We start from the raw sequence: 57,383 nt of genomic DNA, 5'->3' as shown, positions 1-57,383 counted from the left end.
CGTATCCGACCCCCCGCCGCGTAGTGATCAACGGCGGCCCCAGCGCTTCGAGTTTGCGCCGCAGGTAGCTGATGTACGTCTCGACGACGGTCGACTCGGCGGTGTGCTCGTACTGCCATACGTGCCGCAGGAGTTGTTCCTTGGGCACGACGCGGCCGCCGTTGCGCACGAGGAAGCGCAGGAGGGCGTACTCGGTGGGTGTGAGCTGGACGGTGTGGCCCGAGCGGTGGACGGTGTAAGCCGTCTCGTCGAGTTCGAGATCGCCGTAGCGCAGCGGCGGGCGTTCGGGCAGGACGTCGGCCGACCGGGTGCGGCGCAGGACGGCGCCCAGCCGGGCCACGACCTCGTCGATGTTGAACGGCTTGGTGATGTAGTCGTCGCCGAAGCCGAGCGCGCCCACGATCTCGGCGGGCGCGTCGCGCGCGGTCAGGAAGACGAGGGCCAGGTCGGGCCTGCGGGCGCGCAGTTCGCGCCCGAGCGCCCGGCCGTCGCCGTCCGGCAGCATCACGTCGAGGAGCGCGGCGTCGGGCCGGGTGCGTGCCGCGAGGGCGAGGCCCTCGCGGACGGTGCCCGCGGTCATGACCTCGAAGCGGTGGTAGCGCAGGGCTATCGCGAGGACGTCGGCGATGCTCGGCTCGTCCTCGACGATGAGCACGGTGGCTCCCGCGGGGTGCTCCGCGTGGTTCACGGGCCCGGCACTCACGGGACCGGCGTGCGCGGGCCCGGCACTCACGGGACCGGCGTCCGCGTGCCCAGCATTCACCGGCCCACCCTTCACAGGCCCCGAGTTCACATACCCAGCACTCATACCCCCAGCGTTCATAAGTCCAGTATCGGCGGGCCCGCCCCCGCTCGGCCCTGCTCGCCCCCTTGGAGTTCCTTGAGAGTCATGGCCGCGCCGTCCCGCCGTGCGCCCGTGCCCCCGGATGCTGAGGCCGAGGAAGGCCCGGGGGAAGACCGAAGGAGTGGCAAACGTGACGGCATTGGCGCGGTGGTGCTACCGGCACCGCCTGGTGGTCCTGGTGCTGTGGGTGGGGGCGTTGTTCGGCCTGGGGGCCGCTGGCACCTCGGCGGGGACCGACTACTCGAACGTGTTCTCCCTGCCCGACACGGACTCCAAGCAGGCGTACGACCTGATGACGAAGGCGTTTCCGCAGAGCTCGGGTGACACGGACACCGTGGTGTGGCGGTCGTCCGGCGACGCGGGGTCGGTGACAGACAAGGCCGTACGGTCCCGGATCGAGCCCGCGCTGAAGGAGATCGCCGGGATGCGGGGCGTCGGCGAGGTCGTAGGCCCGTACAACGCGAAGAACGCCGCCCAGATCAGCCGCGACGGCCGCACCGCCTTCGCGCAGATCACCTTCACCGACCAGGCGAACGAGGTCCCCAAGGACCTCGTCCAGAAAGTCGTCGACACGGCTCAGTCCGCCGAACGGGACGGTCTCCAGGTCGAGTTGGGCGGCCAGGCCATCACCCGTATCCAGGAGCCGCCCACCGGCGTCTCCGAGGTGGTCGGCATCGCGGCGGCGGCCGTGGTCCTCTTCCTCGCCTTCGGCTCGCTCTTCGCGATGCTGCTTCCGATCGTCGTGGCGATCATGGGAGTCGGCAGCGGAATGATGGCGACGATGCTGCTCAGCCATGTGACGAACGTGCCCGAAGTGGCCCCGCTTCTCGGCTCGTTGATCGGTCTCGGCGTCGGCATCGACTACGCGCTCTTCATCGTCACCCGGCACCGGCGCGGCATCCAGCGAGGGCTCGAACCGGAGGAGTCGGCGGTGCGGGCCCTCAACACATCCGGGCGCGCGGTCCTGTTCGCGGGCGGCACCGTGTGCATCGCGCTCGCCGGAATGCTGGTGATGAACCTGCGCTTCCTGGACGGAGTCGTCATCGCCACGTCACTGACGGTCGTGCTCAGCGTCCTGGCGGCGGTCACTCTCCTGCCCGCGCTCCTCGGTCTGCTCGGCCCGCGCGTCCTCAGCCGCAAGCAGCGGCGGAAGCTCGCGGCGGCGGGGCCCGACCCCGCCGAGGCGAGTGGTCCCGCGGCGCGCTGGTCGGCGTATGTGCAAAAACGCCCGCGCTCGATCGCGGCGATGGCGCTGGTGGTCATGGCGGTGCTCGCGCTGCCCGTACTGTCACTGCGGCTCGGCGCCACCGACCAGGGCAACAATCAGGAGTCGACGACGACCCGGCAGGCGTACGACCTGCTGGCGGAGGGCTTCGGGCCCGGCTTCAACGGGCCCCTTCAGGTCGTCGTGCCGGGCGGCGCCGACACCACGGAGCTCGTCAGGACGATCCGTGCGACGGACGACGTCGCGCAGGCCGCCGCGGCCCCGCCCGCCGGGGGCATCACCGTCATCCAGGTCGTGCCGAAGACGTCCCCGCAGTCCGTCGGGACGGACCGGCTCATCGACCGGCTGCGTGACGACGTGATCCCGGAAGCCGGTGTCGAGGCGCACGTCGGCGGGGTGACGGCCGTCTTCAAGGACTTCGCGTCGGTGACCGGCGACCGGCTGCCCTACTTCGTGGGCGCCATCATCGGGCTCGGCTTCCTGCTGCTCCTGATCGCGTTCCGCTCGCTCGTCGTGCCGCTCACCGCCGCGCTGATGAACCTGATCGCGGCGGCCGCGTCGTTCGGCGTCCTGGTGGCGGTCTTCCAGTGGGGCTGGGGGACGGAGTTCCTCGGCATCGGGAAGGAGGGGCCGATCACCGCGTTCCTGCCGGTGATCATGCTGTCGCTGCTGTTCGGCCTCTCGATGGACTACCAGGTGTTCCTGGTGAGCCGGATGCACGAGGAGTGGGTGCACACCGGGGACAACGCGCGGGCCGTGCGCGTCGGCCTCGCCGAGACGAGCCGGGTCATCAACTGCGCGGCCCTCATCATGATCTGCGTGTTCTCGGCGTTCGTCCTGAGCGGCGACATGGAGGGCGCGATGGCGGGCATCGGGCTGGCCGCGGCGGTCGCACTCGACGCGTTCATCCTGCGTACGGCGCTGGTCCCGGCGGCGATGCATCTCCTCGGCCGCTCCAACTGGTGGCTGCCCGGATGGCTGGAGGGGCGGCTCCCTCACCTGGCCGTGGAGCCGGCCGAGCCGCCCGCCGCACCGCCGACCGAGCCCATCAAAAGCGCCGGCCTCATCAAGACCGCGGAGCCCATGGAGAGCAGCAGCACCGGCGGAGCCACCGTCGTCCACGGATTCCTGCGCACCGCCGACGGCGCCCCCTTGGCCGGCGCCTCCGTGACCCTCGTCTCCAGGGGCGGCCGCCAGCTCGACCGCGTCACGTCCATCGCCGACGGCTCGTACATCGTGTCGGTGCCCGCGCCGGGGGCGTACATCCTGGCGGTGACGGCGCGCGGTCTGGCGTCGCGCGCCCATCACGTCACGGTCGGGGGCGGTCCGCTGGTGTACGACGTGGAGCTGACGGACGACGGAGCCGATCTGGTGAACTGACGTCTGCTGAACTGACGCCTGCATCAGGTGCGTTGGCAGGGGTGTTCAGCGTGAAGGTCCGTACGCCGGGCACCCCCGCCGTGGCCACGCAGGCCAGGCCCACGGCCGCCGCCGCGATCCACAGCGGGGTCGCCTCGCCCCACGCGTCGGCGGCGAGCGGGGCGAGGACGTAGCCGAGGGGCATCGCGGCCAGCGAGACCAGCCAGTCGTACGAGGTGACGCGGGCGAGGACCGCCGCGGGAACGGCCGTTTGCACTGCCGTCTCCCACAGGGGATTGAAGAAGCCGAGACCGGCCAGGGCGACGCCGAACGCGGCGGCGACCGCCGGTGCGGGGGCGTGCAGGGCGAGCAGCCCCAGCGGCAGGACGTACGTGGTCAGGGCCAGGTTGCCCGCGAGGATCGGGCGGCGGGGGCGGGCCCGCCCGGACAGGAGGGAGCCGAGGAGGAGGCCGACGGCGCCCGCCTGGGCGATCATGATCCAGGCACCGTCGCCGCCCAGTTCCTTGACGGCGATGACCGGTCCGAGGGTGGCGAACACGGCTGCCCCGCCGTTCCAGGTGGCGTGGGCGACCAGGCTCGTCCAGTACCAGCCGCGCGAGCGCACCTCGTGCCAGCCCTCGACCAGGTCGGACCGAAGGGAGCGGCGTTCTTCGGCCGGTGTCGTGGTGCGGCTGAGCCGCAGGGTGGCGAGCAGGGCGGCGCTGACGGCGAACGAGGCGGCGTCCAGGACGAACGCCCACCCGGGACCCGCGGTCAGGACGAGCAGCCCGGCGAGCGCCGGACCGCCCGCCAGCGTGCCGCTGCGGACCACGGCGAGGGCGGAGTTGGCGGCCTGCCGGTCCTTCTCGCCGACGATGCCGACGATCAGTGAGGCGAGCGTCGGCATGGCGAAGGCGGAGGCGGCTCCGCCGATCGCCTCGGCGACCGCGATCTGCCACAACTCCGGTTTCCCGGAGAGCAGTTCGATGCCTACGAAGAGCTGGCCTGCGCAGCGCACGAGGTCGGTGGTCAGGGCCACGATGCGCGGGTTGAAGCGGTCGGCGATCACGCCGCCCAGGGGGAGGAGCACGAGCCGCGGGACCATCGCGCAGCCCAGGACCAGCGCGAGCGCCGAGGCGGAGCCGGTGGCGTCCAGCACGGCGAGGGCGAGGGCGGAGGGGATGACGGCGTCGCCGACCAGGGAGAGGAGGCGGCCGAGGAAGAAGCGGCGGAAGCGGGCGTTGCGTAACAGCGGGTGGCGGAGGCTGGGGCGCGGCATGCGGGCGAATGTATTTCGTGGCCGAAGTATTCGTCAACGAAGTATTGGCCATCGAAATATACGGAGCCGAAGGGTCCGGCCGTAAACTGCCCCCATGGAACGCGACTGGACCGATGGGCATCTGGCGCGCTGGCTGCCGATCATGCCGGACCTCGACCCGGACATCGAGGGGGCGATCACGCGCGCGGGCGAGCTCACCCGGCATCTGCGCAGGGTTCGTGAACAGGCCCTGGTGGACGTGGAGTTGGAGCGGTTCGAGTACGACACGCTGCACAAGCTCGCGGGGCGTGGCGGACGCGCGGCGCCCTCGGAACTCGCCTCGGACCTGGGCCTCGCCCCGGCCTCGGTCACGGGCCGCCTCGACGGCCTCGAACGCCGCGGCCTCGTCGTCCGTACGCCGTCCAGGACCGACCGGCGCCGGGTCGACGTGGAGCTGACCGAGGCGGGCCGCGCGATCTGGCGCAAGGCGATGGACCGGCTCGGGGGCGAGGAGCACCGGGTGCTCGGCGCGCTGGACGCGAAGGAGCGCAGGCAGCTCTCGGACCTGTTGCGGCGGGTGATGGTGGCCGCCGAATCGGGCCCCGGCGGCCGCCGGCCCTGACGGGACACCCTCAGAGACGTCAGCCCTGACGCCGCACCTCGCTCACTGGGCCGGCGTCAGCCTTGACGCCGCACCCCGCCCACTGGCCCGGCGTCAGCCTTGACGCCGCACCCCGCCCACCGGCCCGGCGTCAGCCCAGACGCCGCACCCCGCTCACTGGCCCGGCGCCAGCCTGACACCGCACCCCGCCACTGGGCCGCGTCAGCCCTGACGCCGCCGACGCCCGCTCGGCCGCTCCCGCTCTCGCCGCCGCAGCGCCAGCAGCCCCCCACCCGCAAGCACCGCGAGCGCCGCCGAGCCGCCGAACGCCCAGTCGTCGGTGTGAGACGTGGTCACCGCGGCCGAGGCGGGAGCGCCCGTGGCCCCCGCACCCGGCTTAGCCGCCGCCGCGCCCTTGGGCTGCTCGCTCAGCGGCGTGACCAGCGTGCCCACCGGATCGGCCTTGCCCGCCGCCGCGAACCCCCAGTCGAGCAGCGCCGCCGTCTCCTCGTACACCGCCTCGTACCCGGACTTGGGGTGCATGACGGTGACGAGCAGGGTGCGCCCGCCTCGGGTCGCCGCGCCGGTGAACGTGTTGCCGGCGTGCGAGGTGTAGCCGTTCTTCACACCGATGAGCCCCTGGTACGCGGCCACGCCCTGCCCGGTGAGGAGACGGTCCGTGTTCTGGATCTGGAACGTCTTCTTGCCCCCGGCGGGGAAGTCGGCCGTCTTCGTGGCGCAGTAGCCGCGGAAGTCGTCGTTCTTGAGCCCGGCGCGCGCGAACAGCGTCAGGTCGTACGCCGACGACACCTGCCCCTTGTGGTCGAAGCCGTCGGGGCTGACCACATGGGTGTCGTTCGCCTGGAGGTCCTGCGCGCGGGCCTGCATCTGGCGGACGGTCTCGCCCACCCCGCCGTTCATGCTGGCGAGCACGTGCACGGCGTCGTTCCCGGACCGCAGGAAGACGCCCTGCCACAGCTGCTCGACGGTGTACGAGGTCCCCGCCTGGACGCCGACGAGGCTGCTGCCGTACGGGATGCCCGCGAGATCGGCGGCGGTCACCTTGTGGATCGAGGTCCGCCCGAACTTCGGCAGGACCGTGTCCGCGAACAGCATCTTGAGCGTCGACGCCGGAGGCAGCGCGCGGTGCGCCGCGTACGAGGCGAGGACGTGGCCGCTGTCGTGGTCGGCGACGAGCCACGCCTTCGCGGCGAGCTTGGGCAGCCGGGGCGCGCCGGACGCCACCTGGACACCGGACCTGCCGAGCCGCTCCCCGCCGACGGCGGAGACGGCGGCCGCGGCACGCGGTCCCGGCAGGGTGACGGAGGCTGCGGCGCCGAGACCGAGGGCGAGCGCGGCGCGACGGCTGACGTGGTGCGATGGAGAGGAGCCGGGCATCAGACGACCGTACAAGCTGCGTATGAACCAAAGGTAAGAGCCCCCCGCCAGCCCTCCCGCCAGCCCCGCAGCCCCCCGATGATCAGCCCTTCCCGTTCCCCATCCCGTTCCCCTTCTCCCGCGCCGCCGTCGACGCCTCCGTCATGCCTGGCAGGAAGTCCGTGAACAGCTCGTGCACCTCGAGGACGAGCGGCCGCAGCACCCGGAACCGGGCGAGCGCGACCCCGCGCGTCGTCAGGCGGGCCCCCCGTTCGGCGAGGCGCCGGCTGCGCTCCCGGTCCTCGGAGCTGTCGAAGACCCAGTACAGGACGAGCCCCATCTGGGAGAGCCACATCAACTCCGGCAGGATCGCGGCGAGTTCGGCCGGGACCTTCGCCTTGGAGCCGGCCAGCACCTCGCGGTGCACGTCGATGGCCGTCTCGCGGGCGTGCTCCGACTCGGGCGAGAAGGGGCTGAGCGGGCTGGTCGGGTCCGCGGCGGTCTTGAAGAACTGGGCCGCGAACTCGTGGTACGGCTCCGCGATCTCCAGCCAGGCGCGCAGCACCCCGGCGAGCCGCTTCTCCAGGTCGGTCTCCCGGTCGAGCACGGACCGCACGGCCGCCCGGTGCTCCGCGGAGATCTGGTCGTAGAACCCCTGGATGAGGTGTTCCTTGCCCGCGAAGTAGTAGTACGCGTTGCCGACGGAGACCCCGGCCTCCTTGGCGATGGCCCGCATCGTCGTCTTGTCGTAGCCCCGCTCCCGGAACATCCGCATCGCGGTCTCCAGGATCAGCGCCCGCGTCTGCTCACTCTTGGCGGGACTCTTCGCAGGGCTCTTCGCAGGGCTCTCGGGGGTCTCTTTCTCTGCTGGCACGCTCAGAGCCTAATCGGGCACGTGGCAGCCGCTGTCGCAGGCCGCGGGGCCGTAATACGTCCAGCCGTCGACGCGGTCGTACACCCAGCCGTCCGCCCTGCGGTAGGCGCTGCCCCCGGCCTTCCTGACCTGCTGGTCCCGGTGGGCCTGGCGGTACTTGGCGGCGGCGAGGACCGCGGCGCGCGCGAGGCGGGCGCCCGCGGGGGTGCTGAACTTGTGGGACAGGGGCCGGTACTCGGACAGCGCCCACAGGGTGACGACCCAGGCGGCGGGCCCGCGGTAGATCTGGCCGCTGTCGCCGACGAGCGTGATCTCCGAGAGCGTGGAGATGTGGTCGATCCCGGGGCAGCGGCGCCGGGCCTCGTCGGACCCGGCCGGCACCAGGTCGAGCGGGACGAGCTGGCGCTGCCGGGCGAGCCAGTTCCGCAGGAACGTGCAGAGCGGGCACTGGGCGTCGTAGAGGAGGATGAGCCGGCGGACCGGGGCCCCCGTGGTGCCCCGGTCCGCGGTCTCGCTCATCGCCGTCACGCCCCGGCCACCGGCGGCGCGGCCCAGCCCTGCGGGGGAACGGGCGGCAGCTGCTCCCGCTCCATCACGCCCCGCCGCCGGATCTTGTTGAGCACCCACACGTTCCCCAGGTGCATGACCCCCAGCACCAGGAGCACCACGCCGAGCTTCGTCGACAGGGCCTCGAAGATGCCCCGGGTGTCGGCGATGTCGTCGTCCCCGCTCAGGTAGAGCGCCACGAAGCCGAGGTTGACGAGGTAGAAGCCGACCACCAGCAGATGGTTGACGGCATCCGCGAGCTTCTCGTTCCCGTGCAGCACGTCGGCGAGGAAGACCCTTCCGTTACGGCTCAGGGTGCGCGCCACCCAGACGGTCAGGCTGATGCTGACGACGAGGTAGACGACATATGCGACGACTGTGAGGTCCATTTCCCCACCCCTCCTTGAACGCGTTCAAAAACGCTGTCGAGAAGGACTGTAGACCTGTTTTTGAACATGTTCAAGCGAGGGTCGGCCGGCGGGGACCGGCGAACCCGGGCATCAACTCCGTGCCAGTTCAGGCCGCTTGAGATAGTCCGTGAGGCCGATGACGTTGCCCCACGGGTCCGCGATCTCCACGACGTAACCGGTGGAGGTGGAGAACGGCGGGTCGATGGGCGGGATCCCGGCCTCCGTCAGCGCGCGGGCCGCGGCCTTGGCGTCGCGCACCTCGAGCCATACGCGCGGGCCCGGCCACGGAGGAGGCCGGTGGCCGAAGTCCTCCTCCGCGCGCAGCAGTACGCCGGGTGTCTCCTTGCCGGCTTCGAGAAGGGCGATCCCGGCCTCGTCGAGGCGGAACTTCACGTGGAAACCGGCCCGCTCGTAGAAGGAGACCGCCTCGCCGAGATCGCCGACGGGGAACAGCGCGTTGTCGAAGCCGAGCAGCTCAAGCTCAAGTGACATACCGTCAGATTAGCCGTGCTCAGGGCGAACCGGACAGTACATCGTCAGCGGCGGATGCGTGGCGCGCCGGTCACGGACGTCATCAGGCAGTACAGGGACGTCGTCGCGGTGATGAAGAGGATGTTGTTCTTTGGGCCGCCGAACGCGACGTTGGAGACCGGCTCCGGGACGTTGATGCGTCCGATCCGCGTGCCGTCCGGGTCGTAGCAGTGCACGCCGCCGTGCATGGCTGCGGCCCACAGTCGCCCGCCGTCGTCGAAGCGGATGTTGTCGAAGCGGCCGTCGTCGCCGCTGGTCTCGGCGAAGACCTTGCCGTCGCTCAGGCTCTCGCCGTCGTCGAGCACGTCGAAGACGCGGATGTGTCCCGCCCGGGTGTCGGAGACGTACAACTGGCGCTCGTCGGGCGAGAAGACGAGCCCGTTCGGCGCCCCGAAGCCGTCGGCGACCTGGCGCACCTCGCCGGTGCCGGGGTCGATCCGGTAGACGTTGTTGGCGCCGATCTCGGACTCGGCGCGGAAGCCCTCGTAGTCGCTGGTGATCCCGAAGTCCGGGTCGGAGAACCAGATCGAGCCGTCCGAGCGCACCACCGCGTCGTTCGGGCTGTTGAGCCGCTTGCCCTCGAAGTGGTCGGCGAGGACGGTGACGCGCCCGTCGGCCTCGGTGCGGGTGACGCGGCGGCCGCCCTGTTCGGCGCTGATGAGGCGCCCCTCGCGGTCGAGGGTGTTGCCGTTGGTGTGTCCGGCGGGGTCGCGGAAGAGGCTGACCGCGCCGGTCACCTCGTCCCAGCGCAGCAGGCGGTCGTTGGGGATGTCGCTCCAGATGAGCTGGCGCCAGGCGGGCAGATAGACGGGGCCTTCGGCCCAACGGCTGCCGGTGTGCAGGGTGGTGAGGGTGTCGTCCCCGAAAGCGCACCGCCCGGTGCGGAAGCGGTCGTCCAGAATCTCGTACACGCTGGGCTGGTTCTGGCCAGACATGGTTATCCCCCAAGAACTGTAGGCCGAATGACATCCTGTCGTATGGGACTATTGCAGAACGGGATACGGTTACGCCATGGTCGGTGGAGCGGGAGTGGATCACAGTGGCAGTGGATGACATCGACCGGAAGTTGGTCGCGCTGCTCCAGCACGACGCGACGACGGCGTACGCGGCGCTCGGCAAGGAGGTCGGCCTCTCGGCGGGCGCGGCCCACGAGCGGGTGCGCAAGCTGCGCGAGCGGGGCGTGATCCGGCGGACGACCGTCGACGTGGACCCCGCCGCGCTCGGGCAGGGGGTGCTCGCGTTCGTGATGGTCGAGTCGTCGTCGTGGATGGGCGAGTCGGCCGGGAAGTTCGCCGCGATCCCCGAGATCCAGGAGGCGCACATCATCGCCGGCAGCGCGTCGGTCCTGGTGAAGGTGCGCACGGAGACGACGCAGCAACTCCAGGATGTGCTGCGGCGGTTGTACGCGATCGAGGGTGTCAGCGGCACGCAGGCGACGGTGGCCCTGGAGACGTTCTTCGAGCGCCCCGTGACGGCAGGCCCGTGACGTCAGGCCCCTGACAGCGGCCGTGACGCACCGAGGGCCCCGCCCCCGGTGCGAAACCGGGAGCGGGGCCTCAGGGACGTACGAGATGTACGACCGGGAAGGTCAGTAGCGGCGCGTGATCAGCGCGCGCTTGACTTCCTGGATCGCCTTGGTGACCTCGATACCGCGCGGGCAGGCGTCCGTGCAGTTGAACGTCGTGCGGCAACGCCACACGCCGTCCTTGTCGTTGAGGATCTCCAGGCGCTGCTCGCCCGCCTCGTCACGCGAGTCGAAGATGAAGCGGTGCGCGTTGACGATCGCGGCCGGGCCGAAGTACTGGCCGTCGTTCCAGAACACCGGGCACGAGGACGTGCACGCGGCGCACAGGATGCACTTGGTCGTGTCGTCGAAGCGCTCGCGGTCCTCGGCGGACTGCAGACGCTCGCGCGTCGGCTCGTTGCCCGTCGTGACCAGGAACGGCATGACGTCCCGGTACGCCTGGAAGAACGGGTCCATGTCGACCACGAGGTCCTTGAGGACCGTGAGGCCCTTGATGGCCTCGACCGTGATCGGCTTCTCCGGGCTGATGTCCTTGATCAGCGTCTTGCAGGCCAGGCGGTTGCGGCCGTTGATGCGCATGGCATCCGAGCCGCAGATGCCGTGCGCGCAGGAGCGCCGGAAGGTCAGCGAGCCGTCGAGCTCCCACTTGATCTTGTGGAGGGCGTCGAGGACGCGCTCCTTCGGATCGATGTCGAGCTGGAAGTCCTCCCAGACCGCGTCCGCGGAGACCTCCGGGTTGAACCGGCGGATGCGGAAGGTGACCGTGATGAGGTGCGAGCTGTTGTCCGCCTCGAGAGCCTCGAGCTTGTCCATGGTCGGGGTAGCCATCAGTACTTACGCTCCATCGGCTGGTAGCGGGTCTGGACGACCGGCTTGTAGTCCAGACGGATGGACTCGGAGCCGTCGTCGCCGACCTCGCGGTACGCCATGGTGTGGCGCATGAAGTTGACGTCGTCGCGGTTCGGGAAGTCCTCGCGGTAGTGACCGCCGCGGGACTCCTTGCGCGCCAGGGCGGAGGTCGCCATGACCTCGGCCAGGTCGAGCAGGTTGCCCAGCTCGATGGCCTCCAGGAGGTCGGTGTTGAACCGCTTGCCCTTGTCCTGGATCGAGACGTTCTTGTACCGCTCGCGCAGCTCGGCGATCTTCTCGACGGCCGTCTTGATCGTCTGCTCGGTGCGGAACACCATCACGTTGGCGTCCATGCACTCCTGGAGCTCGTTGCGGATGACCGCGACGCGCTCCGTGCCCGTGGAGTTGCGCAGGCGTTCGACCTGCTCGACGACCATCGAAGCCGGGTCCTCGGGCAGCTCGACGTAGTCGGCCTTCTCGGAGTACTCGGCGGCCGCGATGCCCGCACGACGCCCGAAGACGTTGATGTCGAGCAGCGAGTTGGTGCCGAGGCGGTTGGCGCCGTGCACGGACACGCAGGCGACCTCGCCGGCGGCGTACAGACCGGGGACGACGGTGGTGTTGTCCGACAGGACCTCACCCTCGACGTTCGTCGGGATGCCGCCCATGGCGTAGTGCGCGGTGGGCTGGATCGGGATCGGGTCCGTGTAGGGCTCGATGCCGAGGTAGGTGCGCGCGAACTCCGTGATGTCCGGGAGCTTGGCGTCGAGCTGCTCCGGCGGGAGGTGCGTGAGGTCGAGGTAGACGTGGTCGCCCTCGGGACCGCAGCCGCGGCCCTCACGGATCTCCGTGTAGATGGAGCGGGACACGACGTCACGGGACGCGAGGTCCTTCATGACGGGCGCGTACTTCTCCATGAAGCGCTCGCCGTCCTTGTTACGGAGGATGCCGCCCTCACCGCGGGCGCCCTCCGTGAGAAGGATGCCCATGCGCCAGATGCCGGTCGGGTGGAACTGGAAGAACTCCATGTCCTCCAGCGGCAGACCGCGCCGGTAGCAGGCCGCCTGGCCGTCACCGGTCAGGGTGTGCGCGTTGGAGGTCACCTTGAAGAACTTGCCGGTGCCGCCGGACGCGTAGATCACGGACTTGGCCTGGAAGATGTGGATCTCGCCGGTGGCCAGCTCGTAGGCGACCACACCGGCGGACTTCTTGACGCCGTCCTCCTCGACCAGGAGCTGGTCCAGGACGTAGAACTCGTTGAAGAACTCCACGCCCTCCTTGACGCAGTTCTGGTACAGCGTCTGGAGGATCATGTGGCCGGTGCGGTCCGCGGCGTAGCAGGACCGGCGGACCGGGGCCTCGCCGTGGTTGCGCGAGTGGCCGCCGAAGCGGCGCTGGTCGATGGTGCCGTCCGGGGTGCGGTTGAACGGCAGGCCCATCTTCTCCAGGTCGAGGACGGAGTCGATGGCCTCCTTCGCGAGGATCTCGGCGGCGTCCTGGTCGACCAGGTAGTCACCGCCCTTGATCGTGTCGAAGGTGTGCCACTCCCAGTTGTCCTCCTCCACGTTGGCGAGCGCGGCGGCCATGCCGCCCTGCGCCGCGCCCGTGTGGGAGCGGGTGGGGTAGAGCTTCGTCAGGACGGCGGTGCGGCTGCGCTTCGTCGACTCGATGGCCGCGCGCATGCCCGCGCCACCGGCGCCGACGATGACGGTGTCGTACTTGTGGATCTTCATGAGTGGTTACCTCAGCCCCGTGCCTATCGGATGTTCGGGTCGAAGGTGAAGATCACCAGCGTGCCCAGCAGGATCGTGAACACCGTGGCGGTGTACAGGAGGCCCTTCAGCCACAGGCGCGTGTTCGGGCGCTCGGCGTAGTCGTTGATGACCGTACGCAGGCCGTTGGCGCCGTGCAGCATCGCGAGCCACAGCATCAGGAGGTCCCAGCCCTGCCAGAACGGCGAGGCCCAGCGGCCCGCGACGAACGCGAAGCCGATCTTGCTCACGCCGCCGTCGAGGACGAGCTGGATGAGCAGGTGGCCGAGGACCAGGACGACGAGGACGACGCCGGACAGGCGCATGAAGAGCCATGCAGCCATCTCGAAGTTGCCGCGCGTCGAGCGCGGGGTCTTCGAGGTGCGCTTGCGGGGGGCCTCGATGACGGGGGCCGGGTTGTCGACGTCGTAGAGCGCAACGACCTCGACGGGTCCGACGCCGGGCGTCTTCGCAGGGGTGGTGTCAGCAGACATGTCTGGCGTCAGCTCCCGAAGAGTTCACGGACGGCGTGGCCGAGGACCGGGTACAGCGCGCCCACCATCAGCACGACCCAGATGCCGACGACGGTCCAGAGCATCTGCTTCTGGTAGCGCGGACCCTTCGACCAGAAGTCGACGGCGATGACACGCAGGCCGTTGAGCGCGTGGAAGAGGATGGCGGCGACGAGGCCGTACTCGAGGAGCGCGACGATCGGCGTCTTGTAGGTGGAAACGACGTCGTCGTACGACTCGGGGGAGACGCGGACGAGAGCGGTGTCCAGGACGTGTACGAACAGGAAGAAGAAAATGAGGACACCGGTGACTCGATGAGCCACCCACGACCACATGCCTTCCCGGCCGCGGTACAGCGTTCCAGCCGGCACGGAAGAACCCTCCGGGAGCGGGGATTGGGGCCGCGCCGGCTTCAGTGTCGGTCGGGCCCGGCCGGGTACGGTCCACCGGCCGCTCGTCATCGTATCGACGAGTTGTCGGCTCGCTCGCCCGGGGGCCGCCGGTGTGATCAAACAGGCAATCAAACAGCCACGTACGGGCTATCGGACGCGCTGTCGGGGCGCCCGGAATCCGCTGGTTCCTGCGGGTCTATCGCTTCTTGGGGCTCTGTCCGGGCATCGAGCGAGCGCACGAGCCGGGCGAGTCGTCCCCGGGCGAGTCGGCGCAGCTCGTCCCAGGACAGGACGCGCTCCTCCTCGGGATCGTTGCCAAGGCGTGACCGGATTCCGGCCAGGAGCTGGTCGAGGGCCTCGTCGGGCCCGTAGCCGTCGAGGCAGATCACGAACGCATGCCCGAAGCGGCTCTCGTACGCGCTGTGGGCGGCGCCGAGCGCGGTGTGCGCGACGGAGTACGAGCCGTGCGGCGGCAGGGGGAGCGTCTCGCGGGAGAGGGCCTCGTCGAGGTCGGCCGGCGCGAAGTCGTAGACCGCCTCGTCGGCGGCGGCGAGCAGCGCGTCGAGATCCGGGTAGGGGCGGTGGGCGACGAGGCGGCGGGCCCAGTGGAGTGACCCGCAGCAGGTCAGGAGCGCGCGCTCGGCCTCGATCGCGGGCAGCGTGTTGAACCGCGTGAGGCCGTGCGGGGACGACTGCACGGGCGACGCCTGCCCTGGTGGGGACTGCACCGGTATGGCGGCATGCGCGGGGAGGCGGGAGAAACGGTGCGAAGGCAGCGTGCGCTCCTCGGCGAGACGTGGGACGTGACTGGGCTGACACTGGGACGAGACGTGAGTCAGGAGCGTCACGGGACATGTGATGAGGGTGTGGCGGATGTGCGTACACGCTAGCGATCCGGGTCAGGAGCTGTCTGGCGGATGCACCGATTTCACCCGGACGGGAGGGTTTGGGGGCGCGTGGTGGACGGGAGGTCGGGGAAACGGGGCCTTACGGTCGCCTCCTAGGACGCGGAATTCGATGTCGAGGTTGCTGTCGAAACCAGAGGGCGGTCACTGATGGGTACGCGGAGTCGATCGACGGTCGGCGCGGGAGTTGTCACGGCGGGGACGGTCGCACTGACCATGGTCCTCGTCGGCTGCGCCGGCGGCGGGGGCGGCACAAGCGCCACCCGTGCCGAGAGCCCCTCCGACGGGAAGTCCGCGTCCCCCACCTCCGCCTTGGCCCCGACCTCGGCGGAGCCTTCGCCCTCGAAGTCGTACCCCCTGTCGAAGACCCCGCAGACCATCCCCTCCGTGCGCGAGCACACGCCGGCGCGCGGCCCCGGGTGGCGCCCCACCAGCGGCCGTGTCGTCATCGGGGACGCGAAGCTCTCCGACGAGGGCAAGCTCATCGCCGACGAGCTGAGGCTGACGTACGCGGGCAAGGTCAAGGCTGGCGCCGGTGACGTGGAGCTGGCGCTCGGCGGGAGCGGGAACCCGGAGTCGTACACGATGACCGTGAAGAACGGCCAGGTGCGGATCGTGGGGCCGGGGGACGCGGGTGTCTTCTACGGCACGCGCACGCTCAAGCAGGAGGTGCACGGCGGGGGGACCGCGCCGGAGGGCGTGGTGAAGGACGCGCCGGCGAAGCCGCAGCGCGGGTTCATGCTGGACATCGCGCGCAAGCACTTCACGGCCGGCTGGATCAAGGACCGGATCCGGGAGATCGGCGACCTGAAGTACAACCAGTTCGGTCTGCACTTCTCCGACGACCAGGCCTTCCGCATCCAGTCGGACTCGCACCCCGAGATCGTCTCGCCCGACCACCTGACCAAGGCGCAGGTCCGCGAGATCGTCTCGCTCGCCGCCGAGCGGCACGTCACCGTGATCCCCGAGATCGACTCGCCGGGACACCTCGGCGCCGTGATCGCGGCGCACCCCGAGCTCCAGCTGCGCAACACGGCCGGGGTCCCGACGCGCGGCGCCGTCGACATCTCGAACCCCGGGGCGGCGAAGATCGTCGACGATCTGCTGCGTGAGTACGCTCCCCTCTTCCCGGGCGCCTTCTGGCACCTGGGCGGCGACGAGTACCAGGCCCTGACGGTGAAGAACCCCGAGGCGTCCTTCCCGCAGCTCGCGGCCGCCGCCAAGAAGAAGTACGGGGCGAACGCGACGGTCGCGGACCTCACGACGGGCTGGCTGAACGACCGGGTCGCCACCATGAAGCCGTTCAATCGCTCCCTCAAGGCGTGGAACGACGGGTTCTTCCGGGGCGGTGTCGTCAAGGCCGACAAGAGCCTGGAGGTCGCCTACTGGACGGGCAAGGAGATCGGGGCGCGCCCACCGGAGGAGTACCTGGCCGAGGGCCGCAAGATGACCAACTACAACGACGAGTACCTCTACTACGTCCTGGGTCAGCCCAACAACTTCGTGTACCCGACCGGGCAGCGGATCTACGAGAGCTGGACCCCGCTCGTCGTGCGCGGCACGACGCCGGTGCCCGCGAGGTACGACAGCCAGATCCTGGGCGGCACGTTCGCCGTGTGGTGCGACCTGGCGAACTCGCAGACGCAGGCGCAGGTCGCGCAGGGGATCCGCATGCCGCTGCGGGCCACGATCCAGAAGCTCTGGTACCCGGGCAAGCCCCCGCTCACGTGGCCCCAGTTCGTGGCGCTCGCGAACCGGCTGGGGTCCTGAGCGGCGAAGCAGCGGACGGCTCCCCTGCCTGATTCGCCGGATCTGCGTTTTCGGTGGCGGAGCCACGTACGGCTGTGGTGTATTCGGCGCGAGCCGAGATCAGCCGCTTTCGAAGGCACCGGGGGGACACCGGCATGGGTTACTGGGGCTATTACGTCGTGGCCAGGAGTGAGCGGCCGCTCGCCGAGCTCGACGCGCTGGGCGGGGCGCGCGACGCGCTCACGCTCCTGGAGCGGCGGGCCGACGGCTGGCAGGTCTGGGAGTGCCCGGACGGCGGGGACCGGCGCCATGACGTCGGCAGCATGAACGCGCTGGCCGCCGAGACCGGCGCGCCCGCCCTGTTCGGCTACGTCATGGACAGCGACTGCGTCGTCATCGAGGCAGCCGCGCCGGAGAGCGGCGCGTGGACCACGTGTCTGGCGCGCGACGCCATGGCCGGATACCTCTCCGCGGACGAACTGACCCTGGAGGACTACTTCCTGGAGCCCGCGGACGCCGCGCGGCGCTCGGTCGCGTGGGCGCAGGAGTGCGGCCGCACCGTCGAGCAGGGTCCGCTCGCCGACGTCCTGGGCCAGGACCCCGACCCGTTCGCCGAGCCGCTCTTCTTCCGCTTCCTGGACCGGCTCGGCGTCGCGCCGCTGTGACGTTCCTGCGCCCCGGCACGCAGTAGAGCCCAGTAGGGACGAAATGCCGGGTCGGCAGGGAGAGGGCGTACTTCATGAGCCTGGTGGAGCTGATCGCGCAGGCCGACGAGCGGGGTCTCGCGGCCAGCGGTCTCGCCTGCCTCGACCGCTGCGTGCCGCTGCTGGGCGCCGAGGACGACGAGGCGCTGCGCCCGCTGTGGGGAAGCCTCGCCGAGGGCGGCCCGGAGTGGGGCGAATGCCTGGCGCAGGCGCGGGCCGCGTTCCCGGCCGGGCCGGACGACGACGCGGACGAGGCGTCCGGGCTCGCCCGGCGCATGCTGGCCGCCGTGCCGGGCACCCCGTCGGCGCCCGCGCTGCGCGAGTGGGCCGACGCCTGCTCGGTCGGCGCGCTCCAGATCCACCGCATGCTGGACACGATGGAGGACAGCGCGGGCTCGGTACGGTCCCGGCGCGAGGGCCGCACGGACGGCATGTCCCCGCTGGTGGCGGCCGAACTGCGGCGTCAGGTCAGGATCCTTGAGCTGCTCGCGGGCCGGGGCGCGGGCGGCCTGCGCCAGGCGCTCGACGTGTCGACGGAGGGCCGGCGCATCCTGCGGGCCGTCGTGTCGCGGCGGGCGCGGGGCCGCGTCTGATGCACGGAATCTCCGGGCCCTCCCCGCGGGCTTGGGCGGCGATCGTGCTGCCGGTCGCGGCGGCACTCGTCGCGCTGGCCGCACACTTAGGCATGCCGGACGATCCGACGGGCCGACTCCGCGTTGTACCAGGGATGTTGAAGGATGTCGCGCTGCCCTATGGCGGTACGGCGGCGCTGTCCGGGTGCGGTGCGCCGGGGACTGCGAGGCCTGCGCCGCGCGGAGAGGGTGAGCAGGCGCCCGCGCCCGCGCTCGTCATCTCCTCTTACGGGTACTCGAGTTCGGGGCCGCGCTTCGACGGTCCGCCTGCGTTCACGGTCAGCGCGGTGATCGACCCGGGACCGCAGCCGCTGACGCTGACCGCGCCGGTGGGCGAGCGGCGGATCACGGTCGACGTGTACGGGCCGCACGGCGAGGGCCGCATCGCGTCGGCGCGCGGGCTGACGGCGAAAGTGAGGAAGGGGGTGAAGCAGCGGCCTGCCCCGCCGACTTCGGGCGCCTACCGCTTCACGGACGTCGGGGAGCTGGATCTGGAGATCGAGCTGCCCGAACGGGCGGTCTGCCCGGGCCACACGCGGGCGGACATCGGCCAGTGCGCGCCCAATTACACCAACCGGATTGAGGACTGCCCCGTAGTCGCGGTCACGCTCACCGACGAGGCGGTCCGCGCGCAGCGCGCGGAGGTCGCGGGGATCAAGAGCCCCGAGCGGTTCAGCGACCGGCTCGTGGCGGTGTCGTTCGAGGAGAACGCCGCCGGAGTCTGAGCACACGGATCCGACAACAGGGACCCGAACGGAACCGGGCCCGGCCGCCCCCTCCTGCGGTCGGGTCCAATTCCGTGGAAGGTAGTGAGTAACCCATCCGGGCGCGGCGGCGCAAGTACGGGCACAAAGCAGACAGGGCTGCCAGGGCTGCCAAGGCTGCCGGGTCCGCCAGGGCGGAAACGGCTCTCGCCGCGCAGTTCCCGGAGGTGCCGGGAGCCGCGCGGCGAGAGTTTCGACAGGCGCTGCTGTTAAGGCGCCAGCGTGGTGCCCAGGCGGGCGCCGGCCGGGGTGCCGAGCTGCGTCAGTCCGATGTACTTGGACGTCGACAGGCCGAGACCCGTGCTGTTGCTGGGGACGTACAGGAGGGTGCCGTTGCCGGCGTCCTCGCCCGCCGCACCGATCACCAGGTCCGCGCGTCCGTAGCCGGACAGGTCGGCGAGGGAGACGGCGGAGCCCAGGATGTCGTCGGTCTCCGTGGAGCCGGGGACGCCGGGCTCGTCCTGCGAGATCGCGAGGGCACCGGTGCCGGTGAGGCCGGTCGACGAGCCCTTGAACAGCAGCGACGTACCCGCGTTGGAACGGTTGCTGGTGCGGGTGATGTCCTCGTTCGGGGCGCCGGACAGGACGTCCGCGTAACCGTCGGCGTTGTAGTCGCCGATGGCGACGGAGGAGCCGAGGGCGTCGCCGGACTCGGCCGCGCCGGGGACACCGCTGGTGGCCTGGTGGATCGTCTTGGCGCCCGTGGCGGTGAGGCCGCCGGGCGTCGTGGACGTGATCTTCGAGCCGTAGACCGCGGTGACCTGGCCGCCCGCGTAGGCGCCGGACTCGGCGGTGTAGGGCTGGCCGATGACGATGTCGTCGACGCCGTCGCCGTTGAGGTCACCGGAGGCGATGGAGCGGCCGCCCTTGACCGAGAGCGTGCCCGCCTTGGTCAGGCCGTTCCTGCCGCCCTTGAACCAGACGACCCGGCCGATCGAGGTCGAGTCGCGGTAGTTGAGCGCGACGTCCGCGTAGCCGTCCTGGTTGAAGTCGCCGGAGGTGGCGGCCTCGTAGGCCAGGGCCGTGTCGCCGCTCGTGATGTTGGAGCTGGACTCCTGGCCCTCGGAGTAGCGCGCGGTCCAGGTGCCGCCGGTGCCGGTGGAGGCCGCGAAGACGTCCGCCTTGCCGTCGGCGTTGAAGTCGCCGACCGTCACGGCGGAGCCGTACTTGGCGCCGTTGGCGTAGAAGCCCTCGTCGAGGTTCATCTGGGCGCCGGTGTTCAGGGCCGGGCCGTACAGGAGGGTGACCGCGCCGCGGTCGGCGTGGCCGGAGGTGTCGTCCTCGCCGGGCTGGCCGATCGCGAGGTCCGCGTAGCCGTCACCGTTGAGGTCGCCCTCGGCGACGGACGCGCCCCACTGGTCGCCCGGCTCGTTGGTGCCGGGGACACCCGTGCTGGACTGGGTGAGGGTCTTCTTCGCGGTGTACACCGGGCCGCTCGTGCCGCCCGGCACGACGGTGACGGAGCCGCCGGAGGACGCCTTGGGTGTGCCGGCGACGATGTCGGCCAGGCCGTCACGGGTCGTGGCCGTGGGCGCGGCGGACGAGTAGATGTCCGACGTGGCGAGGGCGTGCGAGACGCCCGGGGCCGAGGCCAGGGTCCGGATGGTGGAGAGCTTCTTGTAGAGGTTGTCACCGGGGCACAGCGTGGTGCCGGTGTCGCGGTGCCCGAAGACGCGGTCGAGCGTGATCGACTGGCCGAGCGGGATCTTGTTGTCGGACACGCCCTGGTCACCGTTGGACGTCAGCGTGACCTTGCTGTTCGCGGTGATGCCGTACTGGCCGAACTTCCAGGCGACGACCCGGGCGATCGAGTTCAGCGCCGCCTTCGTGGGGTTCGCCGACATGAAGTTGCCGATGTACGAGATGCCGACCGTGTCGGTGTTGAAGCCGTAGTCGTGGGCTCCGTGCACCGGCAGGTCCATGCCGCCGCTGCGGCCCTCGAATATCTGGCCGCACCGGTCGACGAGGAAGTTGTAGCCGATGTCGTACCAGCCCTTGGCCATGTGCTCCTGCTGGATCGTGTGCACGCGCTGACGCGACTGCGAGCAGGGCACCGTGTTGTCGGGGTCGACACCGGTGTGGTGGATGACGGCTGCCTTGATCGAGTCGTCGTACTCGGGCGTGCCGTTGTAGTCCGTGTCCGCGCCCCACTCGGCCTGCGTGATGATCGGCGGCTTGACGACCGTGGAGGGGCGGGCGGCCGGGACCGTCTCGGTCGGCTCGGGCGACGCCGACGCGCTCGACGACGGGTCGGCGGAGGCCGAGGAGGACGCGGGCGCCGAGGGCGTCGTGGAGTCCGAGGGGGCCGCGGCGGGAGCGCTGCTCGACGGGTCCGTGGACGGCTCGGGGCTCGTGGCGGGCGGCGTCGTGTCCTCGGAGAACGCGGCGGGCTGGGCGGCGCCCGCGCCCTTCGCGGGGGCGAGCGTGCCCGGGTCGAGCAGCTTGACGTCCATGCCGGACGGCAGGTCGGAGGCCGTGCCGTCCTTGGCCACGACCCGCACCTCGACGGCGTCGGAGTCACCGGTCCACACGGACTCGGTGCCGCCGCGGACGCCGCCGCCGGCCTTGGTCTCCTTGCCGTCGGTGCCGAGCTGCTCGACCGGCATCGACAGCCAGTCCGTCCAGTCGCCGGTCGCGACGTTGCGCGCGCGGACCTGGGCGGTCCCGTCGAGTGTGGTGTGCGGGTTCTTCCATGTGACGACGACGGCGCTGAAGCGGTCCGTCGACTTCTGCGGGACGACCTTGCGGTCGGCGCCCTTCGTCGAAAGGCTCAGGGTGTGGATCGCGGAGGCCCGGTGCGGCTCGCCCTGGGGCGAGGACCCGTCACTCGGGTCGGCCATGGCGTACGTGACGACGCCGGCGCCACCGAGGACGACGGCACCCACCGTCACCCAGGCCCTGCGCTTGAGACTCAGCGGTTTGTACGCATGTGATCTGCGCGCACGCGAATTACGCGGGCTCAAATGCCCCACCCCTTGAAAAAGTTCACAATTGCCACACCCGTTACGCGGGTAGCTGCTCTATTCAGCGATTGACCGCCGTTAAACGTCACTGGTTGTGCAGATGTGCTGAAGGTCACCTGGTCAGTTCACCGCCGATACCGGCACCGGCGGCCGTCCCGAGCGCGGTGGGCCCGTACGACGCGCCCGTCCCGCCGCTCACGGTCATCACGGTCCCGTCGCCCGCGTTCTCGCCCTCGGCGCCGATCGCGAGGCCGGCGACGCCGTCCCCGGTGAGATCGGCGACGGTGACGGCGGACCCGAACCGGTCACCCGCCTCGGCCGCGCCCGGCACCGGACCCGAACCCTGGACGTACGCGACCGCGCCCGCCACGCCCACCCCGTCCGCGCCACCGCGCAGCAGGAACGCGCGGCCGGCACCGGTGTCGTCCCCGGGCGCACCGGCGAGCACGTCGGCGTATCCGTCGCCGTCCGTGTCGCTCACGGCCAAGGAGGCACCCAACTCGCCCCCGGCGTCCGCCCCTTCGAGCTCACCCCGGGCGACGATGCCCGCCCCGGTCGTCGTGAGCCCGTCCGCCGAGCCGTGGTACGTGGCGATCTCGCCGCCGTCCGCCGCGTCGGGCCGCCCCACGGCCAGGTCGGCGAAGCCGTCGCCGTTCAGGTCGCCGGAGGCCAGGGACCGCCCGCCGGCGCCCGCGAGGACGGCGGGCTCGGAGGTGCGCAGTCCGCTCGACGAACCGCGCACCACGACGAGGGGCCTGTCGCCCGCCGCCGTACGGAACGTGATCGCCGCGTCCTCGAACCCGTCGTGGTCGAAGTCCCCGGTGGTCACGGAGGCGTCCTGCACCGGACCGTCGGAGAGGGCGATAGCGGGGGAGAAGGCCCGGTCGGCGCCGTCGACGGTCCAGGCGCGCCCGGCGCCGGGCGCCACGGCGAGGATGTCGTCGCCGCCGTCCCCGTCGAAGTCGCCGGTGGCGAGGGCGGCCCCGAACTTCGCGCCGCTCGCGCGCACCGCCGCCGGTTCATTGATCATTCCGGCCTGTCCGGTGAGCCCGTTCGCGGTGCCGCGCAGCACGCTCACGCCGCCCTCGTCGCTCGCGCCCGCGGTGACCTCCTCGCCGGGAGACGCGACCACGAGGTCGGTGTACCCGTCGTGGTCCAGGTCGCCGTACGCGGTCGCGGAGCCGAAGCCGTCTCCGGCCTCGGAGCCGCCGGGCACGCCCTCGGACTCCTGCGTGACGACGGCCTTGTTCGCCGCGTAGGGCGAGGTCCGGGCGCCGGGTACGACGGTGACCTGGCCGGCGCCGGCCAGATTGTTGGCCGTGGCCTTCGGGATGCCGGCGGCCAGGTCGGCATGGCCGTCCCCATTCACGTCGGCACCCTTGGCGGGCGAGTTCTTCGACGCGGCGAGCGTGCGGATGGCGGGCAGGTCGCCGTAGAGGTTGTTGCCGGGGCACTCGGTCGGGTAGCCGTCGCGATGACCGGAGATCCGGTTCATCGTCACCAACTGGCCCTGTGTGAACTTCCCGTTGTCCGCTCCGGCCGCCATCACGATGCTGCCCGCCGGGTTGATCCCGTACAACCCGAGCTTCCAGGCGGCGAGTTGGGCGATCGAGTCACGCACCGCGGGGGTGGAGGTCGCGGTGTTGAAGTCGCCGAGGACGGCGACACCGCTCGTGTCGGTGTTGAAGCCGTAGGTGTGGGCGCCGTAGACGGGCTTGTCGACGCCGCCCGCGCGCCCCTCGAACACCGTCCCGCACTTGTCGACGAGGAAGTTGTAGCCGATGTCGTTCCAGCCGTTGCTCTTCACGTGGTACGTGAGGATGCCGCGGATGATCGACGCGGACTCGGCGCACGTGTAGTCGTTCGTCCCGGCCGTGTGGTGCACGAACACGGCCTTTGTGTCGGTCGTGTACGTGGGCGGGTCGGCGACGATCGACTCGTCGGCGCCCCAGCCGGCGCGCGAGGTGATGTCCGGCTGCCCGGCGGACGCGGTCTTCTCCAGCGCGCCCGATGCACGGGTGCGGGTCCCGGCATCCGGGTCGACGAGATCCACGCGCAGCCCGGCGGGCAGCTTCGCGCCGGTGACGCGCGCCTGCACGCCGTCGGCCGCGCCGACCCACAGCGGCTGGGTCCCGCCGCGCACGCCGGCCTTTGTGTGGTCGGGCCCCGACTCCGGTGCGTGGACGTCGAGTTCGAGCGCCCGCCAGGCCGACCAGTCCCCGGTCTCCGCGCTGAGGGTACGGATCTCGGCGGTGCCGTCACCGAGCGTGGCGTCGGGGTCGGACCAGGTGACGCCGAGCATGCTGAACGGCTCGGTCGAGCGGGCGGCGAGGACGCGCCTGCCCGGGTCGGTCCCGTCCGGTACGGCGACGGTGTGGACGGTGCCCTTGTGCACGGCGGCCTGCGCGGCGGCGGGCTGCGACCGGCCCGACAGGGAGACGACGCTGAGCACGACGGCGGCGGCGAGCGCGGTACGGGCGGCCTGGTGGCCGAGGCTCGGGTACATCACTGCTCTCCCTGCGCGCTCGCCGGGGACTCGGAGACCTCGGGCGCGGGCAGCTCGCCCTGGCACGTGGCGCGGCCGAACTTGCCGTAGGCGGTGGCCGTCTGGACGTGCTGGCCGCGGATGGCGAGTTGGCAGCTGGCCCGCCCGCCCTTCTCGCCGAGCGTGATGGTCACGATGGGCGGCTTGCCGAGCGGCACGCGCACGGTCTTCTTCCAGGGCAGCGTGACGCCGCGCGCGGCGACCGCCTTCCCGGACTCGCTGCGGGCCTGCCAGGTGAGATCGGCGGTGCCTTCGCCACTGACCTCGTACGTCACGGAGGCGGTGGGGACGTGACGCTCGGGCTTCTCGTCGGTGTCGAGCACGCCGTAGAGCACGAGCCCGGCACAGGCGGCGACGACGACTGCGCTGGCGGCTATGCCTCGACGGTCAACTCCCTTGCCACTCTTGGCGTCGTCGGCGCCCTCGGTGCTCTTGGACTCGTCCGAGGACTTCGCCTCCTTCGCCTCCTTCGCTCCCTCGGTGTCCTTGGTGCCCGCGGCTTCGGCGGGCGCCTCGGATTCCTCGGTGGACGCTTCGGCCGTGTCGGTGGATTCGGTCGGCTCTGACTGTTCGGACGATGGCATGGGCCTGGCTTTCGTGAGGGCGAGCATTCCTCGCGCGAATGCGTCGCGCTCGGCGGAGAACCGGGCGGTTATACCGCATGAGGGAGCGGCCGTTCCAGTGTCCGGAACAAGCGGGCGAATGGGACGGGTCCGCGAACGTACTCGCAACACCCCTCGGAACGCCCTGAATTGTGCCCGCAGTTGACCCGCGACCGTTTCGGTGAATAGAAACCGCGCCGTCGTTTATCCCTTTCGGAATGGTGAACATGACCAGTCGTATTCAGACTTTCCGGGTGGCCGTCGTCACGGCCGCCGCCGCGGGTTCGCTCGTCCTCGCGGTGCCGCAGACCTTCGCCGCCGCGGCCGCGCCCACAGCCGACTTCAACAAGGACGGCAAGGCCGACCTGGCCGTCGGCGTGCCCGCGTACACGGACGGCGCCGCGACCGGCGCCGGCGCGATCTCCGTCGTGCCCGGCGCCGCTTCCGGCCCGAACGGTGCCTCGAAGATCTTCCTCACCCAGAACAGCACGGTGGGCGGCACGGCGATCCCCGGCAGCTCGGAGACCGGCGACGCCTTCGGCTCGGCGACCGCGTTCGGCGACATCAACGGCGACGGATACGCCGACCTGGCCGTCGCCGCCTCCGGCGAGGACGACACCTCGGGCCACAACGACATCGGCGGCATCACGCTGCTGTACGGCTCCGCGTCCGGCTTCACCGCGGACCCGACGATGTACCACCTGCCGACCGCGCTGCGTTACAACGGCCAGTCCTGCGGCACGAAGATGTCGATCGGCGACTTCAATGCCGACGGCAAGGCGGACGTGCTCGCCTTCTGCGCGGGCAGCAACAGCGTCATGACGATCGACGGCGCCACCAAGGCCGTCCGCACCAACGCCGTTCAGCCGTCCCAGTTCGGCAACCCCCTCGAGGGGTCGGATGTCGCGGCGGGCGACGTGAACGGCGACGGGTACGTGGACGCCGTGGTCACGTACATGATCAACGACGGCGGCCAGTACCTGAAGGTCGTCCCCGGTACGGCGACCGGTCTCAACTTCGCCGGGATCACCACGGTTCCGAACGCGTTCGGCGCCAACTCGCTCGCAACGGGTGACGTCAACGGCGACGGCGTGGACGACGTGGTCGCGGGCATGGTCGGCGGCAACTTCGGTGGCCAGGTCGTCGCGTACTACGGCGCCGCGACCGGCCTGGACGCGTCCCGCTCGACCGGGCTCAGCCAGGACAGCGACTTCGTGCCCGGCTCGGCGGAGTCCTCCGACAACCTCGGCGCGTCGGTCGCCGTGGCGGACACCGACGGCGACGGCATCGACGACGTCCTGGCCGGCGTCCCCGGCGAGGACCTCAACGAGGCCGACCCGTACGACGCCGACCAGGGCGACGTACTCCTCCTCAAGGGCTCGTCCAACGGCCTGACCGGCGACGGCTCGGCCCTGTACAGCACGGACACGACGGGCGTCCCCGGTGCGGCGGAGGTCGGCGACCAGCTCGGCGCGACGGTGGGCCTGGCCGACTTCACGGGCGACGGCCGCGCGGACCTGGCGATCGGCTCCCCGGGCGAGAACACGGGCGACGGCACGGTCCTGACCCTCAACAACAGCGCGAACGGCGTCGTGGCGACGTCGGGCCTGTACTTCGGCCCGGTGACGCTGGGCATGGCGACCGGCGACGGGTTCGGGATCGGGCGGGTGCTGGCGCCGTAACGGCACCTCGCCCCGGCAGTAACTGAGCGAACGGCCCTGCACGCACCCGATGGGTGCGTGCAGGGCCTCGTTCGCCTCAGGATGATCCGCCCCGCAACGGCCCAAGTGCCCGATAAATTCCATCTGTTGACATGAGCATCTTCAGTTGATTAAAAATCATGCGGCCCGAAAGGAGGAATGCAAAACCGACCGCACCGACCCACGCATGCCCGGAGTGCCCCTGTCGAGCAGGGGTCCTGCGGACGTACGTCGGCCCCTTCGCCCTGCCCGGAAAGCCGTCGCTCCCGAGTGAACCATCACAGTCGTCCGGACGGAATTCCCCGTCCGGAAGTCCGGCATGCCCGCATTCCGTGCGCAGGAAGTACCACACGGAAGACGGGTGTGCCAAAGGAAAGGGCACCAGGACGTGAAAGTCCGTTACGGGAGATTGATCTCCTGCCTTGTCGTTTCGGCGGTGGCGGGTACCGCCCTGCCTCAGGTCGCGTATGCCGCGCCCGCCTCGGCGAAGGGAGGCGACGACAAGGGAGTCGTCGACACCATCGCAGGCTGGTTCTCGGACGACGACGCTGACGACGAGGGCAAGCCGCCGGTCGGTGGGAAGCTCGAGATACCCAGCCGCGAGAAGCTGCCGAAGGGCAAGAAGGCCGCCAAGGCCAAGCGGGTCAGGGAGCTGACCTCGCGCCGCACGGAGCACGCGCGCTTCTGGCAGCTGTCCAACGGGCAGATCCAGGCGGAGCTTTCGCAGGTTCCGACGGCGTACCGCGTGGGTTCGGGCAAGAAGAAGTCCTGGAAGTCGATCGACACGGGTGTCGAGGCGACGAAGGCCAAGGGCTTCGACTTCGCCAACACGTCCAATTCCGGGCGTAGTTGGTTCGGTTCGGACCCGGACAAGCTGCTGAAGTTCCAGGCGGGCGCGGGCGGACCGGCGGTGACACTCGGTCTCAAGGGTGCCGCGAAATCCGTGGATCCGGCGGCCAAGGGCTCCACCGTCACGTACAAGGACGCGGCGGCCGGTGGCGCGGACCTGGAGTACCGGGTCGGTCCCGGGCACGTGAAGGAGAACATCGTCCTGGCGAAGGCGCCGGACGGACCCGTCTCCTACACCTTCACCCTCGACACGGACGGTCTGACGCCGAAGGCGCGCAAGGACGGCGCGATCGAGCTGTTCGGCGAGGCGCCGAACACGCCGGTCATGACGATTCCGGCCGCGTACATGTCGGACACCCGCAAGGACAAGAACTCACCGTACGGGGTGTCGTACAGCCCCAAGGTGAAGCAGAAGCTGGTCAAGGACGGCAAGAACTGGCGGATCGTCGTCACGCCGGATGCGAAGTGGCTGGCGTCGTCCAAGCGGCAGTATCCGGTGTCGATCGACCCGACGATCACGATCACGCCGACTCCGACGCAGTCGCAGGACACGATGGTTCTGTCGGACCAGCCGACGGCGAATTTCAACAACACCTGGAAGATGTCGGTCGGCAAGACCGACACGGGTATCGCGCGTTCGCTGATTCAGTTCCCGCTGGACGAGATCCCGGCCGGGACGCAGCTCGACTCGGCGCGTCTGAGCATGTACTACGACCAGACGCACACCACCAACGCCAACGACGTCACCATGGAGGTCCACCGGGCGACCGGTCCGTGGACCGAAGGCGGCGCCAACTGGTCCAACACCAGTACGTTGTCCGGTGAGTTGTCCGGCACGACCGTCCAGATCGACGACGGTGACACCGGTACGGCGGCCGTGGGTGAGTGGCCTCGCGCCACCACCACCGGCGGCGCGGCGACGAACGATGACTTCGCCTACAACAAGAACTCCCTGACGGGCGAGACCTACACCTGGCAGCCGCAGGTGAAGGAGACCGCGTCCTACCGGGTGGAGGCGCACTTCCCGCCCGCGACGGACGGGGCGACGGCAGCCCCGTACACGATCAACCACCGGGACGGCACCGGGACCGGGACGGTCAACCAGTCCGGCACCACGGCCGCGTGGAAGACGGTGAACAGCACCCAGTTCTACTTCTCCAAGGGCAACACGGGGAAGATCGTCCTGGGTGACACCAACAGCTCCACGACCCGCAACATCGCGGACTCGATCCGTCTGGTGAACCCCGCCCAGATCGTGAAGGACACGGGCGAGTACAACCAGTGGCACGACTTCGCGGTGACGGACACCGTGCAGAAGTGGGTCTCGGGCACGTCCGCCAACTACGGTTTCGTGATCCAGGCCAAGGACGACACCCTGGCCGGCACCCTGACCGGTGGCCCGCGTTACGAGTCGGGTGACGGCGACTACGGCGGCGAGACGTCCTCGTACCCGCGCCTGACCGTCACCTACGGCAAGGTCGGCTCGGCGCTCAACTCGCCCACCGTGGTGCATGACACGGGCCCGGAGCTGTCCTGGTCGAAGTACACCAACTCGACCGGTGACACCAACCAGGACATCGTCGAGTACCAGCTGCACCGCTCCACGCAGCAGGTCTTCACGCCGAACGCGGCCACGCTGGTGGCCCCGATCGACAAGGCGGCGACCGCCTACACCGACACCACCGCGACCCCGACGCCCGACTCGTCCACGGACGAGATCGGCCGCTCGTACTACTACCAAATCGCGGTGAAGACGAAGGACGGCTCGGTCATCGGGTCGCCCACGCGCATCGTCGGTGTGCCTAAGGCCGGCCGCACGATGAAGCTGATCCAGGGCACCGCGGGCGGCGTCACCGACACCACCCTCTCCTCCCAGCAGCCGACGACCAACGAGGACACGATCCTCTCGTACACGCCGCAGAATTGGCTGAGCGTCGGCAACAACTCGGGCACGTACGGCAACACGCGTGCGGTCATGAAGTTCCCCACCAGCTCGATCCCGGCGACGGCGACCGTGCTGAACTCCAAGCTGTACATGTGGGGCGCGGAGACCACCACCGACACCAACGGTGCGATCTATGAACTGCACGGTCTCACCAAGGACTTCGCGGAGACCGCGGCGACCTGGAACAACGCCACCGCCACCACCCCGTGGACGGCGCCGGGCGGTGACTTCGGCTCGACCGTGTCGGACACGGTCGCGCAGGTATCCGAGGTCGGCCGGCACTGGTGGGACGCCACGTCCATGACGCAGGGCTGGGTGAAGACCCCGTCCAGCAACAAGGGCGCGATGGTCAAGCTGGCCAACGAGGCGACCGGGCCGAAGGAGCGCACCCTGTTCCTGGCCTCCGAGGGCGCCGACCAGCAGCTCGGCCCGCTGCTCCGCGTGATCTACGTGGACGCGACGTCGGAGAACACCTACTACGCGCCGCAGACCCCGCAGCGCATGACCCCCAACTCCACCTACACGGTGGACGTGACGGTCACCAACACCACCGGCAGCACCTGGGCCGCGGGTGAGCGCCAGCTCTCCTACACCTGGAAGCTGCCCGACGGCACGGACGTCACCAACGGCGGCAACCAGCTCAAGACGGCCGTCCCGACGCTCGCCCCGGCGGAGTCGGCGACGGTCCACGCCCAGGTCAAGACACCGATCAACTCGGACGCGGGCAACAAGCGCACGGACTACGTCCTGGGCTGGGACGTGCAGAAGGTCTCGGACGGCAGCTGGCTGTCGGCCGGCACCGGCGGCATCCCGTCCCTGACGCAGAACGTGGCGGTCGAGGACCCGACGTCCAACTCGCTGGGCCTGGAGAAGTTCTACTCCTACTCCGGCAAGAACACCGGCGCCGGTTCCACGGTCATGAACAACCTGGCCTCCGGCAACAGCGTCTGGTCGTACAACGCGTTCACCAACCCGGGCCGCGGGCTCAATACCTTCGCCCGGTTCTCCTACAACTCGCTCGACACCTCCGACACTGTGCTCGGCGCCGGCTGGTCCGGGCAGGTGGCTGGTCCTCTCCGTCTTGGCGCGCCGCTGGACTTCCGTCCTAACCCGAACCCGACGGAGATCCGTCTGCCGGACGGTGACGGCACCACGCACATCTTCGCCAAGCAGCCGGATGGCACGTGGAAGGCTCCGGCGGGCGTCCACTTCAAGGTCACGATGAAGTCGGGCCTGTCCTGCACGCCGGACAAGGATCCGGTCCCGGACGCCTGGACGCTCACGAGTCCGGACGGCACCCGTTTCCTGTTCGGCTGCGACGGCTATCTGACGTCGACGGTCGACAAGAACGGCAACACCCAGGCGTACACGTACGAGGAGCGCAAGTCAGGTGGCAAGCCGACCAAGTTCCTGAAGTACATCACCGACCCGGCGGGTCGGCAGTCGCTGACCGTCGAGTACTTCGACAAGACGACGGCGCCGTTCCCGAAGGTGGCCGACCACGTCCAGTCGATGACGGACATCTCGGGCCGCAAGCTGACGTTCGAGTACTCGGACAAGGCGCTTCTGACGAAGCTGACGGACGGCGCGGGCTCCTCGCAGCCCAAGGTGTTCGGCTTCACCTACGACTCCACGCAGGGCAACAAGAACGTCAAGCTGGTCACGGCGACGGACCCGCGTGGCAACGACACCGACCTCGCGTACTACGCGCCGGTGACCGGTGACGACCCGAAGTACCACTGGTGGACCAAGACCATCGGTGACCGGCTGAACAACTCGACGGGCTTCGCCTACGCGGCGAACGCCACGAACAGCAAGTTCACCGACACCAAGGTTACGGACCCCGAGGCGCACGCCACGGACTATGTCCTGGACGACTTCGGGCGCGGGGTGAAGATCACCAACGCCAAGAGCCAGACGACGGACATGGCGTGGGACGCCGACAACAACGTCACCTTGATCAAGGAGGCGAACGGCGCTCAGACGACGTACACGTACGACCAGAAGACCGGCTATCCGCTGACGATGAAGGACGCGGAGGCCAACAAGAACGGCACGGCCGCCACGGTCTACACGTATCAGACGCGGCTCGACGGCTTCTCGGCAGACCTGTTCACCCAGACCTCTCCGGAGGGCCGCAAGTGGCAGTTCGGCTATGACGCGTTCGGCAACCTGAAGACGGGCACCGACCCCAAGGGTGTCGCTACCGCCACGGCCGGCGACTACACCACGTCGTACGAGTACGACACCTACGGTCAGAAGATCAAGGTCACCGACGCCAACGGCAACGTGACGCAGGCGTCGGACTTCGACCCGGTCGGTGCTCCGAAGACGGTCACCGACCCCTACGCCAAGGCCACCAAGGTCGTCTACGACGAGCGCGGCCAGATCATCTCGACCACCGACGCGCTGGACAAGACCAGCACGCAGACGTACGACACGTTCGGCCGTCCGCTGGTGAGCAAGGTGCCGAAGGACCAGGCGGCGGGCGACTACATCACCACCCCGGCACCGGTCTACGACGCCAACGACAACACCACCGAGTCGACTTCACCGACGAACGCGGTCTCGAAGGCCGTGTACGACGCGATGGACCAGGTGACGTCGGCGACCGCACCGGCGAACAACCAGACCGCGGACCGCAAGACGGCCTACACCTACGACAAGGTCGGCAACCTCAGGACGACGACCGAGCCGAAGGGCGTGGCGACCACCGCGGACGCCACGGACTACGTCACCACCAACAACTACGACACGATCTACCAGCTCACGTCGGTGGTTAACGCCGACAACGACAAGTCCTCCTACGAGTACGACAACGTCGGCAATGCCGTCACGGTGATCGACCCGAAGAAGAACGCGACGGCCGACACCACCGACTACACCGGCAAGACGGAGTACGACTTCGACCACCGGCCGGTCAAGCAGATCGACGCGGCGGGCAAGTTCACCACCACGCAGTACGACAAGGACTCGATCGTCGTTGCGACGACCGACCAGGAGGGGAACAAGACCCAGACAGTCCCCGACGAGCGGGGCATGACCTTCGAGGTCAAGGTGCCGTACGACGGCACCACGGTGCGCACCACCCGCTATCAGTACGACCAGGTGGGCAACACCACCAAGGTCGAGACACCTCGGGGCACCGCCACCACCGGCACGGACGTGGACTTCGCGGCCCGCACCGAGTACGACAAGCTCAACCGGCCGGTCAAGCAGTTCCAGCCGTACGACCCGGCGGACGGGACGTACAACAAGGCGGACGTCTACACCGAGACGGTCTACGACGAGGTGGGCCGGGTCAAGAAGACGTCGCTGCCGCCGGCGGGTGACCCGGCGCGCATCGACACCGACTACACCTACTTCGACAACGGCTGGATCAAGACCTCCACCGACGCGTGGAACATCAAGACGGCCTACGACTACAACAACGTCGGTCAGCAGGAGAAGCGGACGCTGACCGGTGACAACGGCACGTCCACGCGGACCATGGGCTGGTCGCACTACCCGGACGGTTCTCTGAAGGGCCGCACGGACGCCGTCGGAGACCCGTCCGCGGACAGGTCGTACGCCTACGACTACGACCTCAACGGCAACATGCTCACGATCGGTGAAACGGTCGGCAGCACCACGAGCGTGCCGTACACGATGACCTACACCGGTCTGAACCAGGTGGACAAGGTCACGGAGGCGCTCACCGGTCAGGTGGCGAAGACCACCTCCTACACCTACGACGCCAACGGCCAGCTCGACACCGTCGACCACCCCCAGCAGAGCTCGAAGTACGAGTACGACCTGCGCAACCTGCTCAAGAAGGTCACGGCCAGCCAGGTACCGACCGACCCTCAGCCGGACATCACGCAGTTCACGTACACGGATCGCGGTCAGCGCGCCACCCTCACCAAGGGCAACAGCAACACCGTCGATTACACCTACTACGCGAACAGCGCCGTCAAGACCAGCACCGAGAAGAACCTCTCAGGCGCGCTGGTCTCGTCGCACAGCTACGAGTACGACGCCAACGGCAACAAGAGCAAGGACACGGCGTCGCTGCTGAGCGGTGACGGCGACGGGCTCCGGAACTCCGTGACCAACTACACCTACGACCCGGTCGACCGGATCAAGGAGTTGGACAAGACCGGCAACAAGCCGCGGACGGAGCAGTACTGGCACGACGACAACTCCAACGTCACCAAGCAGCTCTTCCTCCAGAAGTCGGATCTGACCGAGTTCTACTACAACAAGAACCGGCTGAGCTCCTCCTCGAACCTGGTCGACTCCTCGGCCATCTACGACTACGACACCTTCGGCCGGATGAAGTCCGTCACCGAAAACGGTGGCGCCGCCGTCGAGACGAACACCTTCGACGGCTTCGACCGGCTCATCGGCACGGTCCGCAAGGCGGGCACCAAGACAAACACGACCGCCTACCGCTACGACGCGCTCGACCGCACGGTCGAGAAGCGCGTCAACGACGCCGTCACCTACGAGTACAACTACCTGGGCCTCGACAGTGAGGTGTTCAGCGAGGAACTCGACGGAACCCTCACCGACACCTACCAGTTCGGCCTGGGAGGAGAACGCCTTTCCCAGCTGAACCACTTGACCGGCGACAGCGGCTACTACGGCTACAACAGCCACGGCGACGTCGAGACGTTCACCTCGTACACCAACACTCCCACGTCCACCTACGCCTACACCGCATATGGCCAGGACGTCAGGGACGAATGGACCGGCGAGGACAGCATCACGGCGCCGGACGACGAGGGGACCAACCCCTACCGCTTCAACGGCAAGCGCTGGAACGCCCAGTCGGAGACCTACGACATGGGCTTCCGGGACTACAGCCCGGAGCACAACCGGTTCATCAGCCGGGACTCGTACAGCGGCGCCGCGGCCGACATGAGCCTGGGTGCCGGGGCTGCCAACAGCAACCGTTACGGCTTCGCCGGCGGCAACCCGGTCAACAACACCGATCGGGACGGCCACGAATCCTGCGACGTCGGCTGCCAGGCACGCCAGCAGTACCAGGGGGGCGGGGACCCGATCATCCCCGACCCGGAGAAGCTCGAGTTCAACGTCCAGTACCACGACGGCTCCACGGGCCTCGAGAACTGGGTGGACCCGTGGGACTTCGTCAAGGAACTGTCCGGTGTCGCCGATGTCGAGGGGTGCAAGAACAACCCGTCGGCAATGCAGTGCACGATGGCTGCCGCAGCAGTATTCCCTGGTGCAGGAAAGCTGCTGAAGGGTGCCAAGTGGGCCGACGAAGCCGTCGAAGCGGCTTCTGACGCTCCGAAGTTCCTGAAGAGCAAGTCCATCGCGGAAAAGAACAAATCGCGTGTGAGCTTCCAGTATCAGAAGCACGTGACAGGCCAGGACGATGAACAGATTTGGCGACTGAACAGCGGTATTGACAGTGGTCGCCGAGTCGAAGTCGATGGTGGGCCCACGGATGGATGGATCGTGGAGGCAAAGTGGACGCAGAACGAGTATCAATGGGAGGGAAGCCCGTATCACCCCAGCAACTACTTCAGTGAGGCGACCACGGTCGACCAGGCCAGAAGGCTGCTCGCTCTGAATTCCGGGCTTGGCGGAAAGGGCGTCAGGTACGCAGTCTCCAGCCCGCAGGGAGCTGCCTTCTTCCGAGGGGTTCTACGGGAATGGTTCCCTGACGAGATGGCCAACGGTACACTCGCCGTATGGCACGTCAGCGCAAAGGGCATGTAGCAATGGGCATAGTGGCAGAAAGTATCATCGCCAATGTCGCTGAAGGTCATCTCAAGAGGAATCTCGCCGAGATGAATTCAGTGATGCAGAAGCTCGGCTGGACACCTTCCGGCTCAGTCGCTCCTCCCGCATGCAGGCGCTGGGAGGGAGGTGGGGTGGTCCTTCACCTCGCGTCCTGGGGAGATGGATGGGCTATCGACTTCATCTTCGCCGAGGTATGGCCGGAAGATGTCGATGAGCTCGGATCCGAGGCGATTGACTCGGCCATCGAAGAGCAACTGCCGTTCTGCCACGAAGTCCAGGAGTCGCTGCTGCAGGTATTGCGGAGCAGAACCTCGGTTTCGGTCGGTGAGGGCGGCGAGTTCGACGACAGCGAATTCGTTGAAAGCTCTGTCTGGAACGTTGCGGGTTCTCCGCTCGCTGTAGGAATCGCCAGCAACGACGTCGACACACCGGTCCTGGTGATGGCGAGGTTGTTGCTGGGTTCCTAAAAGAAATGCCAGTGAGGGGCCGCCAGTCTACTGGCGGCCCCTCATCTATTCGGGACCGAAATGTGTCTTATGGCCCTAGGTCTCGAGCATCTCGACCTCGATGACACTCCCATCAGCGTTTCTCTGCACCTTTGCCGTGAGAGCAAGCTAGATAGCCAGTCTTCTGGCGCTTCGCAACGGTAGGTAGATCTGCTGCAGACGCAACCTTGGGATGGGGTTGCGTCTGCGGTCTTATGAGGAAGGGAAAGGGATGGAACTTTGGGATCAGAGGGTTGAACCGTACGAAGCGGCCCTGGAGGGCATGAGTAGTGAGGTGTTGGGCAGCCTTGCATTGGATGTCATTGAAGCCGCACCCCCTCTCTTCGGTCACTCATTCGATGATTTCTTCCCGCCGAGTCATGCGGAACTCGTCAAGTCTGCTTTTGCGTTGCGTCGCGATAGCCCAGAGGGCTGGCAGTCCGATTCTGAATTCGCTGTGGAATTCTTGGGCCGTTATGACAAACTCCCCATTGTTTCGGTCAGGCCGGCCGTGGGTCCGTATTTGATGGCGTTGGTGCGACTCTTTGAAGCGCCCCCTCGATCCCTTACGGCTGACGATGTGATGGAAATTCAGTCGTCTTGCTATGAGGCCGTATTGATGACGCATCTCACGGGTCGCGTCACGATTGAAGACGAGATGAACAGCGATCAGTGCATGACGGCCATCGACCTTCAGATCAGGCTCATTGAGGGCTATCGAGATGGTGATCGGATCGGATAGTGAGAGGGTGCCACCTCCTAGTGTCGCGCGCCTTCCGGTTTGGCCTCAGTGACAGACGTGGTGAATCAGCCGGACTGGCGGGATGACGAAACGCTGTCAGCCCAGATCCGCGCCATGACTCGGCAGCAGCGTCACCAGGCCGCGTACCTTGCTCTGCGCAGATTGCAGGCACCGTTGCTCGACATCGCGATGCCCGTGGAGTGGGGAGTGGATCCTGCCGCTCTCGCTTCCATGCTCCGCGAGGGAGCCGGGCGACTGGATGGCGAGGTCAATGAGGACCTTGGGCATGCAATCGCAGGGCTCTGTTCCGCACCCTTGTTTGAGTCCGAGATCGAGCCTGAATTCGCCGAGAGCTTCCAGTTGGAGGCCATCAACGGCTGGCTCATGCTTGGGGAAGCCTTGGGGGAGATGAGCGAGGTTCAAACCGATAGGGCCATCAGCCTTGCACGAGAGATGGCCGTATACCTCGACTCATACATGGATGGCTCACTCACCGTGGTCGAGGGGGATGAGCTTCGTGAGCGCTACCTTGCTCGCGTCGCAGACAACCTTCGCGTCTACGGGCTGGGCTATTTCGGCACGAGGAACCTTGAGATCGAGGGTGCCTGCCATGCGGCCATCGTTGCTGTTTCAGCAAGCGAGGATCTGCTTGGTTCTGCGGTTGGTCACCAGCTGGTGGCTACCTGCGACGAATACGGCAGCCAGATCTCATCAGCCCTGAGGGCGTTCACTCAGTGAGATCCCGCGAATAAAATCAACTGAGGTCCCGTCGATCAGATCGATGGGACCTCAGTGCTTTGGCCTCAATCGAGCCCAGGTGGTGCCACGTCCTTTCGGAGGGAGAGGTTGATGCCTGATATTGATTTGGATCACCCTCTCCAGCTCATTGAGCTGGCTGCGCGGTTCGAACCTCCGTGGGATGCGGAGCGGGTTTCCTCTGAACTCGTCCTGTCTGGCTGGGATCCTGCCGGCTCGGTATCTCTGCCGTACCCGAAGCGTTTGACGCGGAACGGGCTCCGTCTGGGAATCGAAGACTACGACGACCTGGTGGTGCTCAGCGTCACACTGCAGGAGTGGCCGGTCGATTGGGACTCTCCCGATTACGTCAGCGACGTCACCGGGGAGTACGAGGAAAAGATCCGTGATTGCCGCGAGCTGGCAGGTCGGCTTGCTTCGCTGATGAGCGAGAAGTTCTCAGTGGAGCCAGAAGACCTGGTGCTCGACAGCGATTACTTCGCATTCGTGTGGGATGACTGCTGGAGGGTCTCCGATGTGCACGTGATCCTGGGTCTCGAGCATCTCGATCCCGATGACACCCCCATCAGGATTTCTCTGTACCTTTGCCGCGAATCCGGTGCATGATTTCTCAATCAAGCACGCGATCCCGGTGTGGCCAGGGGCAGTTGACGACCCTGCAGTAACTGTGGGATCTTCCAGCGAATAGGCCGCTGGCTGCGGCGAAGTGGATCAAGGCGATGCTGCCGGGCGTGTGTCCGGCAGCACCGTCTTTTGTATTCCGTTTCCGCGGCGGCCTGTTGGCGCTCGCCGGCAGGCGATATGACTGCTGAGCGCAGCGGACCCGCCGTCCCTCCCCGCAGCTACGTCGAAGAGAGAAGGTGACGTCGCGGAATGGGCCAATGTGAGTGGCGGACGACGCCTGCCCGGCCGGTGGACGTGGAAGCCGTATTTCCGGAGTTGCGTGGCCACGCTCTGACGGCCACTCCGACGTCGAGACTCTGACCGACTCGAGCGGCGACACCAAGGCCACCTACGGGTACACGGCCTACGGCTCGGACGACGTGTCGGAGTTCACGGGTGCCGACAAGCCCGACCAGGCCGATCCCACGAAGGAGGAGTACAACCCCTACCGCTACAACGCCAAGCGGTGGGACGCCCAGTCCGGCACGTACGACATGGGCTTCCGCAGCTACGACCCGGGTCTCAACCGCTTCACCAGCCGGGACATGTACAACGGCGCCCTCGCCGACATGAGCCTGGGCGCCGACCCGTACACGAGCAACCGCTACGCCTTCGCCGGAGGCAACCCGACCAGCCGCGTCGAGTACGACGGTCACGACTGGTGCTTCGGCGTCTGTGACGCCGTCGGCGACGCGGTCGGTGACGGTCTGGACTGGGCCGGGGACAACGCCGACACGCTGGTCGACGCGGGGCTTCACACCGCGGAGATCCTCGGCGGAGCGATGGAGATCGGCGGCGGACTCGACGAGATAGCCGCCGGCGTCGGACTCTGCATCGTTGGCGGCATCGAGACGCTCGGCGCGGCTTGCGTCGCCGGCGCCGGTGTCGCGGTCGCCGGTGTCGCTACGATCGCCGTCGGAGTAAGTGCCGTCGCCGACGGCGCCATCGGTCTCAGCAACGACCTTACGACGCTGCGCAATTCGGACTCGGGAAGCTCGTCGGGTGGCAGCGGTTCCGGCTCGAAGTCGACGGATCCCGGCGCCCAGAACCCGGACATCACCTGGAAGACCGACGATTTCGACGGTTGGCAGCATGTCCAGGACACGCACCGCATCGGCGGCAAGGACTACAACCCTGAAAACAAGGGTGCCTTCATCGGCAAGGGCAAGAAGGTCCAGCAGTGGGTTCAGCAGGTCGTGAAGAACAACCCGGCCAAGCCCAACGCCTCGCCCGGAAACGACGGGTATATCTATAAGGGAAGGATCAACACGGGTCCCGACGGCGTTGGCATTCTGAGCAACAAGCAGAGTCAGGGCCTGGGTACGAATAGGGGATACGGGATCAGGGTAGTTCTCAATCCTGACGGAAGCCTGAGAACGGCTCATCCTATTCCGTAATGCACGCCGAGTAGTATAGTCGCCGACCGCCCGCGGCGGGGTTGTTTCGCGTGGGTGGTCGGCGGCGATCTCAGAAGACGCATATTGGAGAGTAATGTTTAACGTCACTTTTGCTCCAGCGTCGATGCGGGAAATGGCGGACAAGCAGCGTGAAAAGCTGGCGGCTGGTCGTGCCAGTGAAATGGATATGCGGTATGAGTATTTTTGGGTAGATTTTGACTTGACCGTGGACGGCTTCGACTCCGAGTGGTTCCCGGGAATTCCGGTCCTTGACCTCGTGTTCTGCCTTCTCTATTCTGTGCAGGCGATCCGGGAAGGCAATCCCGGCACGATTAGCTTCACGGAAAGTGATGTACTGATTCATCTCACTCCAAGTGGTGAATATTTGACCGTGGAAAGGTCCTGGAATCCCACGGCAGGAAACTGTTCCATTGCCGAGTTCCTGACCGGTGTATCCCGGTTCTCCGGCGAGGCCTTGGAGTACATCGCTCGCAGGTACCCGGACTTCGAGGGGCACCCCACTCACCGAAAGTTGATGGACATGTTGGAACAGGTTGGGTGAACAGCCCGGATTGGCGCTCGGATAGATGGTGAGGGTCGAAGAGCTGGAGGCCGCGCTTCCGTCGATGACGCAGTGGCGTATGCCCGGAGGCCGGAGCGTCGACTGGGCTGCCCTTGAGGCGGCCCTCGGGACGGCGCTGCCCTCCGACTACCGGTCCCTTGCCGAGGCATACCCGGTGCTGGTCATCGATGACTTCGTCATGGTGTCCGTTCCGACGCCCGGTGCCGAGGTGTCGTGGGCGTCTGCGTCTAGGAACGACGAGATCCTTCAGGATCTGTACGAGATGGACGACACCGAAGGCTACGTTCCCTTCCCGCAGCCGGGAGGCCTGATCGGCTGGGCGGATTCCAATTCGGGGGACTCCTTCTACTGGAGGACGAGCCCCGCGGACCCGGACGCATGGCCGGTGGTCGTCCGCACGGACAATGCCGACTGGATCGAGTTCCCGGTCGGCGCCGTCGAGTTCCTGGCCGGCGTGTACGGGGGCACCATCGACGTGCCGGGCATGCCCGGGGACTTCCCCAGCGACTTTCCGGAGGTACTGGGCCTGAGCGACCGTATCGACTGATCGGCCCGTTCCCTACGTGACCTTACGCAGCTGCGTCCGCGCGGCAGTCTCGGCATTTGCCTGGTTCCGGGGCGCGGAACGGGCGGTCGCATTTGGGGCAGTCCTGGAACGGGTGCGGTTTGGCGCGGGGCGTCGGGGCCTTGGGGGCTGGGGCTGACCTCAGGCGGTGGGTCAGTAGGCCCGCCGGGCTGTGCAGTTGGCCCTCCGGGAGTGACGTCGTCAGGGCCTCCGTGATCGTCGTCAGGTTGGCCCCTGCGTTCAGCCAGGCTGTTACCGCCGGGGCCAGTGACGTGACCTCCTTGGGCGACAGGGCCAGGCGCCTGTCGTGGTGCGGGAGGGCTCGGAGGATCGAGCTCGCTTCAGGGTGCGGAGCGACGGGGGCTGTAGCGGGGGCCGGTCCGGCGAGGGCGAGGGTGGGTGCGCGGGCGCGGGCAGCGGCATCGATGGTGCGGCGCCCGGGGTGTCGTACACGTACGTGCGCGTCACCACCCTGCCGTCCGGTGTGCGCTGCACCCTGCGCTCCAGCCAACCCTCCGCCTCCAGTTCGCGTAAGGCCCGTGCGATCAGGATCTCGCCCTCGTCGAAGTGCGCGCGGAGGCTTTTTATCGTGATGGGGGCGCCGTCGGGGAGCGAGAAGATGTACGCCGCGACGCCGACGGTGATGGCTGAACCGCTGCGTTGGAGCAGGCGGTTGGTGAGGACTGTGAAGTTTGCCGTGTGGCGTACGCGGATGTGGATGACGCCGGAGGAGGGCACGGCGTTAGGGTTGGCGGTAGCCATGATGGAAGCGCTTATCTTCCTGTCGTGGTGAGGCCCTCGATCGGGATTGCCGTCCCGGCCGGGGGCCGTTGCTTTGTGTTGTTGTGGTGGCTGAGCGTAACCACACCTCCGGGGCCCCTGTCCACCAACTCACCCCATCGGGTGAGGAGTTCAGGACGGGGGAGGGGAGAGAGTTCTTTGGTTCAGATTCTTTGGAGAGTGCCGGGGCGGGCGGGGACCGGTGAGCTCGGGTCTGGGCCTGCGCCACCGGTCACCACTCCGTCAGGCCTCGGTCCCACCTGCGGCGGAGCACCAGCAATCCGGCCCGCGTGGTCCGCGCGACCATGTCGGCCTCGAGGATGCGCCGCCGCGTACGTACGACCTGTCGCGTGTCGGCGAAACAGTGACACGACCCCCGGTCCGCTCCCAGACTTCGATGCATGCGCAGCTACCGCACCCTGTTCCGCACGCCGGAGTTCTCCCCGTTCCTGCTCTCCTTCGCCGCTTTCGCCGCCGCCCAGACGATCGGCGGCCTGGCCCTGGCCACGCTGGTCTTCCGGGCCACCGGCTCCCCGCTCCTGTCGGCGGTGAGCATGTTCGGCCCGCAGCTGGCCCAGTTGCTCGGGGGTGCGTTCCTGCTCTCGGGCTCCGACCGCCTGCCCCCGCGCGCGGTCCTGTCCGGCCTCGCCCTCGCCTTCGCGGCCGGCACGGCGGTCCTTGCACTGCCCGGTCTGCCGGTCTGGGCGGTGTTCGGCGTCGTACTCGGGCAGGGGTTGGTCGCGTCGCTGGGCGGGGGAGTGCGCGGGGGGCTGCTCAACGAGATCCTGCCGAAGGACGGCTATGTGCTTGGCCGTTCGGTGTACAACATGCTCTGGGGCCTGACGCAGATGGCCGGTTTCGCGATGGGCGGTGTACTGCTTGCGCTCCTGTCCCCACGGACCTGCCTGCTCCTCGCGGCAGCGCTGTACGTGATGTCGGCCCTCGTCACCCGTCTGGGCCTCACGGCGCGGGCACCGCGCTCCTCCGGCCGCCCGTCCGTCGCGGCGACCTGGCGCACCAACGCCCTCCTGTGGTCCTCACGCCCCCGCCGCCTGGCGTACCTGGGCCTGTGGATCCCCAACGGCCTGATCGTCGGCAGCGATTCGCTCTACGTCTCCTACGCTCCCGGAGCCGCCGGCACGCTGTACGCGGTCGGGGCGCTGGGCATGTTGGTGGGTGACATGGCGGTGGGCCGCCTGGTGCCGCCCGGGGTGCGCCCGCGTCTCGCGACCCCGCTGCGACTGCTCCTCGCGACTCCCTACCTGTTCTTCGTCCTGCGGCCGGGAGTGGCGCTATCGGCGGTGGCCGTCACCGTCGCCTCCGTCGGCTTCGCCGCGAGCCTGGTCCTGCAGGAACGTCTGCTGTCCCTCACTCCCGACGACCTCGCGGGCCAGGCCCTCGGCCTACACGCCACCGGCATGGCGGCCCTGCAGGGTATTGGCGCCGTCCTAGCGGGCACGCTCGCCCAACTCACCTCATCTGCTTCAGCGATGACGCTGATGGCGTCCGGTTCGGTCACCGTGACGCTGGCTCTGGCGGCGCTGGGCAGGCGGGAGGAAGGACGGCCGGCCGACCTCGGTACGCGTCCGGACGTGCTGCCGGAACCCGCCGCCACGGACTAGGTCGTGGCTCCCAGGCGCCCTGATGCGAGGAGCGTCCCGCCCCACTTCCGTCCGACCTGCCCCCTCTCGCAAGCGGATTGGGACAGTCCTCGCATTCACTGCCAGAGGTGGAGGTCATGCAGCTCGACCTGGGTGAGGAACTGCTCGGCCACGCCCGCAAGATGCCGGCGGAGCCGGACGTGCCGGTGGAGGAGTTCCGGTTTCCGAGCGCGCGGCTCGCCGAGGCGCTCGATGACGCGCTGCGCGTGGCCGCGCGAGTGGAGATGTCCGAAAGTTCCGGCCGCTCGCGTTCCGGGGGCGGTGTGCTGTAGGAACGGCCCGGTTTCCCGAGGAGGACCGGAGGAGTCGCCGTGAACCGCCTGCTCGGATACGCCATGGTCTGGGTGGCGGTCAATGGGGCGATCACCTTCGGGGCCGGTGAGGGCATGAGCGACCGGCTGGGGGCGCTCGGCGTGGCGCTTCCCGCGTGGGCCTACATCGGCTTCCGCATCCGGCAGGAGATCCGTGGGATCAAGGAAGACGGCAGGCAGGTGCGGGCGCGCAGGAGGCGGGGCAAGCTCATGAAGCTGGATGAACTGGTCGACGCGGTAGCCCAGTTGGTCGTACCCGGCGCACGGCGGCTCGAGTGTCGCGAGGGCGGGCATGGCCCCGGACATGTGTGCCTCGCCCAGTCCGAGGAACTCTCCCTCGCCGATCTCGTCGAGGCGCTGAGCAGCCGTTACGGGTCCTCGCGCAACCTCGCCATGGGCGGGTACACGGACCCCACGGTGGACGCGACGACCGGGCGGCCCCTGCTCGTGCCCTTCGGTGCGGATGTCGTCGACATGCGGGCCTGGGCGCAGGGGAGTTCGTGGATCGGTGCCGGGACCGTGCGCACCGGGGACGACGCGCGGCGCGTGGTTCTCGTCGCGGAGCGGGCCGTGCCCGCAGTGGAACTGCTGCCGGCCGACGTGTCCTGGGTGGAGCGGGTCGTGGCGGTGACCGGGTGGGCCGGTGAGGCCCGTACGGTCGACTGGGATGCGGTGGAGGAGCGGCTCGGCACCCGGCTGCCCAGCGACTACAAGCAGCTCGCGGAGATCTTCCCGGACGGAGCCTTCGACGGCTATCTCAAGCTCTACGGGTCCGACTGCCGCTTCCCAGGGGAGGACTTCGCAGAGCACGCCGAGTATCTGTTCGCGTACGCCTCGTGCGAGGACAGGGAATGCTCGGTGCGGCACGACATCCATCCTCCCCTCGGCAGGGTCCTCCAGTGGGGGGCGTCCTTGGAGGCGGAACGGTTCTACTGGCTGGCCGAGGGCGACGACCCGGACCGCTGGGCTGTCCTCGCGTCCGACGGCGGCGACGACTACGACGCCTGGACCCGCTTCCCCGGCACCGTCGCCGAGTTCGTCTTCCGCATGCTCACCGAGCGCAGCTACCCGTTCTCCACGGCCCGCTATTTCGACACGCACTGGTTCGAGCGCTACGAGAGCAACGCGAGCTACGAGAGTCATGAGGATCCGGATTCGGGAACGGTGGGAGACCATCATGGAGCCGAATGAACTCGTCGACGCCGTATCGCGGTTGGTCGGTCACGGCGCGCAACGCTACGAGTGCTGCGAGGACGGGCATGGCGCCGGGCACGTGTGCCTCGCCTCGACCGATGAGCTCGACCTCGCCGGTCTGATCGACGGGATCAGCAGCCGTTACGGGTCCTCCCGAAGCCTCGCCGTGCGCGGCTACGCCGATCCCACCGTGGATGCGACCACCGGGCTGCCCCTGCTCGCGCCCTTCGGCACCGACGTGATCGACATGCGGGCCTGGGCGCATGCCGACCAGTGGATCGGGGCGGGGACGGTCCGGGTGGGGGACGACATACGGCACGTCGTTCTCGTCGCCGAGCGGGCCGCGCCCGTCGTGGAGGGGCTGCCCGCCGACGCGACGTGGGTGGAGCGGGTCGTAGCCGTGACCGGGTGGGCCGGTGAGGCCCGTACGGTCGACTGGGATGCGGTGGAGGAACGGCTCGGCACCCGGCTGCCGACGGACTTCAAGCAGCTCGCGGAGATCTTCCGGAACGGCGCCTTCGACGGCTTCCTCACCCTCTACGTGCCCGAGGCCGCCGTCCCCGGCATGGACTTCGTGGAGCACGCGGAGTATCTGGCCGGGTTCGCGGCCCGCTCGGGCACGAGCCTGTGGGAGCCGTACGGCATCTACCCGGCCCCGGGCGGACTGCTGGAGTGGGGGTCGTCGGAGCAGGCGGACCAGTTCTACTGGCTCACCGAGGGCGACGACCCCGACCGCTGGCCCGTCCTGGCGTCGGAGGACATCCCCGACACCTGGACCCGCTTCGACGGCACGGCAGCCGAGTTCGTCTTCCGCATGCTCACCGAGCGCTCGCATCCGCACTCGGTCGCCCGCTATTACGACACCCACTGGTTCCAGAGTTACGAGGACGAGGACGAGGAGTAGGCCCGACGCGGCTGCGAAGCCCGCCGCGTCGAAGGGGCCTCGCCGGTCGGCTCGGGAATCGAGGCCAGGCCCTTCTTGGCGAATTCGCGGTTGGCGATCGTCTGCTTGCGATAGCTGTCAGGCAGGCTGGGCGTCGCGAGCAGCCGGTCGCAGGCTTCGAGCGAGGCGGCGAAGTCGCCCACCCAGTACGAAGTGATCGAGAATTCGAACAGCAGCCCCCAGTGGTAGACCCAGGGCTGGATGAACAGCAGGTCGTCCGGCGGCTCCCGGTCGAGCACGGAACGGACGACCGCGTGCGCGGAGTGATAGCGCCCCATGGTGCGCAGCCGCGCGGACAGTTCGTAGCAGGCTTCGAGCCGCTCCGGACGCGACTCCCAGGCGCGCGAGAGCGCGTCCATCGCGCCCGGCCAGTTGCCGGAATCCGCCCTCAGGACCCCGGCCTGCAGCAGCGCGAAGTACACCTCTTCGCCCCAGCCGCCCATTTCCGCGCGGCGTTCGTACAAGGCGATCGCCTCGTCCTTGCGGCCCATGTCGCGCATGGTCTGTGCGAGGTAGAAGACGGTGCGGGTGTTGGTGGGGTCGCGTTCGAGTTCGGCGCTCAGCAGGCGTGCGTCGCGCTCGAACTTGTCGTGCTTTGAGCCTCCGTCGGCGTAGTCCTCGATGACCAGCGCGTCCAGGTTCTCCTGTTCGTGATCCTGGTCGGCGGTGAGGTACTCGTGGGTGACGCCCTCGTAGCGCCACGGGAGGTCGCCCCGGACCAGGCGCTTGATGCGGTACTCGGTCGAACCTTCGTGCCGAAGCATGTACGAGTCGGATGTCAGCGGGGGCAGGGGGCCGTCCCGCCGGATCACCAGGTCGGCGTCGAGCAGGAGCAGAAAGTCCGCCCTGCCGCGCGCGTGAGCGACGTTCAGGCTCCGGTTGTGGCCGAAGTTGACCCACGGCTCCTCGTGGAGCTCGCCGGGAATGCCTTGGAGCGACGTACGGATCAACTTCTGGGTTCCGTCGGTCGAGCCGGTGTCGGAGATGACCCAGGTGTCGATCAGGTCGCGGACGGAGGCGAGGCAGCGTTCGATGACGCTGGACTCGTTCTTGACGATCATGCAGAGGCAGATGGACGGCTTCACGGCATCACCATTCCGTGCGAATCGGACCGGGCGACCCTATGCACGGGGCCCGCAGGCCGTGCGGCGGCACGCCGTCACACGTTTTCGTTCCCCCGGTGGCTGCGGGGCCATTGGGACTTGGCTTGTAGGCCAATCCGCTGGTCGCCGCGCCAGAGCCTCAAGGAGCGACTTCTGCGAACCGATGAGCCCAACGGGAGCTCGAATGTGCTTCCGGAACATCCCTCGATCCAGTTTTCAGAAGGAGCAGTGATATGCGTCCTGAGCACAGGACCAGGTCCGCACTCGGACCGCTGCCGAGGCGGAGAGCCTGGCTGACCGGCGGCACCATTGCCTCGCTCGCCCTCGTGATTACGGGGATGGCGAATCCTGCGATTGCGCTGGCTCAGCAGCCCGCGAAGACCGCTGACGTCGCCGTGGCAACCCCGTTCGGCGGGGACAAGTGCAAGCCGAAGCCGAAGCCCAAGCCGAAGCCGAAGCCCCACCACCTGGCGCATGCGATGGAGAACATGCACCAAGTCCTCGACACCTACTCGCTCACGGCACTGGGCGGCGGCGGCAAGGACAAGGACGACTGCAAGGGTGCGACCGGGGCGACGGGTGCCACGGGTGCCACGGGTGCCACGGGTGCCACTGGCGCGACGGGTGCCACTGGCGCGACGGGTGCCACGGGTGCCACGGGTGCCACCGGCGCGACGGGTACGGGCGGCACGGGTTCGACGGGTGCCACGGGTGCCACGGGCGCGACGGGTGCCACGGGTGCCACGGGTGCGACGGGTGCGACGGGTGCAACAGGAGCCACGGGCGCCACAGGCGCCACCGGACCGTGCTCCGACATCGACCTCTACAGCCCGTCGAACACCGAGGACTTCCAGGTCGTGCTCACCGGCGGGAAGACCTTCGTCGGGAAGGCAAGCACGCCCGGCGGGACGATCGTCTGGCAGGACCTCACCAACGCGGTCGCTGTCGGTAACGATCCCGCGAACCCCAACTACCCGCCCAACGTCTGTGCCGTCGGTATCGAGGCCCAGGGCAACGACGCGTTCGTCAAGGCGGTGACGACGACCGGGACTGTGTTCCAGACGCACGGTGACATCGCTGGCAACACCTTCGTCTGGGACGAGGCTTGGATCCAGCAGACGACGCCGTAACCTGACCCGCAACGCACAGGATCGGTGAAGAGGTGTGTTGTGCCCGACGACTGGCTTTGGGCACAACACACCTCCCGCGCACGCCGGCGCGGGGGCCGCAAATCAGTGGCGGGCGCGGGCCGCCACCGACGACCATGCGACGTATGACTGACCAACCCGCACGATGGAGCCAGGCGACCGTCTACCCCGACATGTGGGCGGACCCGGACGACGACCCCCGCAGCAGCGAAGAAGACAGCCCCGAAGGCGAACTGGCGACGCTCCAGACCTTCCTGGCGGACTACCGCCTGACCCTGCGGATGAAGTGCGAGGGCCTGGACCCGGAGCAGCTGGCCCGCCGGTCGGTACCGCCGTCGACGATGTCGCTGCTCGGCCTGCTCCGGCACCTCGCCGAGGCGGAGCGGGACTGGCTGAACTGGATCACAGACGGCGAACCGCTGCCGAAGCTGTACGGCGAGCGTGACGGTGACTTCAACGGCGCCGTCGCCGAGCGGGCCGTGGTCGACGCCGCGTACGCAGATCTGGAGCGCGAACAGGCAGCGACCGACGCCGCGCTGGCCGGGCACCCGGATCTGGGCGAGCGTCTTGGGAAGGTCGAGATCCCGGTCCGGGGGCTGATGGTGCACCGCGTCGAGGAGTACGCCCGCCACTGCGGCCACGCCGACCTGCTGCGTGAGTGCATCGACGGGAGGGTGGGCCAGTAGGCCCGTCGCTCAGCGGCGCGGGCGGTCGGTCGCCTTCACCGCACCGACGAACGCCGTCCACGCGCCGCTGGTGAACACGACGGCCGGGCCGTGAGGGTTCTTGCTGTCACGTACGGGGACGTGGGCGGCGCAGGCGTGGTCGTTGACTTCGAGGCAGTCGCCGCTGCTGCCTCCGCTGTACGTGGACTTGCGCCAGGCGTCGCTTACTTCGAGGCATTCGCCGCTGCTGCCTCCGCTGTAGCTGGACTTGCGCCACATCGTCAGTACGGAAGCGTCGGGGAAGCGGGGGTAGTGCTCACTGCTGTGCATCATGCTTGTAATCCTCCGCGACGGACCTGATCAGGGCCAGCGACTTACCGTGCGACAGCGCGTCGCCCATGGCGTGATCGTAGACCGCCTGGCATTCACGTACCACGGACGGGAGTTCAAGGACCCGGCCCGTTTTCAGGCCCTCGACGTACGCGACCGGCGGCAGGTCCTCGAACCACATCAAGGAGACGAACCCCTCCAGGAGGGCATGCAGGCCCACCGAGAGCGGCAGCACGTGCACGCGAATGCGGCGACGTTCGCCCAACTCGGCGATGTGACAGAGCTGTTCGCACATCGCCGCCGGGCCGCCCACCGGGCGTCGCAGGACTGCTTCGTCGAGGAGATACCAGGCCACCGGTGAGGTGAAGTCGTCCAGGATGCGGGCCCTGGTCAGGCGTGTGACAAGGAGCCTGTCACGTTCCTCGTCCGTCTTCGGCGGGAAGCCGGACTGGAGGACTTCGCGGGCGTACGCCCCCGTCTGAAGGACGCCCGGGACAAGCTTCGGCGCATACTCCCTGATCACCGTCGCCTGGCGTTCCAACTCCAGTGCTTCCGCGAAGTGTTCGGCGACGCTGCCCTCTCCCTGCGTGGGCAGGAAGTTCTCGAAGACCCCGCCTGTCTTGAGTACTTGATCGAGACGGCGCGCGTCCTCCAGCGACGGCCGGCGCCGCCCCGCCTCGATGTGGGCGATGTGGGTGCGCGACATGATGGCCCGCGCGCTCAACTCCTCCTGCGTGAACCCGGCGGCCTCCCGGCGGCGCCGCAACTCTTCGCCGTAACTCGTCCGGGAACCGGGATTGTCCTCGATCGCCATCCGCAACTCCCGTATGTGCGACTTGTGTTGTCACGCTCGGACTACTGGCGAGCCTAGCTGTGGCGACCTCACTCTGTGACCGAATTCCTACGCAGAGCGAGATCGAGAGGCGGTGCAGATGCAGCACGGGGAAGGCGCGTTCGTCGCCCACACCGGTACGGATGTCTACGGGCCCGGCAAGGTGCTCGGCGTCGACGGGGAATCGCGGCGCGTGCGGTTCGTGTACTTCGTGGCGACGATCGCGGCGCGCGACCTGCGGCCCGCTTCTGAGAGCGAAGAGGTCTGGGTGCGGGCGTGGCTGCGGGAGCGTGCGCAGAGGTATGGCGGGCAGTGGTGATTACGTCAAGTGACCGTTCGCTTACGCAAGTTGCGGTACGGTGAGCGCGACAGCACGCCTCACATGAGGCGGCCCTCAACGCCGGTTCCAGCCAGCGAAGAGGGCCTTCATCACCAGTGGAAGTAGCCACCGGAAAATGCTCCGTCATGCTATCGCGCCTGCCCGTTTCTTCAGTCAGGTCCCGAACGAAATCCTCCGCCATCCGCGCCTCTCGTCGGACGCCGTACGGCTGTTGACCTGGCAGTTGTCGCTGCCCGAGGGCGCCGGCGACCCGCTGTCGAAAACCGCCCGTCAGGCCGGGATCGGCAAGTGCGCCTTCAACCGCGCCAAGGGCGAACTGAAGCGCGAGGGCTATCTGCACGAGTGGCGCCAGCAGGGTGTCCGTGGACTGTGGTCGACCGTGCAGCTCGTCTCCAATGTGCCGCTGAAGCCGGAGCAGGCGCTCGCCTTACGGGACGGGGCTCCGGCGGGCGGAAACCCGGCCGCCGGTGAGCCGACCGGCCGGACCGTCGGCCGTCATCCAGAAAAACCCGTTCTTGAGAACACCCCCCACCATCCCGAGACGCCTCCGGAGACGGAAACGGAAACGGAGGCGCCCGAGGCTCCCGCGGCTACGGGAGCCGGGCGCCAACTCATCTCCACCATCCTGGACTTGGAGCCGAGGCTCCGCGTGCCGCGCGGCATGCTGCCGCAGCTGGCGGCTCTGGCAAGCGCCTGGCTGGAGGCGGGGCACACGCCTGGTGGCGTACGGGCGCATGTGCAGCGCAGTTTGCCGGGCCCGAAGCAGCCGATCCACAGGCCGGGCGGCCTGCTCCGGTACATCCTGAGCGACGTACCACCGGCGCCTGTCGTGGAGGCTCTCCCTCAGCCCGTACAGCCACGCATCGCCCAACTGCGGGAATGCGAGGGCGTGCATACGCAGGCGCGCCTGTTCCGGCCGGAGGGCGACGAGGAGTTCTGCGGCGAGTGCCTGCGGGGGCGAGTACCTGACGGCGCGGCCCGGCTGTAGGCCTGCTCCCGGTTGCCGGGATGCGGAAGCCGGTACCTCCCCCGGACTGCCGTCCGACCTCGTTGTGGACCGGCATCCCGTGGTGGACCGTGCCCGCCGTCGGACCCCAACTCGCGTGATTAGCCATTCGCATTGCCGCGGAACTCAGGGCGGCGGGTCCGCTGAAAATCGCCCCACGTACCGCACACTGGTCAACTGGGATCTGACATGGATGTTCCTCAACTCCCATTCCCCCCGGCCACCTAATCCTACGAGAGGCCGCACGTGAATCATTCCGAATTCGAAGGCGATGTGGTTGTGCGATCGGCATCAGCGAATCCGATCCCAGCTACGGGCGCCAAGCCGCGGCTGCAGGCCGGGGGCAATTCCGGCCGTGGGATCAACGTAGCCGCCTACGTCGCTGTGTGGTGTGGTGCGGTCTCCGTCGCCGTCCTCCTGCTGGCCTTGGCCGTTCGGCTGCCGTGGAACGGAGATCTGGGCCTGCACGCGGCCGTCATTGAAAGGCTGCGCGCGAATTTGCTGCACCCCGGCAACCCGATGGTCGACGCAGCAATCGAGAGTCCGTACTACTCGCCGTGGACGGTGCTTCAGGCACTCGTAGCGAAGGCGACGGGTCTCGGAACATTCACTGTGCTGCGCTTGGCCGCGCTCGTCAGTGTTGCCCTCCTGCTCAGCGGAATCTGGCGCTTCACTCGTGTGCTGAGCACCCACCGTGCGGCACCACCGGTAGCCCTGCTCTGTCTGACTCTGCTCTGGGGGCCGCCACTGTTCGCATGGAGCGGACTACTCGAACTCGGTTCGCTTGCCATCGCCATCTCCTACCCCTCCACCTTCATCGTCGCGCTCGCCTTCCATTTCTGGGCATCACTTCACAAAGCGCTGCGCCGGCCGGCGTCGTGGCTGCTGTTCACCGTGCTTGGTGCTCTGTGGGGCGTCATGCTGCTCGTTCACCAATTCAGCGGCATGATCGCAACCTTCGGCGCGGTGGCAGTGGTGGTCGCCGCGCGGCCTGGCCGAGAGATCTGGCTGCGGGTCATTGCCGGAATTCTTGCGGGCACAGTGGTAGCCCTCACCTGGCCGTACTACTCGCTCTTCGCACTGTTGGGGAATAACTCGCTCGATCCGTGGAGCGCGGCTCTGTACGAACACCTGCCGTCACGGCTGGTCTTGATGGTGCCCGGCGTTGTTGCCCTGTGGTTCAGGTTTATGAAAGACCGACGCGATCCGCTGGTGATCTTCTTTGTCCTGGGCGCAGCGACGGTCGGCTACGGCTGGTTGTTCGCACACTGGTCCTGGGGACGGGCATTGCCCGCAGTCCTCATCCCCGCGCAACTGGCCATCGCTCTCACCGTGGTCGCTGTGCCGAAGCGGGCTGTGCGAGAGACGTTGTGCGGACTCTTGGTGATCGCGTTCGCCTTTGGAGCCTGGACACAGTCCACTGCCCTTGGCTATGTCGTCGCGCCTGAGCATCTGCCGGCAGCGTTGCGGGAAAAGGCCTGGCCGTCGTGGCAGGGCTATGCCTGGACGAGGCGATGGGTGGGGTACGGCGAGACGGTGATGACATCGCAGGCCATCGCGTTTCAACTGCCCGCCCACGGTGCCTATACGGTGGCCCCGGCCTTCCCCGACCCTTTCCTGGACGACTCCCAGGCTCGCTGGGACGCGACCAATCTGTACTTCTCTCCGATTTCTTCCCGCAACGAACGGCTGGCGGCTCTGCATCGCTATCACGTCTCCTGGGTACTGCAGCAGCCCGGCCAGCAAGGCGGCCTGTCGCCTCTGGACCCGGCGCTCAGCAAAACGGCTACAGGACCTGGTGGTGAGGTGCTCTACCACGTGATCAGGTAATTCTTGGCGATAGGCTGACCAGCAGAACTACAGCCTCACCTCACCGCTTGACCCTGACCATCACTTCAGAGGATCCGCACCCAAATGACTTCGTCCGGGTCCCGCATCGGCAGACACCAGATCCCCGGTCTCCTCCTGATCATGGTCCCGGAGTCCCGGGACGGGATCGAGGCCGTCGCGGGGATGTCCGCGGAACAGGCCGTCTCGGGGGATCTCGGCTGGTTCGATCTCTACGACTTCCTGCGCGACGTGGTCTTCCGCGACCTGGTCCGGCCCGAGCTGCTCATACCCGAGGCGGAGCGTGACACCGAACTGCTCGGCCGCTGCGCCGAGTTCACCGAGAACCTGCTCCTGAACTCGACCCAGCCCGTGGCATCCGCCGCGTTCTACCAGCTGGTGGAGCCGCTGTACGCGAGTGAGGAACTCCTCGTCGCGGCCATCCCCCTGATGCAGCCGGAGATGCTGCGCGTCACGCTCGATGACATGGCAGCGGGCCGGCTTTCGGCACCTGCGCGCGCCGCGTTGGCGGATTACCTCCGCTGATCGCCGCGGAACCCATGCAACCTGTGGTGGAGGAGTTGGGCGGATTCTGAAGGGTGCGCCCGGAATGTCTTTCGGGTCGCGGGCGCGGGAGGGGCTCCTATATAAACGGGCCGCCTCCTCACACCAGCCCAGTCGAAGGGTCTCTTCGTGCTGCCCGTTTCCCGCTCCCGTACCGGAATCCTCACCGCAGGTGCCGTGCTCCTGCTGGCCGCCACCGCCGCGTGCGGGCACCAGGACAAGCCGGGGTCGTCCGGCGCGGACCAGGTGCGGGCCGAGGACGCCGGTGCCGCGTCCGCCCCGGCATCCACGTCCGCCTCGCCCTCCGCATCGAAGAAGTCGAAGAAGCCGAAGAAGGCGAGCCCGAGTGGCTCCGCCTCCGCCTCCGCCTCGAAGTCCGCCTCGGCCACGTCCTCCGCCGGTTCCCCGGCCAAGTCCGCCGCCACCGAGTCCAAGGCCCCCGCCCCGGGCTCCGCCCCCGACTTCCCCGTGCCCGTCGAGGTGGGCAACGCCACCCAGGTCATCACCGTGAAGTCCAGCGGCTCGTACGCGACCGTCACCGCATGGGCCAAGGGCGCCGCGGGATGGAAGCCGGTCGTCTCCACCAGCGCGGGACGCGTCGGCTCCAACGGCGTCGTCCCCGGCTCGACGCGGCGCCAGAGCACCTACACGACGCCGTCCGGCACGTACACCCTCACCGAGGGGTTCGGTGTCGAGGCGGGCGGTACCAACATGCCGTACACGCGCGTCGACTCCACGCAGTGGTGGGTCGAGGACCCGGAGTCGAAGTTCTACAACTCGATGCACACCGCAGCCGGCGCGGACTTCCCGCTCACCGAGAGCGGCGACCGCGGCAGCGAGCACCTGATCAACTACCCGACGCAGTACGCCAAGGCGCTCGTCATCAACTTCAACCGCTGGCCCGCCGTGCCCGGGCGCGGCGCGGGCATCTTCCTCCACGTCAACGGCTCGGGCGCGACCGCGGGCTGCGTCTCCGTGCCGCGCGCCACGATGGACCGCATCATGAGCTGGGTTCAGCCGGGCGCGCATCCGCGCATCGCGATCGGCTGACGGCCCGGGGCCGGAAGACCGGGCACCCGGTCCGCTCCTCCGCGCAGCGGTCCAGCACGACGCACAGTCGCCTCAAAGGTTGTACGGCCTTCACTGATTGGTCATGTGAGAAGCGACATGTGTGTGACGCGTGATGCTTACGTGGCGTCATCCGCTGGGCCAGGCAGGGGAGTTGCGAAGGCTGTTCCCCGAACTGGACGAGGAGCGGACACCATGGGTGTGGGCCACAAACCTGAGTCGAATGCGGCGGAAATGCGGCGGCACGCCGCGGGATTCGTCGCACACGCCACCGCGCGCAACCGGCTGCCGCTCGACTACACCGTCGCCAGCCTCCGCGTCGCGGACTTCCTCATCGACGGCCTGCGTAAAGGGACTTCGGACCGGGCGTCGGTCGCGGGGGCCCTGTTCGGTATCGGCGCGTACGCGGGTGAGGTGCTGGTGCGGCGGGCCGGCGCCGTGTGGGTCGACTTCGACGAAGCCCAGCGGGCCTACTTCGGCCAGCCCGTGGGCGTCCGCATGCCCGACGGGCGCGTGTGGAACCCCCTCGGCAAGGTCGTCAACCGCTTCGAACTCGGCCGCGAGGAATCCCTCCAGACCTTCTACCTGACCCTCCACGGACGAGGCGGCGACCGCGGGAAGGACAAGACCTGCGCCGCCCTGTGACATGTGTGCCCAGTGACATTTCCGTGGGCCGTGACGCTGATGACCATGGGGGCATGGACGCATCGATCTGTGCCGCGTCGGGTCAGTACGCAGACGTACGAAGAGGACAACGGTTGGGCCAGGGTGGGGAGCCCCGTCGCACGCACGCGCGCGACGAGGAGCTGGGCATGGCCGTGGCGCGGGCGCAGGAGGGGGACGAGGCCGCCTTCGCGGTCGCGTACCGGCTTGTGCAGCCCGGTCTCCTCGGATATCTGCGCGGCCTCGTCGGCGACGAGGCCGAGGACGTGGCCTCCGACGCGTGGCTGGAGATAGCCCGCGACCTCGGACGCTTCCGCGGGGACGGCGCCGGGTTCCGCGGCTGGACCGCCACCATCGCCCGGCACCGCGCCCTCGACCTGCTGCGCCGCCAGAAGGTGCGCCCGCGCCCCTCCGGCCTCGAACAGGACATGCTCGAACTCCCCGGCACCCACAGCACGTCCGACCAGGCCCTCGAGACGATCTCCACCGCAGAGGCGCTCACGCTGATCAGCGCCCTCCCGCGCGACCAGGCCGAGGCGGTGCTGCTGCGCATCGTTGTCGGACTCGACGGACCCTCTGCCGCGCGCGTCCTCGGCAAGCGCCCCGGCGCCGTGCGGACCGCCGCGTACCGCGGCCTCAAGAAGCTCGCGGACCGGCTCGGCGCGCGAGGTGTGACGGATGACGGCCCCACAACGCTGGGGGAGTCGAGATGACTGACAACCCACTCAGGCAGGACCACGGGCCGGCCGGCCCGGAAGGAGCCGGAGGCTTCGAGACTCTGCTCGCCGCCGCCGTACGCTCGGCGGAACAGCGGGACGGCGCCCAGGAACGGGCCGTCGCCGCGTTCCGCGAGGCCCGCGACCAGGGAGCCCATTCGGCCAGGACGCGACGCCGCGACGACTGGCGTCCGCGCCCCCGGGGCCTCGCCCGCTGGTCACTGCGCACCACCGTGGGCACGCTGGTCGCGGGCGTCACGCTGGGCGGCGTCGCGATGGCCGGGATCGGCGCGGTCGGGGACGCCCCGGGCGACGATGCCGAACAGCGGCCGACGTCCAGGCGGAGCGCCTCCAGCGCCCCCGGGCGGCCCACGCCCGAGCAGGTCGGTCCACCCGCCACGGTGCCCGCCCCGTCCCGCGCGCCGGGCCCGACGTCCGCCGGCCACCCGGACCAGGCCGGTGACACCCTCGCCAAGTGCCACGCGTACGCATCCGTACGGGGCCGGGGCCGGGGCGAGGCGCTCGACTCGCCCGCCTGGCAGCGTTTCCTCGCGGAGGCGGGCGGAGAGGCGTCCGTGGACGCGTACTGCGCGGCGGAGCGGGCCCGCCAGGAGACCGGCAACGGCAGCAACGACAGCAACGGCAGCGACAAGGCGGCCGGCGGGAAAGCCGACGGTCAGGAGAACGGGCAGCCGAGCCCGAAGCCGAGCCGGGCCAAGAATCCCAAGAATTAGCTGAACCCCAAGAAGCAGGGGAGTCCCAGCAAGTAAGGGTGCGGGGGCCGCACCGGCACGCCTCGGCGTGCACACCCCGAAGGGCACCGCCGGGACGGCCGAGGCCGCCACCCCCCACAGGAGAGGCCCCGGCCGTCGCGCGGTACGGGCCGCGCGGCGGCCCGTACTACCTTCAGCGCCGCGCGTGCGGTTTCTGTCACACCGCGTTGCGTCACGTGCTAGTTGCGGGTTGTACCAAACGTGGACGGGGAGCCGTATCAGGCCGTAGCGTGCTGGTTCGCGTCGGTGAGCGGCGCAGGGTTTAAGCGCAAGGGTGGCGCAGTGCTGGGGGACGACGCGGAGCTGACGGCCGCGGTGCATGCGGCGCAGGACGGGGACGAGACCGCGTTCCGGACTGTGTACCGCGCGGTGCATCCACGCCTGCTCGGGTACGTACGGACACTTGTCGGTGAACCGGATGCGGAGGACGTCGCGTCCGAGGCCTGGCTGCAGATCGCCCGGGACCTCGACCGGTTCAGCGGCGACGCCGACCGCTTCCGCGGCTGGGCCGCACGCATAGCCCGTAACCGCGCCCTCGACCACATACGGATGCGGGGACGCCGGCCCGCCATAGGCGGTGACGAGACCGAGCTCACCGGCCGAGCCGCGACATCCGACACCGCCGACGAGGCGATGGAACTCCTCGCCACCGGTGACACGCTCGCGCTCATCGCCCAGCTTCCGCAGGACCAGGCCGAGGCCGTCGTCCTGCGCGTCGTCGTCGGGCTCGACGCGAAGAGCGCCGCCCAGACCCTGGGCAAGCGTCCGGGCGCCGTCAGGACCGCAGCGCACCGCGGCCTCAAGCGCCTCGCCGAGCTGCTCGGCGCCGAGGGTTCGCATGTGCAGACGGCGCACGCGGGCCGGGACGGCACGCTCGACGCCGTACCGCCCCCGAGAGAGCCGCGCGGGCACGCGGTGACGTCCGCCGGTGTGACGCATTCGCGGACGCGGACGCAGAAGGACATGTGATGGCCGACGAGCACAACAAGTGGCTGGACCGGGACGCGGCCGAGCGTCTGCTGCGCGGTGAGCCCCTGGAAGCCGTCGACGCAGCCACCCGCGCTCGGGCCGCCCGCCTCGCCGGGACACTCGACGCACTTGC

Annotated in this window: 51 protein-coding genes and 1 pseudogene (2 of these 52 only partly in view); 33 read left to right on the top strand and 19 right to left on the bottom strand. The window is 68.7% G+C overall.

What is annotated here, in order from left to right:
- Positions 1-655, bottom strand: the 5' portion of a protein-coding gene (locus tag OHA58_RS13465) for a response regulator transcription factor (protein ID WP_405484954.1). 20 nt of this gene lie to the left of the window's left edge; the window shows 655 of its 675 coding nt (coding positions 1-655); it begins with the start codon at positions 653-655; the stop codon falls past the left edge of the window.
- A 328-nt stretch (positions 656-983) separates the two neighbouring features.
- On the opposite strand from OHA58_RS13465, the gene OHA58_RS13460 reads away from it, so the two are divergent.
- Complete coding sequence (locus tag OHA58_RS13460; RefSeq protein WP_405484952.1) at positions 984-3,449, top strand: MMPL family transporter; 2,466 nt, start codon at positions 984-986, stop codon at positions 3,447-3,449.
- Here the strand turns inward: OHA58_RS13460 and OHA58_RS13455 are convergent.
- Positions 3,379-4,707: an MFS transporter gene (locus OHA58_RS13455; protein ID WP_405478917.1), complete on the bottom strand. Its 1,329-nt coding sequence runs from the start codon at positions 4,705-4,707 to the stop codon at positions 3,379-3,381. The two genes, OHA58_RS13460 and OHA58_RS13455, sit on opposite strands and share 71 nt — an antisense overlap.
- A 94-nt stretch (positions 4,708-4,801) precedes the next feature.
- Here OHA58_RS13455 and OHA58_RS13450 point away from each other — a divergent pair, with 94 nt between their 5' ends.
- Positions 4,802-5,308 (top strand): MarR family winged helix-turn-helix transcriptional regulator, encoded by a 507-nt coding sequence (locus OHA58_RS13450; protein WP_405478916.1) that lies wholly within the window; start codon positions 4,802-4,804, stop codon positions 5,306-5,308.
- A 201-nt stretch (positions 5,309-5,509) separates the two neighbouring features.
- Here OHA58_RS13450 and OHA58_RS13445 read toward each other — a convergent pair whose 3' ends face one another.
- The 6 genes from OHA58_RS13445 to OHA58_RS13420 form a co-directional block, all read right to left on the bottom strand.
- Positions 5,510-6,685, bottom strand: coding sequence for a D-alanyl-D-alanine carboxypeptidase family protein (locus OHA58_RS13445; RefSeq protein ID WP_405478915.1), 1,176 nt, complete (start codon positions 6,683-6,685; stop codon positions 5,510-5,512).
- An 82-nt stretch (positions 6,686-6,767) separates the two neighbouring features.
- On the bottom strand, positions 6,768-7,538 hold the full coding sequence (locus OHA58_RS13440) for a TetR/AcrR family transcriptional regulator (protein ID WP_405478914.1): 771 nt from the start codon (positions 7,536-7,538) through the stop codon (positions 6,768-6,770).
- A gap of 9 nt (positions 7,539-7,547) precedes the next feature.
- The gene (locus OHA58_RS13435) at positions 7,548-8,057 is read right to left on the bottom strand and encodes a thiol-disulfide oxidoreductase DCC family protein (protein ID WP_405478913.1); all 510 of its coding nucleotides are present in this window, start codon (positions 8,055-8,057) and stop codon (positions 7,548-7,550) included.
- Between the two features lie 5 nt (positions 8,058-8,062).
- Entirely contained in the window at positions 8,063-8,473 is a 411-nt protein-coding gene (locus tag OHA58_RS13430; protein ID WP_227296884.1) for a hypothetical protein, read from the bottom strand.
- 111 nt (positions 8,474-8,584) lie between these two features.
- Positions 8,585-8,986 carry a VOC family protein gene (locus tag OHA58_RS13425; RefSeq protein WP_383091922.1) on the bottom strand — a complete coding sequence of 134 codons (402 nt, stop codon included), beginning with the start codon at positions 8,984-8,986 and terminating at the stop codon, positions 8,585-8,587.
- Positions 8,987-9,030: 44 nt separating this feature from the next.
- Positions 9,031-9,960 carry an SMP-30/gluconolactonase/LRE family protein gene (locus OHA58_RS13420; RefSeq protein ID WP_405478912.1) on the bottom strand — a complete coding sequence of 310 codons (930 nt, stop codon included), beginning with the start codon at positions 9,958-9,960 and terminating at the stop codon, positions 9,031-9,033.
- 110 nt (positions 9,961-10,070) lie between these two features.
- Between OHA58_RS13420 and OHA58_RS13415 the strand changes: the two genes are divergently transcribed.
- Positions 10,071-10,511, top strand: a complete 441-nt coding sequence (locus tag OHA58_RS13415) for an Lrp/AsnC family transcriptional regulator (RefSeq protein ID WP_116510813.1) — start codon at positions 10,071-10,073, stop codon at positions 10,509-10,511.
- 102 nt (positions 10,512-10,613) lie between these two features.
- On the opposite strand, the gene OHA58_RS13410 is transcribed toward OHA58_RS13415, so the two are convergent.
- The 5 genes from OHA58_RS13410 to OHA58_RS13390 all read right to left on the bottom strand — a co-directional run bounded on the left by OHA58_RS13410 (position 10,614) and on the right by OHA58_RS13390 (position 14,752).
- Positions 10,614-11,378, bottom strand: a complete 765-nt coding sequence (locus OHA58_RS13410) for a succinate dehydrogenase iron-sulfur subunit (RefSeq protein WP_405478911.1) — start codon at positions 11,376-11,378, stop codon at positions 10,614-10,616.
- Positions 11,378-13,132, bottom strand: coding sequence for a succinate dehydrogenase flavoprotein subunit (sdhA, locus tag OHA58_RS13405; RefSeq protein WP_405478910.1), 1,755 nt, complete (start codon positions 13,130-13,132; stop codon positions 11,378-11,380). The genes OHA58_RS13410 and sdhA overlap by 1 nt, the downstream gene beginning before the upstream one ends.
- A gap of 23 nt (positions 13,133-13,155) precedes the next feature.
- The gene (locus OHA58_RS13400; RefSeq protein WP_362904364.1) at positions 13,156-13,644 is read right to left on the bottom strand and encodes a succinate dehydrogenase hydrophobic membrane anchor subunit; all 489 of its coding nucleotides are present in this window, start codon (positions 13,642-13,644) and stop codon (positions 13,156-13,158) included.
- Positions 13,645-13,652: 8 nt separating this feature from the next.
- A complete protein-coding gene (sdhC, locus tag OHA58_RS13395) occupies positions 13,653-14,033 on the bottom strand; it encodes a succinate dehydrogenase, cytochrome b556 subunit (RefSeq protein ID WP_100594758.1) in 381 nt (126 codons plus the stop codon).
- Between the two features lie 149 nt (positions 14,034-14,182).
- Complete coding sequence (locus OHA58_RS13390; protein WP_405478909.1) at positions 14,183-14,752, bottom strand: 2-oxo-4-hydroxy-4-carboxy-5-ureidoimidazoline decarboxylase; 570 nt, start codon at positions 14,750-14,752, stop codon at positions 14,183-14,185.
- 357 nt (positions 14,753-15,109) lie between these two features.
- Between OHA58_RS13390 and OHA58_RS13385 the strand changes: the two genes are divergently transcribed.
- From OHA58_RS13385 to OHA58_RS13370, 4 genes are all read left to right on the top strand, one after another.
- On the top strand, positions 15,110-16,729 hold the full coding sequence (locus tag OHA58_RS13385; RefSeq protein WP_405478908.1) for a beta-N-acetylhexosaminidase: 1,620 nt from the start codon (positions 15,110-15,112) through the stop codon (positions 16,727-16,729).
- Between the two features lie 134 nt (positions 16,730-16,863).
- Entirely contained in the window at positions 16,864-17,373 is a 510-nt protein-coding gene (locus OHA58_RS13380) for a hypothetical protein (RefSeq protein ID WP_405478907.1), read from the top strand.
- A gap of 74 nt (positions 17,374-17,447) precedes the next feature.
- Positions 17,448-18,005, top strand: coding sequence for a hypothetical protein (locus OHA58_RS13375; protein WP_405478906.1), 558 nt, complete (start codon positions 17,448-17,450; stop codon positions 18,003-18,005).
- Positions 18,006-18,139: 134 nt separating this feature from the next.
- Entirely contained in the window at positions 18,140-18,769 is a 630-nt protein-coding gene (locus tag OHA58_RS13370; RefSeq protein ID WP_405478905.1) for a hypothetical protein, read from the top strand.
- Between the two features lie 248 nt (positions 18,770-19,017).
- Here the strand turns inward: OHA58_RS13370 and OHA58_RS13365 are convergent, their stop codons facing one another.
- The 3 genes from OHA58_RS13365 to OHA58_RS13355 form a co-directional block, all read right to left on the bottom strand.
- Positions 19,018-21,699, bottom strand: coding sequence for an FG-GAP-like repeat-containing protein (locus OHA58_RS13365; RefSeq protein ID WP_405478904.1), 2,682 nt, complete (start codon positions 21,697-21,699; stop codon positions 19,018-19,020).
- A 184-nt stretch (positions 21,700-21,883) separates the two neighbouring features.
- Positions 21,884-24,277 (bottom strand): N-acetylmuramoyl-L-alanine amidase, encoded by a 2,394-nt coding sequence (locus OHA58_RS13360; protein ID WP_405478903.1) that lies wholly within the window; start codon positions 24,275-24,277, stop codon positions 21,884-21,886.
- The gene (locus OHA58_RS13355; RefSeq protein WP_405478902.1) at positions 24,277-24,900 is read right to left on the bottom strand and encodes a hypothetical protein; all 624 of its coding nucleotides are present in this window, start codon (positions 24,898-24,900) and stop codon (positions 24,277-24,279) included. Before OHA58_RS13355 ends, OHA58_RS13360 begins: the two co-directional genes overlap by 1 nt.
- Before the next feature lie 245 nt (positions 24,901-25,145).
- On the opposite strand from OHA58_RS13355, the gene OHA58_RS13350 reads away from it, so the two are divergent.
- From OHA58_RS13350 to OHA58_RS13285, 14 genes and pseudogenes are all read left to right on the top strand, one after another.
- Complete coding sequence (locus OHA58_RS13350) at positions 25,146-26,600, top strand: FG-GAP-like repeat-containing protein (protein ID WP_405478901.1); 1,455 nt, start codon at positions 25,146-25,148, stop codon at positions 26,598-26,600.
- A 1,420-nt stretch (positions 26,601-28,020) separates the two neighbouring features.
- A complete protein-coding gene (locus OHA58_RS13345) occupies positions 28,021-35,142 on the top strand; it encodes a DNRLRE domain-containing protein (RefSeq protein ID WP_405484950.1) in 7,122 nt (2,373 codons plus the stop codon).
- A complete protein-coding gene (locus OHA58_RS13340) occupies positions 35,115-35,633 on the top strand; it encodes a hypothetical protein (protein ID WP_405478900.1) in 519 nt (172 codons plus the stop codon). Before OHA58_RS13345 ends, OHA58_RS13340 begins: the two co-directional genes overlap by 28 nt.
- Positions 35,634-35,883: 250 nt before the next feature.
- Entirely contained in the window at positions 35,884-36,393 is a 510-nt protein-coding gene (locus OHA58_RS13335; RefSeq protein WP_405478899.1) for a hypothetical protein, read from the top strand.
- 57 nt (positions 36,394-36,450) lie between these two features.
- Positions 36,451-37,131, top strand: coding sequence for a hypothetical protein (locus OHA58_RS13330; protein WP_405478898.1), 681 nt, complete (start codon positions 36,451-36,453; stop codon positions 37,129-37,131).
- A 111-nt stretch (positions 37,132-37,242) separates the two neighbouring features.
- The gene (locus tag OHA58_RS13325) at positions 37,243-37,755 is read left to right on the top strand and encodes a hypothetical protein (RefSeq protein WP_405478897.1); all 513 of its coding nucleotides are present in this window, start codon (positions 37,243-37,245) and stop codon (positions 37,753-37,755) included.
- Positions 37,756-38,105: 350 nt separating this feature from the next.
- A pseudogene (locus tag OHA58_RS13320) lies at positions 38,106-38,483 on the top strand (RHS repeat-associated core domain-containing protein); the annotation flags it as partial.
- 859 nt (positions 38,484-39,342) lie between these two features.
- Complete coding sequence (locus OHA58_RS13315; protein ID WP_405478896.1) at positions 39,343-39,771, top strand: hypothetical protein; 429 nt, start codon at positions 39,343-39,345, stop codon at positions 39,769-39,771.
- Positions 39,772-39,796: 25 nt separating this feature from the next.
- On the top strand, positions 39,797-40,339 hold the full coding sequence (locus OHA58_RS13310; RefSeq protein ID WP_405478895.1) for an SMI1/KNR4 family protein: 543 nt from the start codon (positions 39,797-39,799) through the stop codon (positions 40,337-40,339).
- Positions 40,340-40,799: 460 nt separating this feature from the next.
- On the top strand, positions 40,800-41,150 hold the full coding sequence (locus tag OHA58_RS13305) for a hypothetical protein (RefSeq protein ID WP_405478894.1): 351 nt from the start codon (positions 40,800-40,802) through the stop codon (positions 41,148-41,150).
- A 388-nt stretch (positions 41,151-41,538) separates the two neighbouring features.
- Positions 41,539-42,759, top strand: a complete 1,221-nt coding sequence (locus tag OHA58_RS13300) for an MFS transporter (protein WP_405478893.1) — start codon at positions 41,539-41,541, stop codon at positions 42,757-42,759.
- 116 nt (positions 42,760-42,875) lie between these two features.
- Positions 42,876-43,070 carry a hypothetical protein gene (locus OHA58_RS13295; RefSeq protein ID WP_405478892.1) on the top strand — a complete coding sequence of 65 codons (195 nt, stop codon included), beginning with the start codon at positions 42,876-42,878 and terminating at the stop codon, positions 43,068-43,070.
- Between the two features lie 39 nt (positions 43,071-43,109).
- The gene (locus OHA58_RS13290; protein ID WP_405478891.1) at positions 43,110-44,300 is read left to right on the top strand and encodes an SMI1/KNR4 family protein; all 1,191 of its coding nucleotides are present in this window, start codon (positions 43,110-43,112) and stop codon (positions 44,298-44,300) included.
- On the top strand, positions 44,287-45,207 hold the full coding sequence (locus tag OHA58_RS13285) for a hypothetical protein (protein ID WP_405478890.1): 921 nt from the start codon (positions 44,287-44,289) through the stop codon (positions 45,205-45,207). The genes OHA58_RS13290 and OHA58_RS13285 overlap by 14 nt, the downstream gene beginning before the upstream one ends.
- On the opposite strand, the gene OHA58_RS13280 is transcribed toward OHA58_RS13285, so the two are convergent.
- The gene (locus OHA58_RS13280) at positions 45,183-46,331 is read right to left on the bottom strand and encodes a glycosyltransferase (protein WP_405478889.1); all 1,149 of its coding nucleotides are present in this window, start codon (positions 46,329-46,331) and stop codon (positions 45,183-45,185) included. The two genes, OHA58_RS13285 and OHA58_RS13280, sit on opposite strands and share 25 nt — an antisense overlap.
- A gap of 356 nt (positions 46,332-46,687) precedes the next feature.
- Here OHA58_RS13280 and OHA58_RS13275 point away from each other — a divergent pair, with 356 nt between their 5' ends.
- Positions 46,688-47,479 carry a hypothetical protein gene (locus OHA58_RS13275; RefSeq protein ID WP_405478888.1) on the top strand — a complete coding sequence of 264 codons (792 nt, stop codon included), beginning with the start codon at positions 46,688-46,690 and terminating at the stop codon, positions 47,477-47,479.
- Between the two features lie 134 nt (positions 47,480-47,613).
- Entirely contained in the window at positions 47,614-48,183 is a 570-nt protein-coding gene (locus OHA58_RS13270) for a DinB family protein (protein ID WP_405478887.1), read from the top strand.
- A gap of 9 nt (positions 48,184-48,192) precedes the next feature.
- Here OHA58_RS13270 and OHA58_RS13265 read toward each other — a convergent pair whose 3' ends face one another.
- Together OHA58_RS13265 and OHA58_RS13260 are read right to left on the bottom strand one after the other, a co-directional pair.
- Entirely contained in the window at positions 48,193-48,495 is a 303-nt protein-coding gene (locus OHA58_RS13265) for a DUF397 domain-containing protein (RefSeq protein ID WP_405478886.1), read from the bottom strand.
- Positions 48,479-49,306, bottom strand: a complete 828-nt coding sequence (locus tag OHA58_RS13260; RefSeq protein ID WP_405478885.1) for a Scr1 family TA system antitoxin-like transcriptional regulator — start codon at positions 49,304-49,306, stop codon at positions 48,479-48,481. Before OHA58_RS13260 ends, OHA58_RS13265 begins: the two co-directional genes overlap by 17 nt.
- A 118-nt stretch (positions 49,307-49,424) precedes the next feature.
- Between OHA58_RS13260 and OHA58_RS13255 the strand changes: the two genes are divergently transcribed.
- From OHA58_RS13255 to OHA58_RS13210, 10 genes are all read left to right on the top strand, one after another.
- Positions 49,425-49,643 (top strand): hypothetical protein, encoded by a 219-nt coding sequence (locus tag OHA58_RS13255; protein WP_100594949.1) that lies wholly within the window; start codon positions 49,425-49,427, stop codon positions 49,641-49,643.
- A gap of 136 nt (positions 49,644-49,779) precedes the next feature.
- Positions 49,780-50,652 carry a hypothetical protein gene (locus OHA58_RS13250; RefSeq protein WP_405478884.1) on the top strand — a complete coding sequence of 291 codons (873 nt, stop codon included), beginning with the start codon at positions 49,780-49,782 and terminating at the stop codon, positions 50,650-50,652.
- Positions 50,653-50,916: 264 nt separating this feature from the next.
- Positions 50,917-52,500 carry a hypothetical protein gene (locus OHA58_RS13245; protein ID WP_405478883.1) on the top strand — a complete coding sequence of 528 codons (1,584 nt, stop codon included), beginning with the start codon at positions 50,917-50,919 and terminating at the stop codon, positions 52,498-52,500.
- Between the two features lie 84 nt (positions 52,501-52,584).
- Positions 52,585-53,043: a hypothetical protein gene (locus tag OHA58_RS13240; RefSeq protein WP_405478882.1), complete on the top strand. Its 459-nt coding sequence runs from the start codon at positions 52,585-52,587 to the stop codon at positions 53,041-53,043.
- A 147-nt stretch (positions 53,044-53,190) separates the two neighbouring features.
- Positions 53,191-54,111: a L,D-transpeptidase family protein gene (locus OHA58_RS13235; RefSeq protein WP_405478881.1), complete on the top strand. Its 921-nt coding sequence runs from the start codon at positions 53,191-53,193 to the stop codon at positions 54,109-54,111.
- 213 nt (positions 54,112-54,324) lie between these two features.
- Positions 54,325-54,774, top strand: a complete 450-nt coding sequence (locus OHA58_RS13230; protein ID WP_405478880.1) for a hypothetical protein — start codon at positions 54,325-54,327, stop codon at positions 54,772-54,774.
- A 113-nt stretch (positions 54,775-54,887) separates the two neighbouring features.
- Positions 54,888-55,505, top strand: coding sequence for an RNA polymerase sigma factor (locus OHA58_RS13225; protein ID WP_405484948.1), 618 nt, complete (start codon positions 54,888-54,890; stop codon positions 55,503-55,505).
- Entirely contained in the window at positions 55,502-56,242 is a 741-nt protein-coding gene (locus tag OHA58_RS13220) for a hypothetical protein (RefSeq protein ID WP_405478879.1), read from the top strand. The genes OHA58_RS13225 and OHA58_RS13220 overlap by 4 nt, the downstream gene beginning before the upstream one ends.
- Positions 56,243-56,563: 321 nt before the next feature.
- The gene (locus OHA58_RS13215; RefSeq protein ID WP_405478878.1) at positions 56,564-57,250 is read left to right on the top strand and encodes an RNA polymerase sigma factor; all 687 of its coding nucleotides are present in this window, start codon (positions 56,564-56,566) and stop codon (positions 57,248-57,250) included.
- Positions 57,250-57,383 carry the 5' end (the start) of a hypothetical protein gene (locus OHA58_RS13210; RefSeq protein ID WP_405478877.1) on the top strand. The gene runs 1,009 nt beyond the window's last position, so 134 of the gene's 1,143 nt are visible here — the first part of the coding sequence; its start codon is at positions 57,250-57,252; its stop codon lies beyond the right edge, outside the window. Before OHA58_RS13215 ends, OHA58_RS13210 begins: the two co-directional genes overlap by 1 nt.

The organism is Streptomyces sp. NBC_00009 (genome assembly GCF_045040855.1).
In the GTDB taxonomy this organism is placed as follows: Bacteria; Actinomycetota; Actinomycetes; order Streptomycetales; family Streptomycetaceae; genus Streptomyces; species Streptomyces aureus.
Note: the sequence above shows the minus strand (reverse complement) of the source record. Positions and strands in the feature narration are given on the sequence as shown.

Excerpts from the sequence above, each read along its gene's own strand:
- OHA58_RS13455 (WP_405478917.1), bottom strand. The coding sequence starts at position 4,707 with ATGCCGCGCCCCAGCCTCCGCCACCCGCTGTTACGCAACGCCCGCTTC.
- OHA58_RS13450 (WP_405478916.1), top strand. The coding sequence starts at position 4,802 with ATGGAACGCGACTGGACCGATGGGCATCTGGCGCGCTGGCTGCCGATC.
- OHA58_RS13445 (WP_405478915.1), bottom strand. The coding sequence starts at position 6,685 with ATGCCCGGCTCCTCTCCATCGCACCACGTCAGCCGTCGCGCCGCGCTC.
- OHA58_RS13435 (WP_405478913.1), bottom strand. The coding sequence starts at position 8,057 with ATGAGCGAGACCGCGGACCGGGGCACCACGGGGGCCCCGGTCCGCCGG.
- OHA58_RS13430 (WP_227296884.1), bottom strand. The coding sequence starts at position 8,473 with ATGGACCTCACAGTCGTCGCATATGTCGTCTACCTCGTCGTCAGCATC.
- OHA58_RS13425 (WP_383091922.1), bottom strand. The coding sequence starts at position 8,986 with ATGTCACTTGAGCTTGAGCTGCTCGGCTTCGACAACGCGCTGTTCCCC.
- OHA58_RS13420 (WP_405478912.1), bottom strand. The coding sequence starts at position 9,960 with ATGTCTGGCCAGAACCAGCCCAGCGTGTACGAGATTCTGGACGACCGC.
- OHA58_RS13410 (WP_405478911.1), bottom strand. The coding sequence starts at position 11,378 with ATGGCTACCCCGACCATGGACAAGCTCGAGGCTCTCGAGGCGGACAAC.
- sdhA (WP_405478910.1), bottom strand. The coding sequence starts at position 13,132 with ATGAAGATCCACAAGTACGACACCGTCATCGTCGGCGCCGGTGGCGCG.
- OHA58_RS13400 (WP_362904364.1), bottom strand. The coding sequence starts at position 13,644 with ATGTCTGCTGACACCACCCCTGCGAAGACGCCCGGCGTCGGACCCGTC.
- OHA58_RS13385 (WP_405478908.1), top strand. The coding sequence starts at position 15,110 with ATGGGTACGCGGAGTCGATCGACGGTCGGCGCGGGAGTTGTCACGGCG.
- OHA58_RS13380 (WP_405478907.1), top strand. The coding sequence starts at position 16,864 with ATGGGTTACTGGGGCTATTACGTCGTGGCCAGGAGTGAGCGGCCGCTC.
- OHA58_RS13375 (WP_405478906.1), top strand. The coding sequence starts at position 17,448 with ATGAGCCTGGTGGAGCTGATCGCGCAGGCCGACGAGCGGGGTCTCGCG.
- OHA58_RS13370 (WP_405478905.1), top strand. The coding sequence starts at position 18,140 with ATGTTGAAGGATGTCGCGCTGCCCTATGGCGGTACGGCGGCGCTGTCC.
- OHA58_RS13360 (WP_405478903.1), bottom strand. The coding sequence starts at position 24,277 with ATGTACCCGAGCCTCGGCCACCAGGCCGCCCGTACCGCGCTCGCCGCC.
- OHA58_RS13355 (WP_405478902.1), bottom strand. The coding sequence starts at position 24,900 with ATGCCATCGTCCGAACAGTCAGAGCCGACCGAATCCACCGACACGGCC.
- OHA58_RS13350 (WP_405478901.1), top strand. The coding sequence starts at position 25,146 with ATGACCAGTCGTATTCAGACTTTCCGGGTGGCCGTCGTCACGGCCGCC.
- OHA58_RS13345 (WP_405484950.1), top strand. The coding sequence starts at position 28,021 with ATGGTTCTGTCGGACCAGCCGACGGCGAATTTCAACAACACCTGGAAG.
- OHA58_RS13340 (WP_405478900.1), top strand. The coding sequence starts at position 35,115 with ATGGCACGTCAGCGCAAAGGGCATGTAGCAATGGGCATAGTGGCAGAA.
- OHA58_RS13335 (WP_405478899.1), top strand. The coding sequence starts at position 35,884 with ATGGAACTTTGGGATCAGAGGGTTGAACCGTACGAAGCGGCCCTGGAG.
- OHA58_RS13325 (WP_405478897.1), top strand. The coding sequence starts at position 37,243 with ATGCCTGATATTGATTTGGATCACCCTCTCCAGCTCATTGAGCTGGCT.
- OHA58_RS13315 (WP_405478896.1), top strand. The coding sequence starts at position 39,343 with ATGGCGGACAAGCAGCGTGAAAAGCTGGCGGCTGGTCGTGCCAGTGAA.
- OHA58_RS13310 (WP_405478895.1), top strand. The coding sequence starts at position 39,797 with ATGGTGAGGGTCGAAGAGCTGGAGGCCGCGCTTCCGTCGATGACGCAG.
- OHA58_RS13300 (WP_405478893.1), top strand. The coding sequence starts at position 41,539 with ATGCGCAGCTACCGCACCCTGTTCCGCACGCCGGAGTTCTCCCCGTTC.
- OHA58_RS13295 (WP_405478892.1), top strand. The coding sequence starts at position 42,876 with ATGCAGCTCGACCTGGGTGAGGAACTGCTCGGCCACGCCCGCAAGATG.
- OHA58_RS13285 (WP_405478890.1), top strand. The coding sequence starts at position 44,287 with ATGGAGCCGAATGAACTCGTCGACGCCGTATCGCGGTTGGTCGGTCAC.
- OHA58_RS13275 (WP_405478888.1), top strand. The coding sequence starts at position 46,688 with ATGGCGAATCCTGCGATTGCGCTGGCTCAGCAGCCCGCGAAGACCGCT.
- OHA58_RS13270 (WP_405478887.1), top strand. The coding sequence starts at position 47,614 with ATGCGACGTATGACTGACCAACCCGCACGATGGAGCCAGGCGACCGTC.
- OHA58_RS13265 (WP_405478886.1), bottom strand. The coding sequence starts at position 48,495 with ATGATGCACAGCAGTGAGCACTACCCCCGCTTCCCCGACGCTTCCGTA.
- OHA58_RS13260 (WP_405478885.1), bottom strand. The coding sequence starts at position 49,306 with ATGGCGATCGAGGACAATCCCGGTTCCCGGACGAGTTACGGCGAAGAG.
- OHA58_RS13255 (WP_100594949.1), top strand. The coding sequence starts at position 49,425 with ATGCAGCACGGGGAAGGCGCGTTCGTCGCCCACACCGGTACGGATGTC.
- OHA58_RS13250 (WP_405478884.1), top strand. The coding sequence starts at position 49,780 with ATGCTCCGTCATGCTATCGCGCCTGCCCGTTTCTTCAGTCAGGTCCCG.
- OHA58_RS13240 (WP_405478882.1), top strand. The coding sequence starts at position 52,585 with ATGACTTCGTCCGGGTCCCGCATCGGCAGACACCAGATCCCCGGTCTC.
- OHA58_RS13230 (WP_405478880.1), top strand. The coding sequence starts at position 54,325 with ATGGGTGTGGGCCACAAACCTGAGTCGAATGCGGCGGAAATGCGGCGG.
- OHA58_RS13220 (WP_405478879.1), top strand. The coding sequence starts at position 55,502 with ATGACTGACAACCCACTCAGGCAGGACCACGGGCCGGCCGGCCCGGAA.